Annotated in this window: 60 protein-coding genes, 1 pseudogene and 1 riboswitch (2 of these 62 cut by a window edge); of the genes and pseudogenes, 26 read left to right on the top strand and 35 right to left on the bottom strand. The window is 45.7% G+C overall.

Annotated elements, in window-relative coordinates; all coding sequences use genetic code 11:
• Positions 1 to 777, top strand: partial view of a site-specific DNA-methyltransferase gene (locus F551_RS0114370; RefSeq protein WP_018998220.1) — the 3' portion only. 315 nt of this gene lie to the left of the window's left edge; the window shows 777 of its 1092 coding nt (coding positions 316-1092); its start codon lies off the left edge, out of view; the stop codon is at positions 775 to 777.
• Positions 778 to 871: 94 nt separating this feature from the next.
• Entirely contained in the window at positions 872 to 1261 is a 390-nt protein-coding gene (locus F551_RS0114365) for a VOC family protein (protein WP_018998219.1), read from the top strand.
• Between the two features lies 1 nt (position 1262).
• Here F551_RS0114365 and F551_RS0114360 read toward each other — a convergent pair whose 3' ends face one another.
• The 3 genes from F551_RS0114360 to F551_RS0114350 all read right to left on the bottom strand — a co-directional run bounded on the left by F551_RS0114360 (position 1263) and on the right by F551_RS0114350 (position 3659).
• Complete coding sequence (locus F551_RS0114360; RefSeq protein ID WP_018998218.1) at positions 1263 to 1940, bottom strand: M23 family metallopeptidase; 678 nt, start codon at positions 1938 to 1940, stop codon at positions 1263 to 1265.
• A gap of 120 nt (positions 1941 to 2060) precedes the next feature.
• A complete protein-coding gene (locus tag F551_RS17215) occupies positions 2061 to 2546 on the bottom strand; it encodes a ClpXP protease specificity-enhancing factor SspB (RefSeq protein ID WP_169334142.1) in 486 nt (161 codons plus the stop codon).
• A 36-nt stretch (positions 2547 to 2582) separates the two neighbouring features.
• Positions 2583 to 3659: an A/G-specific adenine glycosylase gene (locus F551_RS0114350; RefSeq protein WP_018998216.1), complete on the bottom strand. Its 1077-nt coding sequence runs from the start codon at positions 3657 to 3659 to the stop codon at positions 2583 to 2585.
• A gap of 45 nt (positions 3660 to 3704) precedes the next feature.
• Here F551_RS0114350 and F551_RS0114345 point away from each other — a divergent pair, with 45 nt between their 5' ends.
• The 9 genes from F551_RS0114345 to F551_RS0114300 all read left to right on the top strand — a co-directional run bounded on the left by F551_RS0114345 (position 3705) and on the right by F551_RS0114300 (position 12521).
• Positions 3705 to 4436, top strand: a complete 732-nt coding sequence (locus F551_RS0114345) for a DUF721 domain-containing protein (RefSeq protein WP_018998215.1) — start codon at positions 3705 to 3707, stop codon at positions 4434 to 4436.
• Between the two features lie 137 nt (positions 4437 to 4573).
• The gene (locus F551_RS0114340) at positions 4574 to 5305 is read left to right on the top strand and encodes a DsbA family protein (RefSeq protein WP_018998214.1); all 732 of its coding nucleotides are present in this window, start codon (positions 4574 to 4576) and stop codon (positions 5303 to 5305) included.
• Between the two features lie 31 nt (positions 5306 to 5336).
• Positions 5337 to 8807 (top strand): chromosome segregation protein SMC, encoded by a 3471-nt coding sequence (smc, locus tag F551_RS0114335; RefSeq protein ID WP_018998213.1) that lies wholly within the window; start codon positions 5337 to 5339, stop codon positions 8805 to 8807.
• A 178-nt stretch (positions 8808 to 8985) separates the two neighbouring features.
• On the top strand, positions 8986 to 9306 hold the full coding sequence (locus F551_RS0114330) for an AtpZ/AtpI family protein (protein WP_018998212.1): 321 nt from the start codon (positions 8986 to 8988) through the stop codon (positions 9304 to 9306).
• Positions 9303 to 10088 carry a F0F1 ATP synthase subunit A gene (locus F551_RS0114325; protein ID WP_018998211.1) on the top strand — a complete coding sequence of 262 codons (786 nt, stop codon included), beginning with the start codon at positions 9303 to 9305 and terminating at the stop codon, positions 10086 to 10088. The genes F551_RS0114330 and F551_RS0114325 overlap by 4 nt, the downstream gene beginning before the upstream one ends.
• An 82-nt stretch (positions 10089 to 10170) precedes the next feature.
• A complete protein-coding gene (locus F551_RS0114320) occupies positions 10171 to 10395 on the top strand; it encodes a F0F1 ATP synthase subunit C (RefSeq protein WP_015826901.1) in 225 nt (74 codons plus the stop codon).
• 104 nt (positions 10396 to 10499) lie between these two features.
• Entirely contained in the window at positions 10500 to 11036 is a 537-nt protein-coding gene (locus tag F551_RS0114315) for a F0F1 ATP synthase subunit B family protein (protein ID WP_018998210.1), read from the top strand.
• 2 nt (positions 11037 to 11038) lie between these two features.
• Positions 11039 to 11599 carry a F0F1 ATP synthase subunit B family protein gene (locus tag F551_RS0114310; RefSeq protein ID WP_018998209.1) on the top strand — a complete coding sequence of 187 codons (561 nt, stop codon included), beginning with the start codon at positions 11039 to 11041 and terminating at the stop codon, positions 11597 to 11599.
• Between the two features lie 151 nt (positions 11600 to 11750).
• Positions 11751 to 12521 carry an alpha/beta hydrolase gene (locus F551_RS0114300; protein WP_018998207.1) on the top strand — a complete coding sequence of 257 codons (771 nt, stop codon included), beginning with the start codon at positions 11751 to 11753 and terminating at the stop codon, positions 12519 to 12521.
• A 29-nt stretch (positions 12522 to 12550) separates the two neighbouring features.
• Here F551_RS0114300 and F551_RS0114295 read toward each other — a convergent pair whose 3' ends face one another.
• The 7 genes from F551_RS0114295 to F551_RS0114265 all read right to left on the bottom strand — a co-directional run bounded on the left by F551_RS0114295 (position 12551) and on the right by F551_RS0114265 (position 20398).
• A complete protein-coding gene (locus F551_RS0114295; RefSeq protein ID WP_199285686.1) occupies positions 12551 to 12829 on the bottom strand; it encodes a hypothetical protein in 279 nt (92 codons plus the stop codon).
• A 338-nt stretch (positions 12830 to 13167) separates the two neighbouring features.
• Positions 13168 to 14688: an aminomethyl-transferring glycine dehydrogenase subunit GcvPB gene (gcvPB, locus tag F551_RS0114290; RefSeq protein WP_018998205.1), complete on the bottom strand. Its 1521-nt coding sequence runs from the start codon at positions 14686 to 14688 to the stop codon at positions 13168 to 13170.
• Positions 14685 to 16031 (bottom strand): aminomethyl-transferring glycine dehydrogenase subunit GcvPA, encoded by a 1347-nt coding sequence (gcvPA, locus tag F551_RS0114285; protein ID WP_018998204.1) that lies wholly within the window; start codon positions 16029 to 16031, stop codon positions 14685 to 14687. Before gcvPA ends, gcvPB begins: the two co-directional genes overlap by 4 nt.
• A 7-nt stretch (positions 16032 to 16038) precedes the next feature.
• Positions 16039 to 16413, bottom strand: a complete 375-nt coding sequence (locus F551_RS0114280) for a glycine cleavage system protein H (protein WP_018998203.1) — start codon at positions 16411 to 16413, stop codon at positions 16039 to 16041.
• A 14-nt stretch (positions 16414 to 16427) separates the two neighbouring features.
• Complete coding sequence (gene gcvT, locus F551_RS0114275) at positions 16428 to 17579, bottom strand: glycine cleavage system aminomethyltransferase GcvT (RefSeq protein WP_026296850.1); 1152 nt, start codon at positions 17577 to 17579, stop codon at positions 16428 to 16430.
• A gap of 166 nt (positions 17580 to 17745) precedes the next feature.
• Positions 17746 to 17835, bottom strand: a riboswitch (glycine riboswitch).
• Positions 17836 to 17955: 120 nt separating this feature from the next.
• The gene (argS, locus tag F551_RS0114270; protein WP_018998201.1) at positions 17956 to 19722 is read right to left on the bottom strand and encodes an arginine--tRNA ligase; all 1767 of its coding nucleotides are present in this window, start codon (positions 19720 to 19722) and stop codon (positions 17956 to 17958) included.
• 82 nt (positions 19723 to 19804) lie between these two features.
• Positions 19805 to 20398, bottom strand: a complete 594-nt coding sequence (locus F551_RS0114265) for a hypothetical protein (protein WP_018998200.1) — start codon at positions 20396 to 20398, stop codon at positions 19805 to 19807.
• A gap of 187 nt (positions 20399 to 20585) precedes the next feature.
• On the opposite strand from F551_RS0114265, the gene ispH reads away from it, so the two are divergent.
• Positions 20586 to 21536 (top strand): 4-hydroxy-3-methylbut-2-enyl diphosphate reductase, encoded by a 951-nt coding sequence (gene ispH, locus F551_RS0114260; protein WP_018998199.1) that lies wholly within the window; start codon positions 20586 to 20588, stop codon positions 21534 to 21536.
• 16 nt (positions 21537 to 21552) lie between these two features.
• On the top strand, positions 21553 to 22473 hold the full coding sequence (locus F551_RS0114255) for a sulfite exporter TauE/SafE family protein (RefSeq protein WP_018998198.1): 921 nt from the start codon (positions 21553 to 21555) through the stop codon (positions 22471 to 22473).
• Here the strand turns inward: F551_RS0114255 and F551_RS16770 are convergent.
• Complete coding sequence (locus F551_RS16770; RefSeq protein ID WP_033405171.1) at positions 22470 to 22820, bottom strand: DUF3147 family protein; 351 nt, start codon at positions 22818 to 22820, stop codon at positions 22470 to 22472. The genes F551_RS0114255 and F551_RS16770 overlap by 4 nt on opposite strands.
• A gap of 174 nt (positions 22821 to 22994) precedes the next feature.
• On the opposite strand from F551_RS16770, the gene thrB reads away from it, so the two are divergent.
• The 3 genes and pseudogenes from thrB (at position 22995) to rnhA (F551_RS17645) (ending at position 25084) form a co-directional block, all read left to right on the top strand.
• The gene (gene thrB / locus F551_RS0114245) at positions 22995 to 23957 is read left to right on the top strand and encodes a homoserine kinase (RefSeq protein WP_018998196.1); all 963 of its coding nucleotides are present in this window, start codon (positions 22995 to 22997) and stop codon (positions 23955 to 23957) included.
• 167 nt (positions 23958 to 24124) lie between these two features.
• Positions 24125 to 24562 (top strand): annotated as a pseudogene (gene rnhA / locus F551_RS17650) (ribonuclease HI); the annotation flags it as partial.
• 69 nt (positions 24563 to 24631) lie between these two features.
• Positions 24632 to 25084 (top strand): ribonuclease HI, encoded by a 453-nt coding sequence (rnhA, locus tag F551_RS17645; protein ID WP_026296856.1) that lies wholly within the window; start codon positions 24632 to 24634, stop codon positions 25082 to 25084.
• 3 nt (positions 25085 to 25087) lie between these two features.
• On the opposite strand, the gene F551_RS0114230 is transcribed toward rnhA (F551_RS17645), so the two are convergent.
• The gene (locus F551_RS0114230) at positions 25088 to 25468 is read right to left on the bottom strand and encodes a winged helix-turn-helix transcriptional regulator (protein ID WP_018998195.1); all 381 of its coding nucleotides are present in this window, start codon (positions 25466 to 25468) and stop codon (positions 25088 to 25090) included.
• A gap of 137 nt (positions 25469 to 25605) precedes the next feature.
• On the opposite strand from F551_RS0114230, the gene F551_RS0114225 reads away from it, so the two are divergent.
• The 3 genes from F551_RS0114225 to F551_RS0114215 are packed head-to-tail and all read left to right on the top strand — an operon-like array spanning position 25606 to position 26821.
• Positions 25606 to 26232, top strand: coding sequence for a glutathione binding-like protein (locus F551_RS0114225; protein WP_018998194.1), 627 nt, complete (start codon positions 25606 to 25608; stop codon positions 26230 to 26232).
• Complete coding sequence (locus F551_RS0114220) at positions 26229 to 26612, top strand: nuclear transport factor 2 family protein (protein ID WP_018998193.1); 384 nt, start codon at positions 26229 to 26231, stop codon at positions 26610 to 26612. Before F551_RS0114225 ends, F551_RS0114220 begins: the two co-directional genes overlap by 4 nt.
• Positions 26612 to 26821, top strand: coding sequence for a tautomerase family protein (locus F551_RS0114215; protein ID WP_018998192.1), 210 nt, complete (start codon positions 26612 to 26614; stop codon positions 26819 to 26821). Before F551_RS0114220 ends, F551_RS0114215 begins: the two co-directional genes overlap by 1 nt.
• Positions 26822 to 26881: 60 nt before the next feature.
• Here the strand turns inward: F551_RS0114215 and F551_RS0114210 are convergent, their stop codons facing one another.
• The 3 genes from F551_RS0114210 to F551_RS0114200 form a co-directional block, all read right to left on the bottom strand.
• Positions 26882 to 27346: an NfeD family protein gene (locus F551_RS0114210; protein ID WP_018998191.1), complete on the bottom strand. Its 465-nt coding sequence runs from the start codon at positions 27344 to 27346 to the stop codon at positions 26882 to 26884.
• 83 nt (positions 27347 to 27429) lie between these two features.
• Entirely contained in the window at positions 27430 to 28404 is a 975-nt protein-coding gene (locus F551_RS0114205) for an SPFH domain-containing protein (protein WP_018998190.1), read from the bottom strand.
• Positions 28405 to 28514: 110 nt separating this feature from the next.
• Positions 28515 to 28997 carry a peroxiredoxin gene (locus tag F551_RS0114200; RefSeq protein WP_018998189.1) on the bottom strand — a complete coding sequence of 161 codons (483 nt, stop codon included), beginning with the start codon at positions 28995 to 28997 and terminating at the stop codon, positions 28515 to 28517.
• Positions 28998 to 29209: 212 nt separating this feature from the next.
• On the opposite strand from F551_RS0114200, the gene F551_RS0114195 reads away from it, so the two are divergent.
• Positions 29210 to 29767, top strand: coding sequence for a YqgE/AlgH family protein (locus F551_RS0114195; protein WP_018998188.1), 558 nt, complete (start codon positions 29210 to 29212; stop codon positions 29765 to 29767).
• Here the strand turns inward: F551_RS0114195 and F551_RS0114190 are convergent.
• The 11 genes from F551_RS0114190 to coxB all read right to left on the bottom strand — a co-directional run bounded on the left by F551_RS0114190 (position 29764) and on the right by coxB (position 40373).
• Complete coding sequence (locus F551_RS0114190; protein WP_018998187.1) at positions 29764 to 30864, bottom strand: EAL domain-containing protein; 1101 nt, start codon at positions 30862 to 30864, stop codon at positions 29764 to 29766. The genes F551_RS0114195 and F551_RS0114190 overlap by 4 nt on opposite strands.
• 104 nt (positions 30865 to 30968) lie before the next feature.
• Positions 30969 to 32252 (bottom strand): M16 family metallopeptidase, encoded by a 1284-nt coding sequence (locus F551_RS0114185; RefSeq protein WP_018998186.1) that lies wholly within the window; start codon positions 32250 to 32252, stop codon positions 30969 to 30971.
• Entirely contained in the window at positions 32249 to 33640 is a 1392-nt protein-coding gene (thrC, locus tag F551_RS0114180; protein ID WP_018998185.1) for a threonine synthase, read from the bottom strand. Before thrC ends, F551_RS0114185 begins: the two co-directional genes overlap by 4 nt.
• Before the next feature lie 26 nt (positions 33641 to 33666).
• A complete protein-coding gene (locus F551_RS0114175; RefSeq protein WP_018998184.1) occupies positions 33667 to 34356 on the bottom strand; it encodes an SURF1 family cytochrome oxidase biogenesis protein in 690 nt (229 codons plus the stop codon).
• A 54-nt stretch (positions 34357 to 34410) separates the two neighbouring features.
• Positions 34411 to 34788 (bottom strand): DUF983 domain-containing protein, encoded by a 378-nt coding sequence (locus F551_RS0114170; protein ID WP_033405132.1) that lies wholly within the window; start codon positions 34786 to 34788, stop codon positions 34411 to 34413.
• Positions 34789 to 34812: 24 nt separating this feature from the next.
• Positions 34813 to 35703, bottom strand: a complete 891-nt coding sequence (locus tag F551_RS0114165) for a cytochrome c oxidase subunit 3 (protein WP_018998182.1) — start codon at positions 35701 to 35703, stop codon at positions 34813 to 34815.
• Positions 35704 to 35763: 60 nt separating this feature from the next.
• Positions 35764 to 36339, bottom strand: coding sequence for a cytochrome c oxidase assembly protein (locus F551_RS0114160; protein ID WP_018998181.1), 576 nt, complete (start codon positions 36337 to 36339; stop codon positions 35764 to 35766).
• Positions 36336 to 36629 (bottom strand): hypothetical protein, encoded by a 294-nt coding sequence (locus F551_RS0114155; RefSeq protein WP_018998180.1) that lies wholly within the window; start codon positions 36627 to 36629, stop codon positions 36336 to 36338. Before F551_RS0114155 ends, F551_RS0114160 begins: the two co-directional genes overlap by 4 nt.
• A complete protein-coding gene (locus tag F551_RS0114150) occupies positions 36626 to 37591 on the bottom strand; it encodes a heme o synthase (RefSeq protein WP_018998179.1) in 966 nt (321 codons plus the stop codon). Before F551_RS0114150 ends, F551_RS0114155 begins: the two co-directional genes overlap by 4 nt.
• Positions 37592 to 37708: 117 nt before the next feature.
• A complete protein-coding gene (gene ctaD, locus F551_RS0114145; protein WP_018998178.1) occupies positions 37709 to 39379 on the bottom strand; it encodes a cytochrome c oxidase subunit I in 1671 nt (556 codons plus the stop codon).
• A 22-nt stretch (positions 39380 to 39401) separates the two neighbouring features.
• Positions 39402 to 40373, bottom strand: a complete 972-nt coding sequence (coxB, locus tag F551_RS0114140; RefSeq protein WP_018998177.1) for a cytochrome c oxidase subunit II — start codon at positions 40371 to 40373, stop codon at positions 39402 to 39404.
• Positions 40374 to 40805: 432 nt separating this feature from the next.
• Between coxB and tldD the strand changes: the two genes are divergently transcribed.
• Entirely contained in the window at positions 40806 to 42200 is a 1395-nt protein-coding gene (tldD, locus tag F551_RS0114130) for a metalloprotease TldD (protein ID WP_018998175.1), read from the top strand.
• Positions 42201 to 42295: 95 nt separating this feature from the next.
• Here the strand turns inward: tldD and F551_RS0114125 are convergent, their stop codons facing one another.
• On the bottom strand, positions 42296 to 44050 hold the full coding sequence (locus tag F551_RS0114125) for a peptide MFS transporter (RefSeq protein ID WP_033405165.1): 1755 nt from the start codon (positions 44048 to 44050) through the stop codon (positions 42296 to 42298).
• A 283-nt stretch (positions 44051 to 44333) separates the two neighbouring features.
• Between F551_RS0114125 and F551_RS0114120 the strand changes: the two genes are divergently transcribed.
• Positions 44334 to 45362: an aspartyl protease family protein gene (locus F551_RS0114120; protein ID WP_018998173.1), complete on the top strand. Its 1029-nt coding sequence runs from the start codon at positions 44334 to 44336 to the stop codon at positions 45360 to 45362.
• A gap of 7 nt (positions 45363 to 45369) precedes the next feature.
• Here F551_RS0114120 and F551_RS0114115 read toward each other — a convergent pair whose 3' ends face one another.
• The gene (locus F551_RS0114115; protein ID WP_018998172.1) at positions 45370 to 46746 is read right to left on the bottom strand and encodes a glutamate--cysteine ligase; all 1377 of its coding nucleotides are present in this window, start codon (positions 46744 to 46746) and stop codon (positions 45370 to 45372) included.
• Between the two features lie 221 nt (positions 46747 to 46967).
• Positions 46968 to 47738, bottom strand: coding sequence for a 16S rRNA (uracil(1498)-N(3))-methyltransferase (locus F551_RS0114110; protein ID WP_018998171.1), 771 nt, complete (start codon positions 47736 to 47738; stop codon positions 46968 to 46970).
• A 278-nt stretch (positions 47739 to 48016) separates the two neighbouring features.
• Here F551_RS0114110 and ubiA point away from each other — a divergent pair, with 278 nt between their 5' ends.
• The 3 genes from ubiA to msrB all read left to right on the top strand — a co-directional run bounded on the left by ubiA (position 48017) and on the right by msrB (position 50677).
• Positions 48017 to 48946, top strand: a complete 930-nt coding sequence (gene ubiA, locus F551_RS0114100) for a 4-hydroxybenzoate octaprenyltransferase (protein ID WP_018998169.1) — start codon at positions 48017 to 48019, stop codon at positions 48944 to 48946.
• Positions 48947 to 48991: 45 nt separating this feature from the next.
• Positions 48992 to 50008 (top strand): DUF3298 and DUF4163 domain-containing protein, encoded by a 1017-nt coding sequence (locus F551_RS0114095; RefSeq protein WP_018998168.1) that lies wholly within the window; start codon positions 48992 to 48994, stop codon positions 50006 to 50008.
• Positions 50009 to 50080: 72 nt separating this feature from the next.
• Entirely contained in the window at positions 50081 to 50677 is a 597-nt protein-coding gene (gene msrB, locus F551_RS0114090) for a peptide-methionine (R)-S-oxide reductase MsrB (RefSeq protein WP_018998167.1), read from the top strand.
• An 11-nt stretch (positions 50678 to 50688) separates the two neighbouring features.
• On the opposite strand, the gene F551_RS0114085 is transcribed toward msrB, so the two are convergent.
• A complete protein-coding gene (locus tag F551_RS0114085) occupies positions 50689 to 51207 on the bottom strand; it encodes a hypothetical protein (RefSeq protein WP_155826058.1) in 519 nt (172 codons plus the stop codon).
• A 221-nt stretch (positions 51208 to 51428) separates the two neighbouring features.
• Between F551_RS0114085 and F551_RS0114080 the strand changes: the two genes are divergently transcribed.
• Positions 51429 to 52097 (top strand): DsbA family oxidoreductase, encoded by a 669-nt coding sequence (locus F551_RS0114080; RefSeq protein WP_018998165.1) that lies wholly within the window; start codon positions 51429 to 51431, stop codon positions 52095 to 52097.
• Here the strand turns inward: F551_RS0114080 and F551_RS0114075 are convergent.
• From F551_RS0114075 to F551_RS0114055, 5 genes are all read right to left on the bottom strand, one after another.
• A complete protein-coding gene (locus F551_RS0114075) occupies positions 52094 to 53875 on the bottom strand; it encodes an ABC transporter ATP-binding protein (RefSeq protein WP_018998164.1) in 1782 nt (593 codons plus the stop codon). The two genes, F551_RS0114080 and F551_RS0114075, sit on opposite strands and share 4 nt — an antisense overlap.
• A 25-nt stretch (positions 53876 to 53900) precedes the next feature.
• Positions 53901 to 55052 (bottom strand): inositol monophosphatase family protein, encoded by a 1152-nt coding sequence (locus F551_RS0114070; RefSeq protein ID WP_018998163.1) that lies wholly within the window; start codon positions 55050 to 55052, stop codon positions 53901 to 53903.
• A complete protein-coding gene (locus F551_RS0114065; RefSeq protein ID WP_018998162.1) occupies positions 55039 to 56379 on the bottom strand; it encodes a TldD/PmbA family protein in 1341 nt (446 codons plus the stop codon). The genes F551_RS0114070 and F551_RS0114065 overlap by 14 nt, the downstream gene beginning before the upstream one ends.
• A gap of 112 nt (positions 56380 to 56491) precedes the next feature.
• Positions 56492 to 56866 (bottom strand): YybH family protein, encoded by a 375-nt coding sequence (locus tag F551_RS0114060; protein ID WP_018998161.1) that lies wholly within the window; start codon positions 56864 to 56866, stop codon positions 56492 to 56494.
• A gap of 101 nt (positions 56867 to 56967) precedes the next feature.
• Positions 56968 to 57229: the 3' portion of a hypothetical protein gene (locus tag F551_RS0114055; RefSeq protein WP_018998160.1), read on the bottom strand. It continues 26 nt past the right edge of the window; the window shows 262 of its 288 coding nt (coding positions 27-288); the start codon falls outside the window, past its right edge; it ends in the stop codon at positions 56968 to 56970.

The following is a 57229-nucleotide window of genomic DNA, read 5'->3' as shown; positions in this document are numbered from 1 at the left end:
CTGCAAGACCTTGGGTTCTGGATTCTAAATGATGTGATTTGGAACAAATCTAACCCAATGCCAAACTTTAAGGGTACACGTTTTACCAATGCTCACGAAACGCTAATTTGGGCCACAAAGTCCAAAGAACAGAAAAAATATACATTCAATTATGATGCGCTAAAAACAGCTAACGATGATGTGCAAATGCGCTCTGACTGGACAATTCCAATTTGCTCTGGTGGTGAACGTCTGAAAAATGAAGACGGCAAGAAAGCTCACCCAACACAAAAACCAGAAGCCTTACTTCACCGTGTAATGATGGCTACAACGAAGCAAGGCGACACTGTGCTTGACCCATTCTTTGGCACCGGAACAACTGGTGCTGTCGCAAAAATGCTTGGCCGCCACTTTATTGGTCTTGAACGCGAAGAAGATTATGCAGCTGTCGCACAAGCCCGTATAGATAATGTTCGCAAGGTTGACGATGCAGACTTGCAAGTCACACAGCCCAAACGCGCCGCTCCGCGCGTGCCATTTGGCGCACTTGTAGAGCGCGGCTTCTTGCGTCCAGGTGATCGCCTTTATTGTCCTAAACAACACCATGTCGCTCGCGTTCGCGCTGACGGTTCTTTATCAACAGGTGAAGACACTGGCTCAATTCACAAATTGGGTGCGCATGTCCAAAGTGCACCAAGCTGTAACGGTTGGACTTTTTGGCACTATAAATCAGATCAGGGTATGGCTCCTATCGACCTTCTACGCCGTAAATTTCGTACGGAAATGGGCTTAAACTAGCGCGATTTAAAACCAGAATTGAACAAGGCGGCCCTACTGGTCGCCTTTCTTTTTTACACTTGCTAGAATCAATCAAACACAGCAAATACCATTGATGGCTCAATTTATTTCTGCACTCACCCTTGTTGTACCTGATTATGATGAAGGCATAGATTTCTATGTTAGAAAATTAGGATTTGTTCTTCACGAAGACACTCAATTATCACCCGAAAAACGATGGGTGACGATTGCGCCCAAAGGAGCCAAAGAAACCAAAATCCTATTGGCCAAAGCTAGCAATGACGATCAAAAAACAGCTATCGGAAATCAAACTGGCGGCCGTGTCGGTTTTTTCCTGCAAACCGACCAATTTGACCAAGATTACGCGCACATGAAGGAAAACGGCGTGACATTCCTAGAGGAACCACGTGACGAAGTTTACGCAAAGGTCGTCGTTTGGCAGGATCCATTTGGCAATAAGTGGGATATGCTACAACCGAAATAATCTAATATTTTGGCCACATCCCGGGCATTGCAAAAATGTCCATTGCAGTCAGGCCAAATGATTTTTTAGGATTTTTATAATTCCCTTTGAGCAACTCGTAATGCAAATGCCGCCCTGTTGCTCGGCCTGTGCGCCCCATCACGCCAATATCTTCCCCCATAATAACACTGTATTTTTTCTGAATTTGCGGTGCTATCGATTCAAGATGCGCATAGCGAGTATAAATGTCCGCTCCGTGATAAAGGAGGACGTAATTCCCAAAGTCACGGTGAAAACCAGCTTCAACAACAACGCCTTGTCCAGCAGAATACACTTGCACAGGACGCGGATTGGCATAATCCACCCCCTTATGCGAACGACCACCTCTAGGGCCAAACCCTGAAGACAAACACGCATCTTCAACGGGGTAAGTTGCTAAAACCACCTTTTCATCTACCGAGAAGAAAGGCGGCAGTTTCAGTTGACCTCTAGCTTCCGTTGGCGGTGCATTGCTAACCCTGATCGAAGGGCAAATATTCATATCAAATGGAAACGACCATTTCCCATATGAATTGATCACCAATTCATCCATAGGAGGAGGTTCGTAATAATGTGGTGGATTTGATGCACACGCAGCAACCATGCTGAAAGCTAACATTCCGCCAAGCTTTGCGACATTCGTTTTAGTCAACTCAAACACGCCTTAACTTCCCTCACTTCAAGGCGCTATTCTTAGCCAATGTTTGTGTGAATACCATATGAATGCGTGAAAATAGCTTAACTTCTATCTTAAATTCTTATTTGACCTCAACTCACATTCTCAGGGAAAAATCTTTATCAGAGTTTCATCGCGCCCGACCCAAAAGTGAGTTAGGGATGCAAAGGGAATTGCCAGCTCCTCTTTTTTACCATCGAAATACACTATTATTGTAAAACTATTCTTCGAAACCTCAACAATCCGAAACTCGTATTGCAATATTATGGATATCTCCTTCGGATATTTATCTAAAATGTATTTTGGAAGTGAAACGCCTTCCATCTGAGTATTAAAAGTAAAATTGATTGGTTGATCTTCAAATGTACACTTAATTGATTTGATGTGGGTAAGCACATATTGAATTTTTTCAACTGCTTCCAATTCAGAGTTCAGTATTTCCCTATCAAAATCAACTCCCTGCAAGTATTGTCTAGCTAAGTTCAAAGTAATATCATCATCACATATTGTGTAATCAAAAGCGCGATCCAACATCGATTTTGATTGAACTTCTCCAACGCTCCAAAAAGCTATTTCAATTAATAAATCCAATATCCACCTCATGGCTCCCCCTTCCATTTCCCATTGTTAAACCAATTTCAAAGCTTTCTTGCCCACGGTTGGTATGCCTGCCTCCATTGCGTATTCCAACTTGATCCATTCACCTTCAAGGTCAGGCTTTTGCTCTAAATTCGCAACATAAACATCCCAATGCAAAGCAAAATGCGTGAACACATGCCGCGCTTGTCCCACATGCTTCCAATCAGCTCCAATCGGAGCCTCCTCGAGAACAACATATTCTCGACCTTCCGCCCAATCAGATGAAAGAGGCATGAGCATCCCTCCAAGCAGGCCGCTATCAGGACGACGTTGCAACAATACTTGACCGTCACAAATTGCAAGAAAAGCTAAACCCTTACGGATGGGTTGAGGTTTGCGCTTGGGTTTAGCTGGATAATCTTCTGGATTACCTTCTTTCTTTGCAAGACAGCTCTCTACCCAAGGACAAATCATGCAGTTTGGTGTTTTAGGGGTGCATACAGTGGCCCCCAAATCCATCATGGCTTGAGCAAAGTCACCAGACCGCGCAGGAACCAATTCCTGGACGCGAGCTGTGATCTCTTTTTTATCTTCAGCCCAGCCAGCGGCGGATCCATCTCCAGAAATTGTCATAAGGCGAGAAATGACCCGCTCTATATTCCCATCTACTGGCGCAACAGGCAGATCAAACGCAATGGAACCAACAGCTGCGGAAGTGTATGGCCCCACTCCTGGTAATTTGAGCAATTCCTCAATCGTGTTTGGAAACTTGTCTAGCCCTGCCAACACTTTTGCGCATTTATGTAAATTTCGTGCGCGAGCATAATACCCTAACCCGGCCCATTCGCGCATCACGTCTTCATTTTCTGCCGCAGCTAAATCCTGCACAGTCGGCCACAAATCGAGAAATTTCAGAAAATAAGGCGTCGCATGTGGCACAGTTGTTTGCTGCAACATAATTTCTGATAACCACACATGATAAGGGTCAGGCAATTCACCTTTTTTGCGATTATCTGGCGACAAACGCCACGGCAGACGACGCGCCATTTTATCATACCAATACAGCAAATCCTGTGAGGCATTTTTAAAGTCAGACTTAACGGAAGACGAATTTGCATTTACCATGCTATCCTCATTCCTTCATTTGTTAGATTCTGCAAGACCCGCTTTATGAACAAGTCACCTCCTTCATCAAAACAACCAACGGCTCCTAGTGAAGCTGAAGGTGATGCGATCAAGAAGCTGAAACAAATGCGCGGAAAGAGACTTCAAACCGAAAACGGATTGAGCCCCTTAGCTGGACGCGAAGATACTCGTGGTGCCAAACAAGATCTAGCTCGGCGGCGCGGTAAGCCTATATATCATAGCGCCCGCCCGTTATCGCGCGCCATGTATAAAACTGTATACCCTGCTCTAAAGGGAAAAGATTCAGGCGCAGCTCTTTCTTCACTCCAACGTCGATGGCCGGAAGTATTGGGCAAGGATCTAGCCAGCCTATGTGAGCCTATTCAAATCCTAAAACCGACGACGGGCTATGTTTTAGTTTTGGAAGCAAATTCAGCTTCCGCCGCACTTAAATTAAAGCATCAAACAGACATAATCTTGGAACGTGTAAATGCTGGAAGTGGTGCTCGCTTTAAAGGAATTCGGCTTCAACAAACCAAAACAAAACACCAATCAGTTAAAGCAACGACAAAGCTTCGACATCAAATTACACCTGAAGAAGCAGCAGAAATTGAAGCGACATTGGATGGAGTCGAAAGCTCTTCTCTCAAACGCGCACTTCAAAGATTGGGTGAAGCTGTAAAATCAAAAACTGAAACTGAAAAAACAGCCGCAATCAAGCAAATTGAAGCGTCATCGAAAACGCGTCGTGTGAGATCATTCAAGTCTCGAAGATAGGCTGTTTCGCTCAAGACAAAATAACAATCACGTCACAGTGAATTGCCCTATCCTTCAAGTCGGACTATCAATCAAACAATCTTTATTATGTCGGCTGAAATTTCAGCCGACCCACTATGCATACGGGACTCGTATAGATGCGCACAAAACACGTTTTATCAGCTTTCGCTTTTGCTGTTATTGCTGCTGGCTGTTCACAAGCCGATTCAAAACCTGCAGCTGCAAATGATGTCAAAGGTTCAGACGTTAGCTATGTAGCTGGCGATGTTGTGCTGGGGAACAAAGCTGCAAAAGTACAAATCGTTGAATATGCTTCAACTGCATGTGGACACTGCCGCACATTTCACAAAACAATTCTTCCAAACATCAAACGCGACTTCCTCGACACAGGATTGGCCGGCTTGATCTATCGTGATCTTCCAACGCCACCAGCTCAGCTAGCAGCAGCAGGTGCAGCCGTTGCGCGTTGTGCAGGTCAAGAAAAATACTATGACGTTCTTGATGATGTTTACACAAGCCAAGGCGAGATTTTCGATGCGGCTCGTACAGGAAAAGCACTGGACGCATACGTGCAAGTTGGTGCCCGCCACGATATGTCTGCAGCTACGATTGAAGCTTGCGTAAATTCTGCCGAAGTTCGTGAAGAGATTATCCGCACTTCAGATTTAGCAAACGCAGATGGTGTTACATCTACACCAACAATTTTCATCAACGGTGAAAAAGTTAAATCTCACGACATGAATAATGCTGCCATCAAGGCTTTGATCAATGAAGCGCTTGGTATTGAAACTCCTGCCGAATCAGCGCCCGCTGAATCAACAGAAAGTTCAGAAGAAACAACTATCGGCTCATCAGAAGCTGATCAGTAAGAATTAGAGGCATTCGCCTAGAAAGGGCCAGTTGCACTTTACCGGACTAAAAATCGTTGGATTTAAATCCTTTGCCGATCCAGTGGACTTTGCAATTCGCGAAGGGCTGACAGGTATTGTCGGCCCTAATGGCTGCGGAAAATCAAACATCCTAGAAGGCCTCCGCTGGGTTATGGGCGCAACTTCCGCCCGTGCTATGCGGGGTGGTGAAATGGATGATCTGATTTTTTCAGGATCCGCCAATCGCCCTCAGCGTGAAAATGCTGAAGTGGCGTTAATCCTAGATAATTCAGATAGACGCGCCGCAGCTGAACTTAACGATAGTGACGAATTAGAAGTTAAACGCCGCTTAAGGCGAGGTGCAGGCTCAACCTATAAAATCAATGGCCGCACAGTTCGAGCAAAAGATGTTCAACTCCTATTTGCTGATGCCTCTACTGGTGCGAACTCCCCTGCACTTGTCCGCCAAGGACAAATCTCCGAGCTCATCGCTTCCAAGCCCCAAAACCGCCGTCGAATTTTAGAAGAAGCAGCAGGAATCGCTGGCTTAAACCAGAGACGTCACGAAGCAGAATTAAAACTTCGCGGAGCATCCGAAAGTCTAGCGCGGTTAGATGAAATCATTGGTGAAGTAGATAAACAGCTCAATTCCCTGAAGCGGCAAGCTGGCCGAGCAAAGAAATACCGAGCGCTCCAAGAACAGATCGAAGCTTTAGAGGCGCAAATAGCATTTTACAAATGGCAGGCGGCTAAAGAAGAAGTCGCGAGCGCTACTGCAAGCGTTGAAACTTTTAAAGTGAATACTCAATCGGCAGCGATGACAGAAGCGCAAGCAGTAAGGATAGAAACTGAACTGCGTGAAAAAATCCCCTCATTACGTGATGCTGAATCTGAAGCATCTGCTCAACTTGGCGTCCTGAAACTGGAAATCGCCAAACTCGATGGAGAGCGCAAAGCTGCTAGTGATGCCATCATCAGATTAGAAAAAGATTTGCAGCGCATTATCGAAGACCAATCACGCGAACATGCACTTCGAGAAGAAGCTATCGCTGCATCGGAAAACGCTCAAAACTCTCTGGATAATTTACCAGAAGATAATTCAGCGGAGTATGAAGAAAAACACCAACGCCTCGAAGCACAACTCTTCAATGCTCAACGAGAATTAGCTGACCACGAAAAAAATGCAGACGCCCTATCTCAACAACTGGCAACTGCCCAAGCAAAAGCTGAAAATGCGCAGAGTAATTTGACTAAAGCCCAAGCCAACAAAGAACGATTGGAACGCGAAAAACTATTAGCACAGGACCAACTTTCTGAAATTGGTAGCTCCAAGGCGCTAGATACTGAAAACAATACTCTTAAACAAAATTTGGAAACTGCTGAAGAGCGTTTGTCCCAAGCCCAAATTGAAAGTGTTGAAGCGGAAACGAAGCTTCAAAATGCTGTTCAAAATGAAAAAGCAGCAACCTCCCCTCTAAACGACATAGAAAAAGCTATTCGTATTCTGGAAGCGGAAATTTCAGGACTAAAGCGCTTATGCGATACACCCACGCAAAATCAATCACGCCCTATACTAGACGAAACCCATCCAGAGGCAGGATTGGAAAAAGCACTTGCAGCAGCTCTTGGCGACGATCTGAATGCATCTACGAATAAATCAGATACGCAATATTGGTCTGATACACATGGCCAACATCTATCTTCACTCCCATCAAATACCATTCCTCTAACAAAGCTAGTAAACGCACCTAAGGCATTAGAAGCTCGTTTGTCACAATGCGGTCTTGTCGAAGTTGAGCACGCAAAAAAACTGCAAAAAGAATTGCATCAAGGCCAATGTCTAGTCTCGAAAGCTGGCGATTTATGGCGGTGGGATGGCTTTGTAAAAACAGCGAAAGCAGCGAGTTCGGCAAGTGAAAAACTCGAACAACGCGCAAAGATCAAACTATTGGAAAGAGATCTTTCAAAAGCTCTCAAACAGGAAGAGCAGTTAAAGCTCGCAAAGGAAAATGCCGAATCAACTTTGCTAGACGCTCAAAATATCTACAAAACCCTCCAAAAGACGTTACCAAATTTAGCTCTTGATGTTGCTCGCGCCAAAGAAAGTGTAATGCAAAACGAACAAGCTAAAGAACGCCTAGTTTTGCGTACATCAAACATTGAAGAAAAATTAGCACACATAGAAAGCTCTTTAGCACTCGCAATTACTGAACTAGATACAGCTCAATCTGCGCTTGAAAATGCACCAAGCCAAGATGAACACGATGCTTTAGATAATACACGCACCCAAATCCGCGAATTACGACAACAAGAGCGCGAGTATCATAACTTACTCAAAGAACATGAAAATGAATACTCACGCACACGCGGTCGCCGCAACGCCCTTCAAAGAGAACAAAAGGATTGGCTCACTCGCTCTGAACGCGCGGATAAACGTCTTGATGAACTCCACACACAGCGCAGCGGCGTGCGTCATCAATTAGAGACCACCAAAGCTCTGCCAGACGCATTGAGTAATAGACTCATGAACCTCAATACAAGGCTTGAAGAAGCTCAGTCACACAGAAATCAAGCAAGCGGCACCTTATCAGTGCATGAAACAGAGTTAAAGGAAGCTGAATCAGAAGCTCGCTCCTCGAGAGACACCTGCGCGAAGCTGAGGGAATCTCTCATACGAGAGGAAACAAGACTAGAAGCAGCACAACGCCGAGAAGAAGATATCGGCGCAAATATTGCAGCTCGTTATGATGTAAATTTTGAACAACTCTCTGCCATCGTAGTGCAATTTCGATCCACCGAGGAAGACGAAGAATTTAGTTTCGATCTCTCAACAGCTGAAACGCAACTTGCTGTGCTGACTAGAGATCGTGAAGCACTTGGCGGTGTAAACATGGAAGCCGATCTTCAAGTAGAAGAAACTGCCGAACGGCTTGAAACGCAGTTGCGTGAGCGCGATGACTTAGATCAGGCAATCGCTAAACTTCAAGAAGGTGTGCACGCACTCAATGCACAAGGTCGCGAATTACTACTAGAAGCATTTGAAAAAGTTGCAGAACATTTCCGTGTGTTATTCGAAGCCCTATTTGAGGGAGGAGAAGCGCAACTCAAGCTGACAGAATCAGATGATCCTCTTCAAGCAGGTCTCGAAATCTACGCCAGCCCTCCAGGCAAACGACTATCTGCCCTCTCTCTTATGTCTGGTGGAGAACAAGCCCTCACCGCAGCAGCATTGATATTTGCCGTGTTTTTATCTCAACCTTCTCCCCTATGTGTGCTTGATGAAGTCGATGCTCCGCTCGATGATGCCAATGTCGACCGCTTCTGCCGCATGCTCGATACCATGCGGTCCAAAACAGACACGCGATTCGTTGTAATCACCCATAATCCGGTGACAATGTCGCGTATGGATCGCCTTTATGGGGTCACAATGCAGGAGCGCGGAGTGTCCCGACTCGTCTCTGTAGACCTTCAGTCGGCGGAACAATTGGTCGCAGCCCAATAAATTTAGTGGCGTTCGCAGTAAATACTTAACAATTACAGCGCTGTAGCTATTTTTAATTTATCTTGACTTCCCCAATTTTGTTCCCTAGTTTCCGCCCAAGCTTGGCAGGCTGAGCTGTAACAATGAAAACGGGGCAATATTTTCCTTACCTTTTAGGGTATTTAGTGGACGGAAAAGCATGAGCAATGACGATCTCAAAAAGCAGATCGAGGAAGCGCGTGCTGCTTATACAAAGACGTATGAGCGACCGCTAAAGCAAGAAGGTCAGGCTAAAGGCATGGCTCTGGGGTTCCGATTGGCGACAGAATTTGTCGTAGGCCCCCTCGTTGGTGCAGCCATTGGCTGGGGATTAGATCTGGTGTTTCAAACGAAACCCTGGATGATGATAATCTGGCTGATGTTTGGTTTTGCTGCGGGAGTTTTAAATGTCTTGCGCGCTGTAAAGGGCTTGCAGGATTCTACCGGGAATGGTCCGGTTGAGGGAGCTGAAGAAGAATGATGTTGGAATCGATCAACTCTATGATCAACCAAGTCGCAAACGACCCGATTCACCAGTTTGTATTGACCAAAATCGCTGATTTCCAAATCGGTGGCTATGATGTGTCATTCACAAACTCAGCCGCTTACATGGTGTTTGGCGTTGTACTTGCTATTATCCTTCTAGGAATTGCCTCATCTAAAGGCGCGATTATCCCATCACGTGGTCAATCAGTTGCAGAAATTGCTTATGGCTTCGTGGCCGGCATGGTGCGCGATATGATGGGCGAAGATGGAATGAAGTTCTTCCCTCTTGTGTTTTCTCTCTTCATATTCATTTTCTTCGCGAATATGATTGGTATGTTCCCATACGCGTTCACAACTACATCCCACATCATTGTAAACATGGCGCTAGCGCTGCTCGTTATGGCAGTCGTGATTGGTTATGGTATTTGGAAAAACGGCTTTAAATTCTTCAAAGTCTTCGTTCCTTCTGGTGTTCCTCCGGTCCTTTACCTGCTAGTGACACCAATCGAAATTATCTCATTTGCATCTCGTCCACTTTCATTGTCAGTGCGTTTGTTCGCCAACATGCTAGCTGGTCACATCATGTTGAAAGTATTCGCCGGGTTCGTCGCGACACTTCTCGCAGCTGGTGGTGCTCTTGTTGTCCTAGCCCCTGTTGCTCTTGCAGGAACAGTTGCTGTTGTGGCTCTAGAATTCCTGGTGGCGTTCCTCCAGGCATATGTATTCGCTATTCTTACATGCGTTTATCTAAACGACGCATTGCACCCAGGACACTAACGTTCTGGGCTGTTGTTTGAATTTTTAGTTGACCTGCCCTCCCATTTGGGGTTTTAGGGCGAAAACTTTTAGGAGATCCATTATGGAAGAAGGTCTAAAATACGTCGGCGCAGGTCTAGCCTGTTTTGCTATGTTTGGTGCAGCTCTAGGTGTGGGAAACATCTTCTCAAGCTACCTAGATGCAGCTATGCGCAACCCATCTGCAGCTCAAGGTCAGTTCGGTAACTTGATCTTTGGTTTCGCTGTGACAGAAGCCCTAGGTATCTTCGGTTTCTTGATCGCGATCCTACTATTGTTTGCTGTTTAATAGCGCAATAAATATCGACTAACGCGGAATTTGACCTCCTTCATAGTTGGTTCAAATTCCGTCGTTAGGTTTCAAGACTACACCTAAATATCAGGGGTTAAACCATGGCGACTACGCCAGCACACGGCGCTGAAGCAGCAAGCAGCATTTTTGCTCCGCTAAATGACTACGCCTCATACCCATCACAGATTTTTTGGCTCGCTCTAACATTCGGCGCGCTTTACCTATTTATGTCGCGCATGATATTGCCGCGCATTGGTGGAGCTATTGATCGCCGTGCAGACAGCATTACACAAGACTTGGAAGAAGCATCACGCATGTCAGATCGTGCGAGTGCCGCCCAAGACGCATTAGAAAAAGAACTCGCAGAAGCTCGTGCCAAGGCCCGCGCAACAGCGGCTCAAGCAAAAGCAGAAATTGAAGCGGAAGTTGCTGAAGAAACAGCAAAAGTTGAAGCTGATGTAGAAGCACGTCTTACAAAAGCCGCAGCCCGTATCGCTGACGTTCAAACAGCAGCCATGAAGAATGTTGAGGAAGTTGCATCAACAACTGCAGCCTCCATCGTCAACAAACTTATTGGTGTAGAAGTTTCAACAGACGACGCTACTAAAGCAGTCTCTGGTGTGTTGAAAGGAAACTAATCATGGCGGCCCCAAAAGCTGACGCTCAACACTCAGAAGTCGGTGTAGCTGACTCTCACTACGAAAAAGCTAGCCTGTTTGCAGACCCTACTTTCTGGGCAACTATCGCTGTATTCTCTTTCTTGGCAATTCTAGTTTGGAAGAAAATTCCAGGCACTATTGCTAAGTCTCTAGATGACCGCGCGCAGAAAATCCAAGATGAATTGGACAATGCGCGTATTCTTCGTGAGAAGGCGCAAGCAGCGCTTGCTGAAGCAGAACGTAGTCAAGCTCAAGCCGAAGAAGACGCTAAAGCAATTATTGAAGCGGCCAAAGTTGAAGCAAAGGCATTTGCAGAGACTTCACGAACAGAGCTAAAAGAACGCATGGCTCGCCGCGAAAAACTTGCTGAAGAACGTATTTCTCGTGCTGAAGCTGACGCAACTCAAGCAGTACGCAATACTGCTGCAGATGCGGCTTCTACAGCGGCTGCTGAAATTCTTCGCACGAGCACCGCTAAAGGTCCTGCGAAAAAATCTCTTTTTGAGAACAGCATTGAAGACATCAAAAAAGCGCTAAGCTAAACATAAATTCTCTCGCAATCCTGGGAGAATATTCAAAGTTTCAAATGCAATACAGCTTCATCGTTGTATTGCATTTTTTGTTGTTTATTCTCATAGTTTTGACAGTGCATGTTGTTGTGCACACACAGGGTTATGCTTGGGATGTAATTTAATGTGGCGAAAACTTTCAATTGTCTGCATATCGATTTTGTTTTCAAGCATCTTCCCTGCTTATTCTTCAGCTCCTGAGAACACTCCACGATTAGGCTCATTTTCAGATCAATTGGATATTTTTGAACTACGACAAGAAGGTCTATCCGAAGAAGTTGTAGAGCTATTCGTAGAAGGCGTTACTTTTAGACTGCATGTTCCGAAATCTTACGATCCTGATCATCCTCCAGGTGTTATCGTATACATCTCTCCCGCTCCTAAAGGACATCCTCGCGAGGAATGGATTGAGAGTTTGAATCGTCACAATTTGATTTGGATAGGCATCGATGGATCTGGAAACGATCAAATAGTCAAATTGAGAATTGTAGAAACCTTAGCTAGCTTAAACTATGTTAAGCAGCGTTACACGCTTAACCCAGACAGGCATTACCTAGCTGGCGTATCAGGTGGAGGACGCGTATCTAGCGTCTTCATGAATAACTTTCAGAACATTTTCACAGGCGCCATATATATGATTGGTGTAAATCCTTGGGAAAACCATACCCAACCAGATGAACAAACCCAAAAAGATGTTCGATTTGTTTTCCTAACTGGCTCGAAAGACTTCAATAGAAAAGAAACGAGACAAGTCTACCGACAATACAAAAAGCTGGGCATAGAGCGGATTAAGCTACTCGATTACAAAGGTATGAAACACTACTGGCCTTCAGCAGAAAGGTTTGAAGAATCTATCAGATATCTGGACTCTTTTTTCAACGAAACTACCGAATAATTAATTAGGAACAACGCAGCTCCTATCTATTATAATTGCGTCTCGTCCTCAGGTTTAACCTCTTGTTCTCCCAATATTAGTTTGAGGAGCCAGTTAGGTGCAAATTTTTTCAATCTTGGATGTTTCGCAATGGTGGCCTTCATCCAACGACGGCCAACCAATGAATTCCGAGCTAGTAATACCACACCTAGAATAACGATAGGCAATCCGATTGGTACGAACGGTATGGGTGTCAAAAATGCTATCGGAACGCCTATAACAATGAAAAAGACACCTAAGATCGCCAATATTGGCCGAAACAGCGCCATAGCACTCCCCTTTGCAACTGCAACTGAGCGGCTTTGAAATGAGTCGGAAGAGTCACTATTTGTTTCAAAGGAAGTATCTGGCGTCGTCTTATTCAACATTATTATCTTTGCTACTCTACTCCACAATTCAAGCAAACCGATGTGCCCAAATTATGTTCCTCCGTCATAGAAGATATCTTTATGGTTAAGCAAGAACGTTACACTCATATCTTCAAACGTTTGCGTGAAAATCTCTTAATCTTGAAGACTTAGATAAACAAAAAAAACCTGTCTTCGCGCCTAACGAAGACAGGTTAAATTGCGAAAAGTCAGGCTAACTTTCCGCGCGGGGATTGGATTTATTCAGCAACCCAACGTAAAACAGGCTTACGTGCAGCCTGCGTTTCATCAAGACGACGCATAGGAGCATGATACGGCGCTTGTTTTAGTGATGAATCACCTGACCGTGCTTTGCTCGCTACGCTTTCAAGCGCTTCACAAAAACGATCCAACTCAGCTTTGCTTTCCGTCTCAGTTGGCTCAATCAACATTGCCCCATGCACAACCAATGGGAAATACACCGTCATCGGGTGATATCCCTCATCGATCAGACCTTTGGCGATATCGACCGTTTCATTCTCTGTATCTTTCAAAAATTCGTCAGAGAACAATGCCTCGTGCATGCAATAACCTTCAAAAGCCGGCGACATTACCTTGCTTAAACGCGACTGTATGTAATTGGCATTTAGCACCGCATCTTCAGCTACTTGCTTCAGGCCATCAGCACCGTGTGACAGCATATAAGTCAGTGCACGTGTAAACATTCCCATTTGGCCATGGAAAGCACACATACGGCCAAGTGGTTTGTGGTCTGTACCAGCCATTTCAGCTTCATCATCAACTAATACAAGTTTCCGTTCACCATCGCTCTTATCTACCATCATAATTGGCGTTGGTGCATATTTGGCTAATCGGTCAGACAGCACAGTTGGTCCTGCCCCAGGTCCTCCACCACCATGCGGCGTTGAGAAGGTTTTGTGCAAATTGATGTGCATCGCATCTACGCCAAGGTCACGTGGACGAACACGTCCTACAATCGCGTTGAAGTTAGCCCCATCACAATAAAAATAACCGCCTGCCTCATGGATGAGGTCAGCTATCTCTTTAATGTCACGTTCAAACAACCCACATGTGTTTGGATTGGTCAGCATGATGCCGGCCACATCAGATGTGTCGCCTTCAAGCTTTGCCTTTAGATCATTAAGATCAACGCGTCCGTCATCAGAAGCAGCAATTTCCTGAACTTTGAAACCACATTGAACAGCAGTCGCGGGGTTCGTACCGTGAGCAGATTCAGGCACGAGAACACGCGTACGAGTTTCCACTTCACCACGATCGATCAAGGCAGCGCGAATAGCTGCCATTCCACACCACTCTCCATGCGCGCCGGCCTTGGGGCTCATGGCAACAGCCGGCATGCCTGTGAGCTTCTTCAGCCAATCAGCAAGCTCATCAATCACTTCCAATGCACCCTGCACAGTGTGCTGAGGTTGCATTGGGTGAATATCACTAAAGCCCGGCATACGCGCAACTTTTTCATTCAAACGCGGATTGTGCTTCATCGTACATGATCCAAGTGGGAATAGCCCCAAATCGATCGCGTAGTTCTTTTGAGACAAACGTACATAATGGCGAACGGCCTCAGGCTCTGACAAGCCCGGAAGCCCTGTTCCATTCTCGCGCTTCAATCTGCCCAAACGACCCTTGCGGCCCGTAGGTTTTGGCAAATCAACACCAGTTGTCTCAGTCGTTCCAATGTCGAAAATCAGTTCTTCTTTTTGAAGCAGGCCTTTTGAACCGGAAACTGTTTCTATGTTCATGACAACACCTCCTTCAGCGCTGTGGCATAGGCTGCAATATCAGCCTCAGTGTTGCACTCAGTTGCCGCAACTATCACCACATTTTCCAAGCCGTCGCCTTTGAACAAGCGAGACGCCCGCACACCGCCGATAACGCCTTTTTCATCTAGCGCAGCAAGCAATGCTGTTGCTTCCATAGACGTTTCATAAGCAAACTCATTGAAAAAACGATCTGTCTTCAATGTCACACCGTCTATTGCTTCAAGCGCATCAGCTAAGTCACAGGCTGCCTCATGGTTTAGCGTTGCTAGCTGACTGAGCCCTTTGTCGCCCAGCAGAGTCATGTGCGCTGTGAATGCCAAAGAACACAATCCTGCATTCGTACAGATGTTAGAGGTCGCTTTATCGCGGCGAATATGTTGCTCGCGCGTAGATAGCGTCAGCACAAATCCCCGCTTTCCTTCCGCATCAACGGTTTGACCACAGACGCGCCCCGGCATTTGACGCACTAGCTTTTGACGACATGCCAGTAGACCAACATATGGACCACCAAAGCCAAGTGGATTTCCGATGGATTGGCCTTCACCCACAACAATATCAGCGCCCATCTCACCCGGAGGCGTGATCGCTCCCAAAGATACAACTTCAGTGAACACAGATACTAAAAGAGCCTTCTTTGCATGCGCAGCGTCTGCAATCGGCGTAAGGTCTGTAACTGCGCCAAACACATTTGGTGACTGAGCTATTAGACAAGCTGTATCGTCCTGAGCATATTCAATCAGCGCCGCTTCATCGTCAAAAGCTGGAGGTAATACAATTACCTCAATGCCTTGCGTTTCACAGGCGGTTTGAATTGTTTCAGCATAGTGAGGATGCGTCCCACCCGATACAACAACCTTCTTACGACGTGTTGCACGGCAAGCCATCAATGCAGCTTCAGAAGCAGCTGTAGAGCCGTCATACATTGAAGCATTTGCGACTTCCATCCCTGTTAACATTGCCACTTGCGTTTGGAATTCAAACACAGTTTGCAACGTGCCTTGCGCAATTTCTGGCTGGTATGGTGTATATGTTGTCAGAAATTCTGAACGTTGAATGATGTGATCTACAGACGCAGGCACATGGTGTTTATACGCGCCACATCCCACAAAGAATGGCCCCTCTGACGCTGTACGGTTTTTGGCAGCCAAAGCTCCCATATGCCACTCAACAGCCAGCTCACCCTGATGCATTGGAAGGTCTTCTATAACACCATCCAAACGTGCCGCTTTGGGAACATCTTCATAAAAATCATCAACACTTTTTGCGCCAATAGTTTTCAACATTTCCGCCCGGTCTTCGGGCGTAAGTGGGAGGTAACGCATTGTCGTCTTAGGCCCCGCAGAATTCTTTATAAGCAGCTTCATCCATCAAGCCATCCAGCTCATCTTTGTTGGACATTTTAATTTTATACAGCCACTCAACTGCAGTCAGCTTGGCGTGAAATTCTTCGGAATCACCTTCAAGAAAATCGTTCAGTTCGGTGATTTCACCAGACACAGGCGTATAAACTTCTACTGCGGCTTTAGCTTTTTCAAACACAAACAGAATATCACCTTTATTAACGTCATCATCGACTTCCAAAAGGTCTTCAGCAGCTACGATATCATCGCCCAATTGTTCTGCCGCATAAGCTGAAACACCTATGGTTGCTACGTCACCGTCAACTGACACCCATTCATGGTCTTCTGTGTATAATTTTGTCATGGTAATTGCCCTCTTTACCCGCGAAAATAATTTTGTTTGACGAACGGCATTTTCGTAACAATTGCCGCCCGCGGTTTGTTTCTTACAAGAATGTCTAATTCAGTGCCGGCTTGCATGTATGCACGCTGCACATATCCCATCGCCACTGGCTTGCCTGCAGTATGGCCATGCCCACCAGATGTGATGACGCCAATCACTTCACCATCCTTTGTGGCAATTTCAGCGCCTTCACGCGCAGGTGCTTTATCGACCAGTTCCAAACCAATGCGCTTCATCTCAGCACCATTTTCGATTTGAGAAAGAATCTTTCCCGCACCTGGGAAATCTGCCTCACTGCGTCGAACCTTAGAGACGGCCCAAGTCAGTGATGCTTCAATTGGTGTTTTGTTTTCATCCATGTCGTGGCCATACAAACAAAGACCTGCCTCAAGGCGCAAACTATCACGTGCTCCCAATCCGATAGGTGCAATATCAGCGTTCTCAAGCAATGCTTTGGCGATTGTTTCAGCATGTTCTGCTGGCACCAGAATCTCATAACCATCTTCTCCGGTATAACCAGAACAAGACGCGAGACAGTTGACGCCACAAACATCAACTCGTTTGGCTGTCATGAACACCATATCAGAGAGGTCCGGTGCATATTCAGCCATGACTGCTCGCGTTTTTGGGCCCTGCACGGCGATAAGTGCATTCTCATCTGCACGTTCCAGCACAGCGCCCTCGCATTTGTCAGCTATGAGCGCAAAATCATCTTCTTTGCAGCCTGCATTCACAACGATATAGAGGCTACCTTGCTCTTCAGGTGCAGCTGGACGTGTCACCATCAAGTCATCAAGAATGCCGCCATCTTCATTCAGCAAAAGCGTATAACGCATTTCACCCGGTGCGAGGCCAGCAATATCACCACAAACCAATTGCTCAAATATTCCAGAAATTTTTGCGTGTGCAGCATCCCCGGAAAGAGTCGTATCTTCTAATTTGAGGAATGCGGGTCCCATGTGAGACACATCAAACAGCCCACACTTTTCACGCACTTGATGATGCTCTGGAATAATACCCGATTCAAATTGGATTGGCATGGAATAGCCAGCAAAATCTACCATCTTGCCGCCAAGCGACTGGTTGAGATTAGATAAGGGCGTCGATTTCAATTGTGTGTTTGACACAGTACAAGATTCTCCACGGTCGGCATAAAGTTCGTATGGTTAACCATATGAACACTTCATGCCCCCGCTGTCTCTTGCACCTGAGAGATTCCGCAACGCCTTTAAGGCGAATGCTTGCTCCTTCGGCGAGGCTGCGCAATAAATTGCCGCCTCTTTCCAGCGTTTAAAATCTTTCGCGGTCCTTTTGCCTGAGCGTTTCCGGGGCGGTTGCGCCTTCGGCGATGGCGTTTAAGCCATTCTCTCCCGCGAGAGATATCAGTAATTACAATCTACTGACTTAATTCCTAAATGCCCAGCGAAACAACGAATCGTCAATAGGAAATTTTGGTTCCCAAAACAATTTCACGCCGCTGAACATATTTTAATCAGCCCTAGATTACATCCGCTCTGGTGTTTCAATTCCAATTAATGACAATCCGGTTTCGAGCTGTTTCAGTGTCGCTTGCGCCAGCGCTAATCGAGACGCTTTCACATCTGCTGGTACACCTTCTTTTAAAATTGGCGCGTTTGTCCAGAAACTTGAGAATGCTTGAGCAAGATTATAAACATGATCACAAATACCGTGTGGCGTGCGGTTGGCATAAGCAAGCTTTAGCGCACCTTCAAAAGCATCAAGCTGGAGCGCGAGTGCGCGTTCTTCTTTGAGTTCAAGATTGATTTCACCAGCTTTTATGCCCTCTTCTTTAGCACGACGCATTAGTGACTTCACACGCACCGCCGCATACAAAAGATACGGACCAGTCTTACCTTCAAAAGCGACAAACTGATCTAAATCAAACACGTAATTTTTAGTTCGAACGTTTGATAGATCCGCGAATTTGATTGCAGCTAGAGCCACTTTATCAGCAATATCAGCGCGCTCTTCAGCTGAGAAGTCTTCACCCATTCCTGTTTCAGCGAGACGTTCAATTGCTTTGTCTTTGGCCTGTTGAATGAAATCGTGAAGCTTTAGTACGCCACCTTCACGGGTTTTGAATGGCTTGCCATCTTTCCCATTCATCGTACCAAAACCGATGTGTTCAAGAGCAGCTTCTTTCTCATATCCAGCTATCTCAGCAGCACGGAAAACCTGTTCAAAGTGAAGCGCCTGACGCGCATCAACAACATATAATGTCAGATCTGGTTTATTCTCGCGCTTGCGATCAAGGATCGTTCCCATGTCTGTGGCGTGATAACCAACAGCACCCTGTGAATTTAACAACATGAATGGTGGAACATCTTTTTTATCTTCTTCGCGCTCCACGCGGATAATCCAAGCGCCATCATCAAGTTCAGCAACTTCACGAGACTTCAGATCTTCAACGATTTCAGGGATTAAGGTATTCGCGTCTGACTCCCCCTTCCAGAGGTCAAACTTCACACCAAGATCACCACATTCGCGCTCAAGGCCGACTTGCGTCACTTTGCAGAAGTGCTTCCATAAAGCGCGATACCCACGGCGACCAGCTTGTAGTTCAGCTGTTGCAGCTCGAGCCGCTTCTTTCTTGGATTCGTCTTCTTTTGCTTTGCCCGACGCCTGAGGATAGAGACGTTCAAGATCTGCCATACTTACAGGTGATTCAGCGGGGTAATCCCCCTCAAAATCAACGTCAAAATAAGGAAGATCAGGCTGTTCTTCTTGAACTTCGGTAATCAAAAGCCCCATTTGTAGGCCCCAATCACCTAGATGCACATCAGATGTTACATCATCGCCTAGAAAACGGAAAAGACGCTGCAAACTGTCACCGATAATTGTAGAACGCAGATGACCAATGTGCATAGGTTTAGCTACATTCCAGCCACCAAAATCCATCATCACAGAGCGCGATGTCTCTACTTTTCCACCGCCTGCTTGCTCATCAGACAAAACAAACGCTACACGTTTTTGAAGGGTGTCAGCAGATACTTTGATGTTGAGAAAACCGGGTCCAGCAACATCCACGCTCTCCACCATTTCCAACGCTTCAATCTTAGGCGCTACTTCACCAGCAATCTCACGCGGATTACGTTTTGCGGCTTTTGCAGCAGCCATAGCACCATTACACTGATAATCCGCAAGGTCCGGACGATCTGCGCGGCGCACTTGACCCAGCTTTTTTTCAAGACCAAAGCCTTCAAAAATATCGCCAACAGCGCTGCTCAATTCATTTGCAATATCAGTCATATCTCATTTTCCGGACCACTCAAATTAGCGTCCGCCTGTTACATCTGTTTTTCAATGAAAAGGCCCCAAAGGACCTTTAATCTTACTTTTGTCCTGCATTCACGCGGAAACGTTTTCCAGCGCGATTAAATGCCAATTCCTCATCAGTGAGATCAAACCCAACAAACACTTCAAAGTTGGAACCTGATACCGTCGCATTCGCGCGAGGAATGACAATGTTCTCAATTTTCTCGGTCACTGACACACGGTCAGCACCAGCCGGGAACGTCACCTTCAGCGGCAAAACCTGCTTTTCTATAACGGCACGGCCACGTCGCGTGACTGTTACGAAATAGTTGTAATCGTGCGTTACACCTTCAGCAGCTGGTCCGCGACCAAAAGCGAAATCGATCTCCATTTCCATCGTAATTGGATTTTCACCAACGTATCGACAAAAACTCTGTACGCCGACAATCTCACCTGTGAAGCCTACATTCTCAAAAACTTCATTGCCTTTGATCTCAACTTTACGCGCAGCATCAAACAATGACGCAGCTACAGGACATGGACCTTCATTTGGACGGTCATCAAGTGACTCTCTCACAGAAGAACAGCCTGAAACACTCAAAGCCAGAAGAGAAAATCCAGCAACTTTCATGAAGCCACCAAGTTTTGAACGTTTAATCAGTCCTGTCACGCGCAAATTCCTCGCATATTTTGACACATCCGGTTATGCAGTTTCGAGAATCGAAATGACGCACTTAACCTGAATGCGATTTGAATTTATTGCAGTGATAGCCCCCTGAGCGCTTGGGCGCAATGAGTTCATGGCCTATGTATGTGCAAGATTTGAAGTAAACATGCGAGTTTGAGGAAAAATCATCATGGAAACGCGGCCCGCACTGACAATTTTGCTCGCATCACCTCGTGGTTTCTGTGCAGGCGTGGATCGCGCAATCCATATTGTTGAACAAGCCATCGAAAAATGGGGTGCCCCCGTTTATGTTCGCCACGAAATCGTTCACAATCGTCATGTGGTTTCCCGACTAGAAAATTTAGGTGCCATTTTCGTAGAAGAATTGGATGATTGCCCTGATGATCGCCCCGTTGTTTTCTCTGCTCACGGTGTTCCAAAGGCTGTGCCTGCCGAAGCCGCTCGGCGAGAAATGACATATGTTGATGCCACCTGCCCCCTCGTATCTAAAGTACACATGGAGGCAGCCCGTCACGCAAAGAATGGTCTGCATACTCTGCTAATCGGTCACGCTGGACATCCCGAAGTCGTTGGCACTATGGGTCAAACAAATGATGGGACAATGACGCTTATCGAGACTGTAGAAGATGCAGCTAAAATTCAGCCTCAAGATCCCGGTAAACTTGCCTATGCCACTCAGACCACTCTATCAGTAGACGATACTGCAGAAATCGTTGCGACTTTGAAAAAACGATTTCCGAATATCAACGAACCAGCCAAAGATGACATTTGCTACGCCACCACTAACCGCCAAGAAGCTGTTAAAGCCCTTGCTCAAAATGCAGACCTTATGCTGGTCATAGGATCTCCCAACTCATCTAACTCTCAACGACTTGTGGAAGTTGCCTTGCGCGGAGGAGCTAAAAAATCCTATTTAGTCGGTTCAGCTGAAGAGATAAATTGGAACTGGTTTGATGACGTTTCCACACTAGGTCTATCAGCAGGTGCCTCCGCGCCTGAAACACTAGTTCAAGGCGTTATCGCAGCATGCCGTGCCCGTTTTGATGTTGAAGTCAAAGACGTGGTGACCGCCGAAGAAAACGTGGTATTTCACGCTCCCAAATGGCTCAGTCGCGCTTAGTTAGTGCTCTTTAGACATGCCAGGTCAAACGAAACGTTTTAACTTCCTATTCCTAATTCCCGCCTGCCTTGCAATTGCGTATGTTGTTGTTCTTTGGTGCGCCAATACAAGTGTTTCTGAGTTTTTATCACTCAGTCACCTTCCCCTTATTGGTTTGCTTGGTGCCATTATCGCAAATTCCTCTGGGACAGGAGGCGGTGTCGTTTTTCTGCCTGTTTTCAATACACTGAATGAAAGTGGACACCTCACACTCTCGCAAACCAACATACTAGCAGCCAGCTTTCTGATCCAATGTTTTGGAATGACAATGGGAGCTTTCATTTGGTGTAGAAAGCTTTATTCACCAGAGAACAATAGTCATTCTATTTCAATCAGCTCATTCTGGAAAACCGCAGCAGCTATTCTTGCTCTTGCTTTGCCCACGATGTTGGCAACTCAATACTTCACGAGATTTAACCCTTCCTGGATTTTCTTTTCATTCAAAATTTTTTCGATTTTCCTTGGTTTGACAGTCATTGCGACCACATTGAAAAATCGATCCACTACCGATGCGGACCTGAAACACGCTGTTTCAGATCAAGATTTTAAGGTTTTGCTATTATTGGCTCCGATTGGTGGATTCGCTAATGCTCTGTTTTCAGTCGGATTAGGCGAAATTGTCGCCCTGTATTTGTTTGCCCGTGGCTACAACATCATTACGAGCTCAGGGTTGGCCGTACTCATCTCTTGTGTGAGCGTTATTTTAGGCGCTCCCTATCACATCATAAATGAGAACGTCCCGTGGACCATTATAGCGTTCACCGCACCGGGCGCGCTATTAGGCGGCTACATGGCACGCCAAATCGCGCTGAACCTCGGCGCATTTAAACTAAAAATTCTCGCTGGGGGCTGGATTATGGTATCTGGAATCTTGTTACTGCTACTTAAACTGACTTAAAGGGCAATACCGGCGCGGCGCAAAAAGTATACAACCGCCCAACAACAAACTGCGGTTGCCAAAATGGACAAAGCAAAACTAGGCCAAAAATGAAGTCCAAGTTTTTGGCCGCCAATTAAAACAACAAAAAACGCCAGCCCCGGTGGTACAAGGAAAAAGGTCGTCGTCGCAAAGCGCGTGGCACTTTCAGCATCGCGGCCATCTACATAAATGTTTGCGACAGTCAACATCGTCGCCAACGGCAAAGCCACCATCAATGATGCAACCAGAGTAGAACGCTTTGCCACTTCCGAAAGAGCTGCGATGAATAACGCAGTTCCAACAGTTTTAAGAATAAACATCCACATTTTCACCACCCCTTTGCGCTCTAACCAGCGTGGCCTAGAAAACGAAGTCGGACAAGGTAAATCTAACTGAATTGCCAAACCATACTCATTAGAACAATTTTCTTTCAAAAACTGCTGCATTTTCGATATTATGGGAAGACATCACCTAAGGAATTGGGCTAATGCATAATTATTATGGCAGTATACACCGAAGTTGACGATCAATCGCTTGATACTTTTCTCGCAGATTATGACATTGGCCCCGCAATCGCTTTTAAGGGCATTGCTGAAGGCGTGGAAAATTCCAACTATTTGCTGGAAACCCCAAAGAGTCGGTTCATTCTCACACTTTTTGAAAAACGGGTGAATGAAGAAGACTTACCCTATTTTATGGGCGTCATGGATCATTTGGCATCCAAGAATTATCCGGCCCCTCTTCCTGTCAAAGGCAATGATGGTAAAGCGTTGCGTACTTTGTGCGGTCGCCCAGCAGTTATCATCACATTCCTAACCGGTATGTCGCTGAGCCGACCAAATGTAGAGCAATGTCGTCAATTAGGTATTGGACTTGCGAAGTTTCATAGTGCTTTGTCCGACTATTCAGGAAGCCGCCAAAACTCACTTTCTGTGGAGTCATGGCGTCCTATGTTTGAAGGTCGGGAAGCCGAAGCCAACGCAATAAATGGCGGACTAACTGCGCAGATACAATCTGATTTAGCAGAACTCGAAAAAAAGTGGCCGTCAAACCTGCCTACCGGCGTCATTCACGCTGATCTATTCCCAGACAACGCATTCTTCCTTGGGGACGACCTCACTGGCGTGATCGATTTCTATTTTGCATGCAATGATGCACTCGCCTACGACATTGCGATCTGTTTGAACGCATGGTGTTTTGAAGATGGGCGCGGTGAATACAACGCGACTAAGGGACGTGCGCTAATATCAGGTTATCAATCAATTCGCGCCCTCGAAGACGCCGAAAAAGAAGCATTACCAATCCTGTGTCGTGGTGCTGCTATGCGCTTTTTCCTGACACGATTAGTAGATTGGGCAGCTACCCCCAAAGATGCCCTAGTAAGGCCTAAAAATCCTATAGAGTATGCTGAAAAACTAGGATTTCACCGCAAAGCCAAGGGCTTTTTTGATTACGGTGGATAAACCAATTACGGTTTTTGGCCTGATAGCGGTCTTAATATAAGCACCCGTCATTATTCCAATTGAATAATATTCGGTTCTCCCTACCCTTTCACACCGAGGCGGGTGCACCTTTATTTGGCTGCAACACAGCCCTTGACCTCCTCCACAAATCATCTCACCTCCAGAGCATGACTGATACTATTCGAATTTGGACAGACGGCGCTTGTTCGGGAAACCCTGGACCGGGCGGCTGGGGCGCACTCATTATCAATAATGGCCAGGAGACCGAACTTTATGGAAGTGCCCCCAGCACCACCAATAACCGAATGGAATTAAAGGCGGCGATCGAAGCGTTAAACTCGCTAGAAGCGTCTTCCAAGATCGAGCTAAATACCGATTCCACATATGTTAAAGATGGCCTGACGAAGTGGATACATGGCTGGAAGAGAAATGGCTGGAAAACCGCCGCAAAAAAGCCAGTCAAAAACAAAGACCTTTGGCAAGCTCTCGATGAAGCGTGTAGTCGCCATCAAATTGAATGGAAATGGGTCAAAGGTCACGCGGGCGATGAAGGCAATGAGCGCGCTGATGCCCTCGCAGTAAAAGGTTCTCGCGAAGCAGCTGGACAAGCCCCCGTCTCCCCTGAGGAAGACGGAGTATCACAGGCAGATCACACTCCCCCTCACAAAGCTCGCATAGCCCCTTCGGACAGTGTGCATATATGGACAGATGGAGCCTGTTCAGGAAACCCCGGTCCGGGTGGATGGGGAGCTTTGGTCGTCGCTGATGGACAGGAAACCGAACTCTTTGGCAGCGAAAAAGACACCACAAACAACCGAATGGAGTTGGCGGGAGCCATTGAAGCCCTCAATTCCCTCACAAATCCATCAAATGTCATTCTCAATACAGACTCCACATACGTCAAAGATGGCCTAACAAAGTGGATACATGGCTGGAAAAAAAATGGCTGGAAAACCGCCGCAAAGAAGCCGGTCAAAAACAAAGACTTATGGCAAGCTCTCGATGAAGCCTGCAGCCGCCATAAAATTGAATGGAAATGGGTCAAAGGTCACGCGGGTGATGAAGGCAATGAACGCGCAGATGCCCTCGCTGTGAGAGGTTCTCAAGAAGCGTCAGAACTGGACTAAATTTTACTTAGCCAACTTGGCCGCAACATCATCTACTCCATGCCCCTGTGTTTTCAATTTGTGCCCCACTGCAACCAACGCATCTAACGCGGGCACAATCTCCTTTCCAATTTCGGTGAGGTTATACTCCACAGAAGGCGGCGATGTCGGCAGCACTTTTCGTTCAATAATTCCACGCGCTTCAAGCTCTGTTAGGCGCGTAGACAAAACCTTGGCTGATACTGGCGGAATATCTATTCGCAATTCACTAAATCGCCTAGGCCCCTCCCTCAAAACCCAAATGACATTGGGTGCCCATGCACCTGATATAAACGCCATGCAGTGCGTTAGAGCGCATGGTTTAGGTGGTTGTGGACTTTTGTTTTTACGAACTTTGAGAACCATTAGAAATTCCAGTTACCGCACGAAAACTAGGTTACTTGGTGGTAACCACAAAACATAAGTTACCAGAAGAAACCTAGTTGGCAAATGAAACTATGGATATCAAATAAGTGTCGTCAACGTTTCACAGGAGATGACATATGAAACTCTATTTCAAACCAGGTGCCTGCTCACTTGCCTCACGTATAGTGCTAAACGAATTGAACATCCCATTTACTGCAGAGGCGGTTGATGTCGCTGAAGGTAAAACTGAATCAGGTAAGAATTTTAGACTCATCAACCCGAATGGTTATGTTCCCGTGTTGGAGATCTCAGAAGGCGTGCATCTGACTGAAAACGCAGCCATCTTGCAATTCATTGCAGATGCAGAACCAACCTCATCGCTAGTTCCACTCAATGGCACAATAGAACGCGCACGTTTGCAGGAGGCCCTCAGCTTTGCGGGTTCCGAACTTCATAAGGCATATAGTCCGTTTTTCAGAACGCCCGATATGAGCGGTGAACTGCGCGCTCAATCCATTCAAAACGCATACAAAAAAATACAACACATTGAAAACCAATTGGCAGACGGTCGAGAGTATTTAACAGGAAACACCTTCAGCATTGCCGATGCATATACCGCTGTCATTCTCAATTGGTCGAATTTCATAAATTTGGACTTAGCCAAATTTCAGAATGTAAAAGACTATCTAGACCGCATTCTTTCCCGCCCTTCTGTCGTTGAATCACTACGACAGGAAGGCCTAATTGAGGGCAATGCAGCATGAAGTCTTCCAACTTTTCTCAGATCGAAGAACTTCTAAACGCATATTTCGACATGCTCTATTTCTGTGATTTGGAATTATTTGATCGTGTTTTCCATCCCGCGGCCCTGTACGCGACTGCAGACGAGAAACCTGGTCTCATTCGAAATATGCAGGGATATCGTCAAATCATTGAAAAACGCGAATCTCCTTCGGATAGAAACGAAGCGCGTCGCGATGTAATCGATAGTATTCGATTTGCTGGAGACAACACTGCATTTGCGGAAGTTCGCTGCAGCATTGGGCAGCGCGATTTTGTAGACTTTCTAACAATCATCCGAACTAAAAATGAGTGGAAAATCATCTCTAAAATTTTCCACATTTCAAAGAAAGAAGCTGCGTAATGCCTTATGTGAACATAAAAATCACGCGTGAAGGTGACGTAACACCGGAGCAAAAAGCGAAACTCATACAAGGTGCAACAGATCTTCTTTCGGATGTTTTAAACAAGGACCCAAGAACTACAGTTGTTGTAATTGATGAAATTAAGTTGGAAAATTGGGGAATGGGCGGTTTACCTGCTCTTGAATATAGAAAGACGCTGGCAGACTAAAACGAATAAAGCCCGAACAATTTTTGTTCGGGCTCTCCAGTCTTTAATCTAAGTCGGGGATTACGCAGTTTTGACAACTACAGTCGAACCTTCACCTGATACGATTTCTACGCTATCTCCAACAGTTGGAGCGGTGCCCCCATCAAACTGGGCGCGCCATTCTGAGTCATTGATCTTAACGCGTCCAAAACCGCCAACAAATTCGCTCGTTACCAGCGCAGTTTGACCAACCATATTTGCGAAACGATCATTCAGGTTTGGGTGGGTTGATTTGGGATTTCTTAAACCACCAAACAAAGTGCGCCCAGCAAGCACAAGAGCGACCGCCGCAATTGCGAATACACCAACTTCATATTCCCAACTCGACATGCTTTCCGGTGCAACTGATGCAAATAAAGCAGTGATACCAGCTGCTATTGCAGTCCACAAAAGATCAAATGTGCCTACGGCAATTTCAACAACCAATAAGCCCAAAGCAAGTGCAATCCAGTGCCAGACCGTCAGTTCACTAAACAAAACATCCATCTAAATGGCTCCTTCATCTCTATTGCTAAAAATTATTGAGGATAAAGGCGGACAAATTAAGTCCGCCTTGTGACATTTGAGAATTATCCTTCCCACGGCGATGATGAACCTGATCCACCATTGCCACCAGAGCCACCCTTATCGCCTTTTGTCGGCTTGGTGCCAGTCAAAGATGTAATTCCTTCAATCGCACCTGCAATGCCTGCAAACTCAGCAGGAACAATCACTGTGCGCTGTTGGTCAGATGACGCAAGCGCTTTAAATGCTTGAATGTATTCTTGACCAAGGAAGTAATTCACAGCGTTAACATCACCAGCTGCAATAGCTTCAGATACATCTTTTGTAGCTTTAGCCTCCGCTTCGGCTTCACGTTCACGCGCTTCTGCATCACGGAAAGCTGCTTCTTTACGTCCCTCTGCTTGAAGTACTGCAGATTGTTTTTCACCTTCAGCTCGCAAAATTGCAGATTGTTTATCACCTTCCGCCTGAAGAATTTCAGCACGCTTGATACGTTCTGCCTTCATCTGGCGCGCCATAGCTTCAGTAATGTCAGCTGGCGGTGATAAATCCGCAATCTCGATACGTGTCACTTTCACGCCCCAAGGGTTTGTTGCAGCATCAATCACGCTCAATAGACGCGCATTGATGTCATCACGGTTGGATAAAACTTCATCCAAATCCATAGAACCAACAACGGTACGGATATTGGTCAGCGCCAAGTTTGTAATCGCACGATGCAAATCATTCACTTCATATGAAGCAGGCACTGCATCAACCACTTGTGTAAACACAACAGCATCACATGAAACCATCGCGTTATCTTTTGTGATCACTTCTTGTTGAGGAACATCAAGCACAGTTTCCATCATATTCACTTTGTGACCAATGCGGTCAAAAAACGGTACGATGAAAGAAAGCCCCGGTGATAAAGTCGTTGTATATCGACCAAATCTTTCAACTGTATACATGTGTCCTTGAGGCACGACCTGAACCGCACTCATAACAACAAATACTGCAAATACGATCCCAACTATAGCTACTATAGAATAACCTTCCATAACGTCCCTTTCGATAATGAATGTTTGTTCATTTTACCATGCAGCGAAGTAAAAATCCAATATAATTCAAGAAATAACGAATTATGTCAGAATTCTATACTCAATTGTGTTTAAAGCTGGGCAAGCATATATTCAGCAGAAGAAACTTTAAACTCACCACCCTCTTCTATATTTAATTCAACAACTTTGCCGTCTTTAATCAACATAGAATAACGTTTTGAACGTGGGCCCATTCCAAAAGCGCGACCATCAAGCTGAGTGCCTGTCAATTCCGCAAATTCAGCGTTTCCATCTGCAAGCATGATAACGTCACTTCCAACACCCGCGCTTTTACCCCATGCATCCATCACAAACACATCATTGACTGATACACAGGCAATCTTGTCTACGCCTTTTGCTTTTAGCTCATCTTTTTTATCGACGAAGCCAGGCAAGTGGCTAACTGAACATGTTGGTGTGAAAGCACCCGGCACTGAGAAAAGCGCGACGGTTGCACCTTTTGTCAGATCTTTAATTGATAAAGCCTCTGGTCCATTCTCACCCATAATTGTGAAATCAAAATCCGGTAATGCATCACCTTTTGAGAGTGCCATTTTTTGTCCCTTAGTTTTAGGATTCAGTTTCAAACATGAATCACCACAAATTTAACATTGAGGGATGTTACCGCAGCTTGTGCCTCGTGCAATCTCGTTTAGACGACAAACTATAGTCATTCTCGAAAATTCTATAACTTTTCATCCTAACCTCTCTTGCGGAATGGTTAATTTAGAGCGACCTTGCATTTCCTCGGAATTGGAGAGCAGTTTTGGACGGTTCACTGCAAGGTAAAGTTTTAATCGCATTACCAACGATCAAAGACCCCCTCTTTGAGCGCGCGGTCATTTTATTGTGTGCTCACAATGAAGAGCATGCGATGGGGATCGTCATTAATCGTCCGATGCCAGATCTTGGGTGTGATGAATTATTTGAGCAATTGGGAATGGATAGCCCTCCCAAAGGACAAATTCCTTTGCTCCAAGGTGGCCCAGTCCGTCCCGAACGTGGCTTTGTCTTGCATTCTGATGATTATGACGCCGAAGGCACGACCGCTCCAATTACCGACGGAGTATGCTTAACGGCAACTGAGGATGTTTTACTAGCTCTAGCTTCAGATACACCTCCCGAAAAAGCAGTTTTAGCGCTGGGGTATGCTGGATGGAGTGAAGGTCAGCTAGAGGAAGAGATCATGGATAATGTCTGGTTAGTTGCCGATGCCAGCGAGGCACTTGTCTATGATAGATCCTATAATACCAAATGGAATCGTGCACTCGCAAGTATTGGTGTCTCTCCCGAAAATCTTCACTCTCAAGGTGGACAAGCTTAAAGGCTGACATCCATGGGCTGCAAGGATAGAGGTGTCTGGTTTGAGCGCAAAAACTCTAACACTGCATCTTCACAAATTGGCTCTCCACTAATGAACCCTTGCAAATAGTCACACCCAACATCCTGCATTTGTTTGGCGAGCATTTGCGTTTCTACACCCTCGGCTGTGACCGTCATGTCTAATTCATGCGCCAACTCGATTATCGATTTAATGATAATGCGCCCTCTTGGTCTAGTCATCATAGACGTCAAGCGTTGATCCAACTTCAAACCATCAGCAGGAATATCTGCAAGCCACGCTAGAGAAGAATGCCCTGCTCCAAAATCATCTAAAACAATTCCTGCACCTGCTGCACGAAAAGCTGCAAAAGCACCAAGAGCACGGTTAACATCTCTAAGTGCAGCTTGCTCAGTCAATTCGATTCTCAAAACATCTCGTGGCAATCCACAGCTTCGAATAATGCTTTCAACTTCTTGCACTAACGCAGCTCGAGCAATTTCAGCAGCAGATAAATTCACTTGCATGAAGACATCACCAACGCTGGCTCGAAACCTTGCAAGAGCTTTAGCCGCTTTATCAAGCATAGTTGGCGCAACATGAGTCCAATCTGCAGCCAATCCAAATTCAGAAAGCCCTTCTGGGCCAATCAGCTCTCCGGTAGGTGTACGCCAGCGCGCCAACGCTTCAAACCCGGCTAATTCAAATGTCTTAGCGTTCCAAATCGGTTGATATACCGGTTCCAAACCATCTACATTGGTGATTTTGTGTTGGCTTGATTTGCTCCGCGCATAAAGCAAACCTCTCGCCGTACCATTATCAATAACTGATCCGATAATTCGCGCAGCATCACCATTGCGAAGCGTTACTTTTTGATCAATGGCAACATCAGTATTTTTACCGTTGAGCGTTTTCTCAACACCCGAACGTGCCAGCCCATCTAATTGAGATAAAAACTCTTCGAGTGTCCACTCTCCCGCCATGTGCTCGAGAGGACTGGCTGGCTCTGCTTCAATTGTCAGACGCGCATCAAGTTTCGACCAATGCCAAACAGCTGCTCTCGCTGCTCGAATAGCCGTTGTCTCATCCACACGCGTCATCGAATTACTCCTGATTCAAGATTGGAGTCTAAACTGCCATGTTTAAAATAGCGAGAGAGGATAAGAACTGATTCCACACAAATTTACTTAATGTATTTACAAAGTTAATCGCCGGAAAATTCAAACGCTGCATCAAGTGCTTCGGCTGGCCCGACACAACTCGCAGTGCGCGCATCATTAACTGAAGACTGAACACAAGCCTGCACATCTTCGAGTGTAACTTGATCGATCTGCTGCAACACTTCCGACAAATTCAGCAATCGATTGAAAGTGAACAATTCATATGCACCTGAACTTGCCCTGGCAGCAGGCCCTTCAGATGACATCGCAAATTGTGCTTTTTGAACTGCAATAGCGCGTTTCATTTCAGCTTGAGTTGGTCCTTTTTCAGCAAACTCAAACCACATATCTTTGACAATTTTTTGAACATCCGATGCATCTGCAGGATCGCATCCGCAATATACATTGAAACGTCCCGTATCCTGATAACTATCAAATTCCGCATCTATCGTGTATGCGAGGCCGCGTTTTTCACGCACCTCTTGATACAAACGCGACGACATTCCACCACCAAATATCTCTTCAAACAACCTAGCTGCAAAGCGATCATTGGTTAAAGAATTTGGTGCTGACATCGACAGCACCAAATGCGCTTGTTCAGTGTCGCGTTCTCTTACCATCGCGCCCTGACCTGATTTAGGAGTAACACGATTTGGCTGTTCACCAACCTTTAGAGGGAGCAACCATTTTTCTGCTTGAGCAATAATCTCTTCACGATCAAACCCACCCGCGACAGACATCACAATGCGGTTTGACACATAATGTTCTTCAACGAACCGTTTAAGCTGAGCAATGCCAATGTCTGCTAGAGTATCTTCAGTGCCCAGAACTGAACGCCCGACAGCATGGTTCGGCCAAGAAGCAGATTGCGCCAATTCAAACACAAGGTCCTCTGCTTGGTCCGCCGCCTCACCGATTTCTTGAAGAACAACGCCTCTTTCTCGATCCAACTCATCCTGAGGCAAATGCTGATCTAGGGCCAAGCCAGCAGCAATACCGATCATATTTGCAGCGTCATCAGCCAGACTTCGGATATAAAAGCCCGTGCGCTCATAACTCGTTGATGCATTTAGTATCGCACCTCGATCCTCAACAGATTGTACGAGTTCCAGTGCTCCCAAGCCGCCAGCACCTTTAAAAGCCATATGCTCTAAAAGGTGCGCAATTCCATTATTGCTTTTTGTTTCATCTCTTGCCCCAGCATTGATCCACACACCAACACTTGCAGTTCTAACGTGTGGCATAGGATCAAGAACGAGCCGCGCTCCATTTGGGAATACCAACAGCTCTCGATCGTCATCGTTTAAATGGGCTAAAGATTTGTTCAAGCAGTCACCCGAGAGAGAGCAACCATTCGTTCTTTCACATGGCTGATATCCATAGGTCCCGTCTCAAAAACTTCTGGACGAGACGTGAACTCATGAGCACGCAATGGCAAAGGTGCATCCTGCCCGATCGCTTTTTTTACCGTCTCAGGGAATTTTGCTGCGTGAGCCGTTGATAACACAACATCCACAATATCAGCTTCCGAAGGATTGTGACGTGCAGCGTGTAATCCAACAGCAGTATGTGGACATACCTGCCAACCTGTTTCTTCAAGCGTTTTTTGCATTTCCACAAATGTTTCTGCATCCGTGACCGAACTCGCCTTAAAGCCCATACATCCAAGTGGCCCAATGGCTTTTTCTGGAAGAGGTGCTGAGCCTTCTTTGGCCAACTGGTCATAAGCCGCTTTAATCACGCCACCATCACGACCAGCTGCTTCAAACACTAAACGCTCAAAGTTAGACGGTACCTGAATATCCATCGCTGGACTCGCTGTGGGTGTGGTCTTCCCTTTTTCAAGGTTCTCACCTGCCAGCAAACGCGCCATTGCATCATTTGCATTCACAGCCACATGACATTCAAATCCATTGAGCAATCCGGAACGGGCAGCAACATATCCCGCCAATGCATCACCGAAATTACCCGATGGCACAACAAAACGAATTTTGGCATCTGCACCCAATTGAGCTTGCGCTGTTGCAAAATAAACAGACTGCGCAGCGATACGTGTCCAGTTGATGGAATTCACACCGGATAGGTTTAATCGACGCTTTGTTTGTTCATCAGCGAACAGTTCTTTCACTATCGCCTGACACTGATCGAAATCCCCTTCGAGCGCAAAATTATGGATATTGCTTGCACCGGTAGCCGACATGAAAACACGCTGCACTGGCGAAATACGATTGTGCGGATGCAAGATCATCACATCCACATTTTCAGCACCTGCAAATGCTGCGGCTGCAGCTCCACCTGTGTCACCAGATGTGGCGCACACAATCGTCATGCGTTCACCACGAAGGCCCAAAGCGTAATCGTAAAGCTGTGCAATAAAACGCATCGCAACATCTTTAAATGCCAATGTTGGACCATGGTGCAATTCCATCATCCATTTGCTCTGCCCAATCTGAGTAAGCGGTGCAACTGATTGATGCGAAAATGCACCATATGCTTTGGCAGCAAGCCCTTCAATGATATCATATTCAATCGTGTCGCCAGCAAATGCCTTGAGGATACGTGCAGCCGTCACATGATACGGTTCATCCTGAGCTGGACGATCAATCGTTGGAAACTCCTGAGGCGTATACAATCCACCATCAGGCGCGAGACCAGCAAGACTAGCTGTCACAAAATCCACCGGCTCAGCGCCGCCACGAGTTGAAATATAGCGCATGGGGGTCAATCCGCCTTATTCATCAATTAGTTGTTCTTTTTGCTAAAGCGCAATCGCCCAGCACGAATATGAAAAGCGAGGTACAACACAAATAGCGCAATTGCCATCCCATACCACGTTAAAGAATAGCCAATATGTTTTGAAGGCGGTGTTTGTGTTAGATCAGCGGGCAAACCATTGCCTGCAAGAAGAATTACTTCTTTGTTCAATTCATTGTCACCGGTTGGAAACAATGCAGCTTCCATTGGAGATAAATCAAACCAATACCACTCATTTGTTTCAGGCGAGTTTTCATTTGAAAAAGCAGACTTATTCTCTTTCATCTGCGTCAACCTTAGAGTGTTGATTAGTTCAACATTCCCATCATAGCCTTCAAATCCAGTCTCTGCCAATAAAGCCCCCGACATACATGGTGGCTGCTCTATTGCTGTAAAAATGCGCCAACCAGGACGACCATCTGTCGATTGTCCAAATACTCTAAGCCATTCCGGTGAAACTGCATTGGATGGATATGTTTTTGCACGTTGCGTGTCATTTTCCGCCGAGCATATGAGCGCTTTCAGACTTAGCTCTCCAGCTGCTTCGCGTTCGTAATATTGTTCGATCAAGTCGGCCTTCCAACTTGAACGCTGCCACTGCCATTGGCCAAGCCAAAGCAAAAGGCCCAACACAACCAGGCTGCATACAGTCATAACAGGAAGAGGACGAAAATACATTTAAGCAATGTGCTCCATCACAGGCACAATTATCAGCTCAATTCCAATAAGCGCCTAGTCTTGTTGATCTGCGTGTCGTTCAAAACGCGCTTCTTCTGCCTTGTTGGCCCATTGCGATGCGAAAAGCAAAGATTTCGCTGGGCGCAAAAGCCATAAACAGAAAAGAGTTATCACTGGTGGGAAGATCAACAAATGAACCCAGATCGGCGGGTTTACCCACAAGTGAAACAACATCCCAATGGGAACGATGACGATCATAGCTATCCACATGACAAAGAAAGCTGGACCGTCACCGGAATCTGCGACTGTGAAGTCAGCTCCGCAAGCAGAACATTCTTCATGCATTTTAAGATAGCCCTGAAAAACATCTCCCTCCCCGCACTCTGGACATTTACAATTTAGACCAGCTGAAAACGGGGAGACTTTTGTCATAATTCGAGGCTTTCTTAAATCTACTTAGTGATGACCTCCGCCACCACCAAGAATGATGTGGGGTGCCACATACACAAATGCGAATAGGAACAACCAAACTACATCAACGAAGTGCCAATACCATGCGGCAAATTCGAATCCGAGGTGTTTCTCTGCAGTCATATTTTTCGCTAATAAGCGGAATAGACATACTGCAAGGAAGATTGTTCCAATAACCACGTGTGCACCGTGGAAACCAGTCGCCATAAAGAAGGCAGAGCCGTAAAGCGAACCATCAAAAGAGAATCCTGCTTCCATGTACTCCAACACCTGCAGAGCCGAGAAGAATGCACCAAGAAGAACTGTTATGAACAGACCTGTTTTGGCTTCCTTATAATCACCTTGCTGAAGCGCGTGGTGAGCCCATGTCACAGTTGTACCAGATAGAAGAAGGATCAATGTGTTGATCAGTGGCAAGTGGAACGGGTCAAAAGTTTGAACTTGATGCCCATCGTTCTGCATTGGCGGCCAGTTAGACCATGCAGCAAGGTTTTCGTGCAATGCGATGTCCATGCCTGTTGCACGGAATTCGTGGAAGATAACCATTTCAAAGAATGACCAGAACCAACCAACGAAGAACATAACCTCTGAAGCGATAAAGAGGATCATCCCGTATTTCAATGAAAGTTGAACCACAGGTGTGTGATCGCCTGCACGGCTTTCTTTGATGGTGTCAGACCACCAAGCTGTACAAACAAGAACAATAATCAGAAGACCAGGAAGAATTGTCAGAATATTACCTTCTGCAATTCCAAAAAGTCCTTTCATGTAGGCCACACCACCAAGAGCGAGTGTGAATAATCCCAATGATGTCAAAACCGGCCACGGGCTCGGATCAACAATGTGATAGTCATGTTTAGGTGGAGCGTGCGCCATTGCCTTTTCCCTTAATTATAGTCGCGTTCTTCTATTACAATTCCCGATAGCCGTACGGTTTTAATTCTTAGTAACCCCATTGTTCAGCCAAGCGGTTTGTTGATTCTTTTCTGCATTCGTATCGTAAAACGTGTACGAAAGCGTAATTTCTGTGATGTCGTCGAGTTGTTTCTCACCATCTAAATGCGGATCAATGTAAAAAATAACGGGCAGTCGCTCTTTGGCACCCGGTTCAAATACACGTTCCTCAAAACAGAAACATTCTAATTTGTTGAAATACGGTCCAGCTTTGTGAGGCGCAACATTGTAAGATGCCATCGCCACGATCGGCTTATCTGTTTCATTCGATACTTCAAAAAAAGCCATTCCCGTTTCACCAAGCTTAATTGGAAAAACACGATCAATCGCTTTAAATGTAAGACCTGTTTTCGTTCCAGTATTTGTATCAAGACGCACATTTACACCGCGATCCAACACTTGCTCAGGGCGCTTGCTTGCAATCTGCGTCGTGCCACCAAATCCAGTGATCTTGCAAAACGCATCATAAAGTGGAACAGCAGCAAAACCTAACCCCAGCATTCCAGCGGCAATGATCCCTACAATCCCAGCAGTTTTATGATTTCGAGACATCTTCATTTCGATGTCTCCTCTTTGTCTGCTTCAGGTGCTTCTAATGCAACGGGTCCAATAACTTCACCGTTTGCATCAATCTCAGTACCATCATCTGCAAAATATTTTACCGGATTGGAAAAATCTCTCGACTTTGAAACTGCCGCTGCATTTTCACCAAGGCGAACCAAAGTAATTACAAACACCAACACAACAAAACTAAACAATGCCAGAGCAAGCAATAATCCACGCTTCTTACGTGCTTTTTCCTGAGCCGGAGTCAATTTCAACGTCTCTGCTGCATTTACATCACTCATGCTAGTCCTCCGATCACGAATGGAGTTGCAAAGTGAAAGCCTAGCCCCTGCTCAGCCGCTAATACTGCGAACAATGAAAAGAGATATACGATTGAGATTCCAAACAGTTTTTTCGCGTGCTTTAGGTCAGCCTGCCCAATATCGGTGTCATCACCCGCTTTGGACGCATACACACGAATTGCCGCCCATAGGAACCACAGCCCTAGACCAAGCGCTGCAATGGCGTAGACATAACCACCAAGTCCCGTTGCAACTGGCAAAAGACCAATGGGCAACATCAGGATAGAATAAAGTAAAATCTGAAGACGAGTGTTTTTAGCGCCATGAGTTACAGGCAGCATAGGCACACCTGCCTTGCCATATTCTTTGCTTGTCCAAAGAGACAAGGCCCAGAAATGCGGTGGCGTCCAAAAGAAAATAATAGCAAATAGCAACCAAGCATTCAAAGGTGCTTCGCCTGTCGCGGCAGCCCATCCAATCATGGGAGGGAATGCACCAGCAGCCCCACCGATTACGATATTTTGAGACGTAGAGCGTTTGAGCCACACAGTATAAATCACTGCGTAAAAGAATATCGAAAATGCTAAAATGCCCGCTGCAAGTGGATTACTGGCCAGCGCCATAATCGTTACAGACACAAAAGACATAATCAGACCGAGACCGAGCGCTTCATCACGCGGTATCAATCCTGATGGTATGGGACGTACAACTGTACGCTCCATAATTGCATCAATGTCATGATCATACCACATATTGAGTGCACCAGCAGCACCCGAAGCCAATGCGACAGCGAGCACAGCAGCCGAAGCCGTTACCCAATTCATAGAACCCGGCGCGGCAATCAAACCAGCAAATGCTGTAAAGACCACAAGCATCATGACGCGCGGCTTCATTAGCTGCACGTAATCACCAAAACTGGCGATGCGTGTTTCGTCTTCAAATGTATTCGCTATATCGCTCATGGTCTCATTCTAACGGTTCAATCGCTCCCCTATTTCTGACTTGTAAGACAGCACAGAAGAGCGATTGGAAAATAGAGACAGGTCGATCTTTTTAATCAAACGACCTGCACATTACACCTAGTGGTGGTCTGTTTTCTTAACCACAGGCAGTTCGTTGAACTGGTGGAATGGTGGTGGTGAAGACAGTGTCCACTCTAGTGTTGTTGCGTACTCACCCCATGGGTTTGCTTGACCTTTTTTGCGGGCGATCATCGATAAGATTAGACCAACAAAGAAGACAATCATTGCAACCATTGTGACGAAGTATCCGAATGTTGAAATCTTGTTCCAGAATGCAAATGCATCAGGGTAGTCAACATAGCGGCGTGGCATTCCGTTCAGACCAAGGAAGTGCTGAGGGAAGAAGATCATGTTCGTACCAATGAACATTAGCCAGAAGTGGAGACCAGCTAGAGGTGCATTGTATTTGAAGCCGAACATTTTTTCGAACCAGTAATACCAACCAGCGAACAATGTGAACACCGCACCAAGTGACAATACGTAGTGGAAGTGAGCAACCACATAGTAAGTATCGTGAAGCATGTGATCGACACCAGCGTTTGCAAGCATCACACCTGTTACACCACCAACGGTGAACAAGAACACAAAACCGATCGCCCAAAGCATTGGAACTTTAAACTCGATAGATCCGCCCCACATTGTGGCAATCCATGAGAAGATTTTCACCCCTGTTGGAACGGCGATAACCATAGTTGCAGCAACGAAGTATGCTTTCAACTCAACGCCCATACCTACTGTGTACATGTGGTGCGCCCACACGATGAAACCGATAAATCCGATAGCTGCCATAGCATATGCCATAGCTAGATAACCGAAGACTGGTTTCTTAGAAAATGTAGAGATGATGTGAGAAATAATACCAAATCCTGGAAGGATCATGATGTACACTTCTGGGTGACCAAAGAACCAGAACAAGTGCTGGAACATGATTGGGTCACCACCACCTGCAGGATCAAAGAACTGAGACCCGAAGTTACGGTCAGTCAGAAGCATTGTCAGTGCAGCAGCAAGAACAGGTAGAGCCAATACAAGAAGGAATGCAGTGATCAGCAAAGCCCAAGCAAATAGAGGCATTTTGTGGATCGTCATTCCCGGTGCGCGCATGTTCAAGATTGTTACGATGAAGTTCACCGCACCCAAAATTGAAGAAATACCAGCGATGTGAAGTGACAAGATCAATAGGTCCATTGAGGAACCTGGGTGACCAGATGTTGAAAGCGGCGGATACAGAACCCAACCACCACCAAAACCTTTGGAAGCTTCACTTACACCCGGCACAAACATAGAGATCAGTGCGAGCGCGAATGAGAATGGCATCAACCAGAATGAAATGTTGTTCATACGCGGCATGGCCATATCCGGTGCACCGATCATGATCGGTACGAAGTAGTTACCAAAACCACCGATAAGAGCAGGCATCACCATGAAGAAAATCATAGTTAGACCGTGCATAGTCGTTACAACATTGAAATTGTGCTGGTCGCCCCACCATGATGAACCATCAAAGTATTGAACGCCTGGCTCCATAAGCTCCATACGGATCATACCGGATAAACCAAATCCGATAATTCCTGCAAACATCGCAAAGAAAAGGTACATAAGACCGATATCTTTGTGGTTCGTAGAGTTTAGCCAGCGCATTGGGTTCCAAACGCTTGGGTGATCATTGTGGCTACCATCATGGTGGTCGGCCACTGCTTCTCTTTTGATCGTCGGTTCCGTCGTCATGGGACCTTCGCTCCTTTAATTCTTATTGGGCCGAGGCCACTTGCACCGGTGATACCGGGCGCGGGGCCACTTCATCTATATACGCTTGAGCTTCATCAATATCGTTGGCAGCAAGCTCTAACCATCTGTCGTACTGGTCTTGTGGAACAATACGCATCTCAATCGGCATGAATGAGTGATCACGTCCACACAACTCTGAACATTGACCGTAATACACGCCAAGCTTTTCAGCTTTAAACCAAAGTTGGTTCAAACGCCCGGGAACAGCATCAGTTTTCAAACGGAAAGCTGGCATTGCCCAAGCGTGGATCACATCAGATGCCGCTAAGTTCAGGCGGATATACTTACCTTGAGGAATAACCAGTGCATAATCTGTTGAAAGATTGCGACGAGCACCTGGAACTGATGGGATGTCAGCATCTGGGATCATACGAGCGTCAAATTCAACAGTCTCCACTTCACCATCAGCATTTTCTTTATCGATGAAGTAAGACCAGTACCATTGGCGACCATATGTTTTGATCGTGATCCAATCGTCAGCTGTCAGCTCAGCATATTCACCACTCTCAAGTTTTTCTCGAGTTGGCTCTACATCCTGAGTAAACAATAACGGGAAAGACAAAATAGCGATCGCAAACAAGATTAGAACTGGTGCAATTGTCCAGATAACCTCAATCATTGTGTTGTGCGAGAATTTCGCTGGCGTTGGATTTGCTTTCGCGTTGTATTTAACAACAACAATTCCAAGCAGGATCGTCACAAAAATTGTGATCAATGTGATAATCACCATGACATAATCATGAAAGAACGTGACCTGTTCGGCAGCTTTAGAAGCTGCAGGCTGCGGCCCTATTGCCATCGGTGATGGTTCATTGGCAAACGCAGCCCCTGCGCCTACCATTAGAGCACCTGCCATAGCAGCGCCCAATTTTAATCCGTGCAAACGCATAGCTTTGCGCGTCTCCCTCAATCTTTCACGCCCGTCAGACAACATATCAAACGCGCAATTTAATCAGGACCAATCTGAATTGGCACACATTTCAAGTTAACAAACCTAAAACAGCGCACAATTCGCCTATTTGCCCCCTCGCTAACATGACCTCTTGGCCTTTGAAAAGTCAGTGAAGTGGGAAAGCAGCTGGTTTTCACCAATTTATTGCTAGAAAGCCTTAAAAACTCAATGAAAAAAGGCGAAAAAATGGTGATGAGACTTATTGCCGCGCCAACTCAAATCAATCGAGAACCAATTGAAACAACCATTCAACGCCGACTCAAATTGCGAACCAATTTCAACAAAACCCTGTAATTGTTTTAAATTGTAGCAATCTATCTATTGAATATTGGCTCCCCCACCCGTAACAATTGAATTAACTATAAACTTATAAATTACCCGCCTTCCACGGTAATATTCAAATGGATTTCTTATATGTCCGAGCTTTATGATCGAAGTGCTGCCACGAAAATTTTGAACGACGCCCTCAATGGTGCCGATGATGGCGAGCTATATGTAGAATCTGCACGGTCAGAAAGTTTTGTTTTTGATGACAGCCGCTTAAAATCAGCCGCTTTTGACACTGGAATGGGTTTTGGCCTGCGCGTCGTCTCCGGGGAAACAACAGGCTTCGCACACGCGAGTGAATTAACAGAGGCCGCGATCAAACGCGCGGCAGACGCCGCCTCCGCAGCAAAACAAGGCCGCCAAGGCACGTTGGCAGCCCCGCCCGCACCAGTCAATTCACGTCTATATGCAGATGTAGACCCAACTGAAGTACCGGATTTTGGCGCAAAAACCTCTCTTCTCGCTGAAATCGACGCTTGGTGTCGCGCCAAAGATCCACGTGTCGTGCAAGTTTCCGTATCACTTGCAGGCTCTCGTTCGGAAATTGAAATTATGCGCCAAGGCGGTGCAATTGTATCAGAAGCCCGCCCCCTCGTTCGTTTGAATGTTTCAATCACTATGGAACATAACGGCAGACGTGAAACTGGCGGCGCTGGTGCAGGTGGTCGCGCAGCATATGATGAATGGATCCAACCTGCCCGCTGGAAAGCTCTTGCTGAACGCGCCATGAAAAAAGCGGAAGTCAATCTTGAGTCCATCCCTGCACCAGCTGGAGAAATGCCAGTCGTTTTAGGTCCCGGTTGGCCCGCAGTATTGCTTCATGAAGCAGTTGGACACGGTCTTGAAGGCGACTTCAACCGGAAAGGCTCTTCTATTTATTCCGGAAAAGTGGGTGAGCAAGTTGCGGCCAAAGGCGTAACAGTCATCGATGACGGGACTATCCAAGACAGACGTGGATCACTCTCGTTCGATGACGAAGGAACTCAAACACAACGCACTGTCTTGATTGAAGACGGTATTTTGAAAGGATACATGCAAGATCGCATGAATGCGCGCCTAATGGGTGTCGATGCGACTGGTAATGGACGCAGAGAAAGCTACGCCTGCTCACCGATGCCACGTATGACGAATACCTTCATGACCGCTGGTGACCACGATCCACAAGAAATGATCAAATCGGTTAAAAACGGGATCTGGGCAGTAGATTTTGGTGGCGGACAAGTGGACATCACAAATGGCCAGTTTGTTTTCCAATGCACAGAAGCTTATATGATCGAAGATGGGAAAATTGGCGCACCTGTCAAAAACGCTACTCTTATTGGCCATGGACCAACCGTACTGCAACAGGTCTCTATGATCGGTAACGACTTCGCTCTAGATGATGGTGTAGGTACGTGCGGCAAGGCAGGCCAATCCGTCCCAGTCGGCGTAGGCCAACCAAGCCTAAAAATCGATGCAATCACTGTGGGTGGTGCGGGTTAAGCCTTTCCAACACTTAATAACTTCAATGAACATCGCATAAAAAAGGGCGGCTCCACTTGGGAGCCGCCCTTCTCTTTTATCAACCTTTGAACGCGCTATGCATCCTGTTCAGCCAATTGGCTTTCTTCTTTTTCGCGCATCCACTTTTTCACGATGGGTGCCATGGCCAGCATGGCGACACTGATACCCATACCGATATAAGCAAGCTTAGTGTAGACTTCTTCATAGGTGGCCTTAGCTGCAACGGCATCTACCATTTGCCCACCAATAGTTTCCACACCTGCCATTGTGGCAATCACTCCGGCTAGAGCATTTGAAAGGCCTGTATATAGGAACCAAACACTCATCGCGAGCGCCGCAGCAAGTTTTGGTGCCATCTTGGTCGTCGCGGACAACCCAACTGGTGACAAGAATAATTCACCCATTGTGTGAACCCAATATACCAGGAATATAAAGATCACGCCTGTTAATGCACCTGGACCGGTAAGTTTCATTCCAGCAACAAGAGCCCAGAAACCAAGAGCAACCAAAAACACTCCCATAGCAAACTTTACCGGAGTTGATGGCTCAAGTTTACGTTTTGCCAATGCAACCCACATCCATGCAATGAAAGGCGCAAAGATAAAGATGTATCCAGCATTCAATGACTGGAAGATCGGTGCTGGCACACTCCAGCCAAACAATGTTCGGTCTACCAGACGGTCAGTGAACAAGTTTAGAGAAGATGCTGCCTGCTCAAACAAAGACCAGAACGGAATTTGAGCTAAGGCGAAATACATCACAGCAAGCATACCACTGCGTTCTCCGCCTTGTAATTTTGTGAACGCATATATCATCAACGCAATAAACGTCACGATACCGATAATCCCCATAAGAGGCGCAGCAATTTCAGCGTTTCTTATGAGCCAAATAGCGAAAATAACAATCGCAACAGAACTCAAATAACACGCCCACTCTACATTTATCGGCCCAAGCACTGATTGCTTCAGTTTTTCTGTGGAAGGCTCATCCCCTTTGCCGTTCAACCAACCTTTAAATCCGATAAAGGTAATCAATCCTAACAGCATCCCAAATCCAGCGAGACCGAACCCGTACTTCCAGCCATGTACAATCCCCAGATACCCACACGCGAACGAAGCTAGGAATGATCCCAGATTGATTCCCATATAGAAAATTGTGAAACCAGAATCACGGCGCACATCGCCGACTTTATAAAGCTCACCTACGATCGCAGAGATATTTGGTTTTAAGAATGCTACACCACCGATGATAATCGCGAGTGAAAGATAAAGAATGTTCACATAAAAATCTTCTTGAACAACACTCGCCGTGTAATTTTCTTTCGCTATTGAAGCTGGAAGACCTACGGAAGCAGGTTCCTTTATCTCCATAAATGCACCGCCCTCGGTGTATTCTATATTGGAACGTCCTTGCTCAGATTGCACATATGGAATTGCATCGCCGCCACGGCCATCCAACTTCAGCTCGTATTGCACACCTTCATAGGTCATCAATTGTTTGGAGCCCGCCCCCTCAAACGCCATTCCAAAGTGACCTAGTGTCAGCAAGACAGCTCCAAATATAATGGATTTTCTTTGCCCCAGATAACGGTCAGCTAGAATTCCACCAACAATCCCCATAACATAAACGAGGGATACATAAGCCCCATATATTAGCGATGAGTTTTTATCTGAAAATAGAAAGTGCTGGGTCAAATAAATGATCAGCAGCCCGCGCATACCATAATAAGAAAAGCGTTCCCACATCTCTGCAAAGAACAATACAAATAATCCGCGAGGATGACCAAGAATGGTCTTTTCCTGCGAGTCTTCGATGGTTAAGTCTGTCATTTCGCCCCCGATGGCGTTGTTGAATTTGTTGCCACACAAACACGTGGTTTTGTGTTTCTCAAGCCATTTTGATGAATCATTTTTAAGGAATCGGGGCAAATAATGCAGATTTCATCTATTCCCGAGTAAAAACGCCCCCTCATTCTAATCGAAACGGCCGAATTGTACTGTTAAAAAAAGACTTTTTGACTATTAAATTACAGTTTTTTGACAAACATTCCCTAAAATCAGTCAATGTATGTTATCATTTCCATGTGGGCACAACCTTGAGGAGATACGACAATTGTTTTCTAGTTTAAGCCGACTATTCATATTGTTACTGATTTCCGTGTTTGTTACATCAAATGTTGAATCCAGTGCATCAAAAGAGATCAAATCAATCCCTCTTGTTGAAACAAGGGATGGACTTTATGCACTGGATGTAACCATCAACGACAACACAACTGCCCCATTTATCTTCGACACTGCTGCAGGTATTTCGGTGGTTCGACGGGAATTTGTTCGCAATATTGGCGTCGATAAACTCTCAACCACCCGGAAGGTTCATGGTCTCCTAACGACCAAAAACGTAGAAACGGTGAGATTGGACAAAATGCAATCGGGCCCAAACTCTTATTCAGGTCCAGCAATAGTCATCTCTGATATCGACGCAATTGACGATCCAAGAGTTCAAGGAATCATTGGAATGGATTTTTGGGCTTACACCCAAAATGAAGACAGATATTTTTATGCCAATTTTGCATCGAATGAAGTGGGAGTTGCGGAAAAAATTCTAGACATCGTTTCTCACAGACAAAGAAAAGCTATTGAATGGTCCCCGTTATCCCCAAGCCTCGAAGACGAAAATATTATCGTTTTTCCTGTTAGAGTTGCAGGACTAAAAGCCAATGCTGTTCTAGATACTGGGATTGATTTTACAGTGGTGAATGAACGTTTGGCACACCTTCTTAACATGAAACGGAGACGCACCATTTCAGAAAACACTGTCATAGACATCAATGGCAACGAAAGCGTCCTAAGAACAGTTGGAATTGGTGAAATAAAGACGAGACATATCAGGTGGTCAACGACAAGAGCTCTAATCTTTGACTCGCCGGCGTTCGAATTTTTAAACTTAGGCAAAACACCAACATTGTTAGTGGGCTTAAACAGTCTCCATGACATGATTTTAATTGTTGACCGAAAACACAAAAAAATCAGTTTTTTGCCTGCGAATTATGAGCCTGCAAAACACAAGATATGTACTGGCTCGAGACTCGATTGTAAAAATTCACCAGTTACAAGCCATAATCGCTCAGAATTTTTCAAGTGATGAACAATCAATAAGCATAATCTTTAAACGCGTTGGTCAAATCTCTGTTCCATTCGCCATGATATTTTCTGAGCATGACTTGAGCAGAGTTTTCACCTGTTTCAGCGATCTGATCCAGTTGCGTTAAAAATCCGGTCTCATCATCTCCGGAAGTCGACAACTTTGCACGACGCTTCAGTCCCGCTCTCGACAACGCCAGCACTTCTTTAGCTATATCTTGAAGCGTTTGATTCCGGATTGGAGACGCCAACCCCATAACAGGTGCACATCTGCGAAGACTTTCCCGCTCGGCTTCAGTCCAATCTTTTACTAAATCCCAAGCTTCGTTCAAACTTTGTTCGCAATACAGCAAACCAACCCAGAAAGCTGGCAATGCGCAGATCTGGCTCCATGGCCCAGAATCAGCACCGCGCATTTCAAGAAATTGCTTCAGGCGGACTTCTGGGAAAAGCGTCGATAAATGATCATCAAAATCGTCCATTGTTGGCTTATCACCCGGAACCACATCTAGCTTGCCATCCAAGAAATCGCGGAATGATTTTCCAGATGCATCCAGATACTCGCCTTCTCTACGTACAAAATACATGGGAGTATCCAGAACATAGTCTACATAACGTTCAAAACCAAAACCTTCCTCAAACGCAAACGGCAACATACCTGTTCGATCCGGGTCGGTGTCAGTCCAAACATGCGCACGATAGGATTGAAAACCATTTGTGCGCCCCTCATTAAATGGGGAATTTGCAAACAATGCAGTCGCCACCGGTTGGAGCGCCAAGGAAACACGCATCTTTTTGACCATGTCCGCTTCAGACGAATAGTCCAAATTTGTCTGCACAGTGCATGATCGAAACATCATTTGACGCCCGAGACGACCAACTTTCATCATATAATCACGCATGATTTTATAACGCCCTTTAGGCATCATTGGTGTTTCTTGGAGAGACCAAACAGGCGAAAAACCAAGCCCTAAGAAAGCAACGCCAATTTCATCAGAAATCTCGCGAACTTCTTTGAGGTGTTCGCCAACTTCATTACACGTTTGATGAATATGCTCTAATGGCGCGCCTGAAAGCTCAAATTGCCCACCAGGTTCCAAGCTTACGGAAGCTCCATTTTTCTTTAATCCGATGAGGCGACCATCTTCCTCGATCGGCAACCATTCAAAACGGTCACGTAAACCTTCCAAGACTGCCCGCACGGACGAATCACCATCATAAGGCAGTGGACGATTGCCATCTTTTAGAAAACCAAACTTTTCATGTTCAGTTCCAATGCGCCACTCCTCGCGAGGCTTACAACCTTTTGCCAAATGCGCGATCAATTCATCTTTTGTTTCTATACGGGGAGCATTAGAATCAATGGGTTTTGTCGGCGTAGACATAAAAATCGCCCCTCTATATCACCACAAATAATTTGCAGTTATCAAAATGAATTTAAACGCAAATAAGGATTAGTTTACCGAACGCCAAGAGGAATTATTCTGAAATAACAATAATTTTACTCAAACACGGATTTTCAGCTCTTCACCCCTCTTCGCCGAGACCTTAATCATCAAGACGTATATTTGTCGGTAGAACCAGTTATAGCGTCCATAAGCTGAAGCTATGACGGTCGCCAATCTCCGCGTATGGCCTGCCACAACGTCAAAGCAGATACCGCCGCAGTTTCAGCACGCAATATCCGTGGTCCCAATGAAACTGGAATGACAAACTCCTGCTGACGCAAAAACTCTCGTTCTTCAGAGGAAAACCCGCCTTCTGGACCTATAAGAATAGCCGCCAATCCATCTTCAACAGCTGAAATTGCTTCAACCATCGGCTCAGCACGCCCTGATTTCCCACCCCAATTTTCATCAGGGCTATCCCCTGCCTCATCACAATATATGAGACGGCGTTCGGGATTCCATTTCTTAAGAGCTTCAAATAGCTGGATAGGCTCTCCAACCAAAGGAATATCCAAGCGTTCAGTTTGTTCTGCTGCTTCTTCCACTATTTTTTCGAGGCGAGAAACACGTACTGTGGTTGTTTGAGTTCGTTTGGTAATAACCGGTTGGATTAATGTCGCGCCAAGTTCGGTCGCTTTTTCTACTACAAAATCAGTGCAGGTCTTTTTCAGCGGCGCAAACAATAATTGCAAATCACCAATGTCTGCTTGCTCGATGATTTGCTCATCCAACCGTAAAAAACCAGCAGACCGCATCGCTTCGGTGACAATGGCATGCCATTCCCCATCTCGTCCGTTGAAAACGCGAACTGTGTCATTTACCTTCAATCGCAATACGCGAAAAAGATAATTAGCCTGCTCAGAGGTTAGTGCGAGAGGTGCGCCAAGGGACAAATCGGCCTTGACGAAAAGGCGTGGTATCGTGCTCATAGGGGCAGTTTATGAGCTTATTTGCTTCATCGCTCAATAGTTTGCCGAAAGTCTTCCGCAGTTATGATAAAAAAACACCTCTATAAAGTTCTTCTTGGATTTTGTACTTTCCCTTTTCTGATTGCATGTGATGGCAATGTTAATAGCTGCGCCAATGCTGGCGGCGTTTTTGACTATGAGTTAAAACAATGCCGCTGTTATGAAGATAACTCCTCCAAAGCATGCGACCTCAAATTTCCAAGACCTGCCGATGAAGAAACAAAGGCGGACCAAGAAGAATGACTCCTCCACACACAGCGATACCAAAAGATGCGCAACCCAAATCATGGGTAGACAATATGCCCAATTGGGCCGAGCCATATTGCAGATTGTCTCGCTACGACCGCCCTGTTGGAATCTGGCTACTGGCTCTACCCGGTTGGATAGCAATATCATTTGCGCGCTTAAATCAATTACCTCAGTGGTCTGATGTTCTGCTCGCTCTCCTCATACTTATCGGTGCAATAGCTATGCGTGGAGCTGGATGTACGTATAACGACATTCTCGACAAAGATTTTGACGCAAAAGTAGATCGCACGGCCGGACGCCCTATTCCTTCTGGACGTATTTCAGTCAAAAACGCATGGATATGGACAATCGTTCAGTGCCTAATAGGCCTCGGCGTTCTATTAGCTCTCCCCCACAACGCGCAAGTTATTTCGCTTGCATCAATCCCGTTGGTCGCTGCTTATCCATTGATGAAACGCATTACATGGTGGCCTCAAGTATGGCTGGGATTTACGTTCAATTGGGCTATATTAGTCGCGATAGCTGCCGTGAACGGACATGTTAGAACACCGGACATATTGCTGTATTTAGGTTTTGTATTCTGGACCATTGGTTATGACACCATCTATGCCCTGCAAGATAAAGAAGATGATGCCATGATCGGCGTCAGATCTACTGCGCGTCGATTTGGAAACCAGGTTCGTCCTGCTATCTTTACTCTGTATGGTATAAGCATCGCACTTCTTTGTGCTGCCTGCCTAATGCGCCAAGCGCCGATCGGATTAATTGGGATTGCTATTTTCAGTGGCCATTTATTCCTACAAGCGCTAAGGACTACTCCAAATATGGGTGACTCGGCACTTTTACTGTTTAAATCCAACAGAGAAGCAGCTTTGTTGCTATTGGCTGGTTTTGGTTTGTCTTCTCTAGTTTTGGTATAGAAGACATATCGAAAACATACTGCAAAAAGCAGATCGGAGTACTAAATGGCAAAGAAGAATTCAAACTCATTTCTGAGCAACGAAGCCATTTCGATCACAATCGCGATTACAACTGCGCTCTCAACAACATTATTCGCGGTTGTTGGCGGTTTACCGATTGAGCCAAAACCTGCAGCTGAATACGAGAATACTGACACGGCTTCAAAGCTGAAAGAAACTGCTGACGCAACATCTAAAACGAGTGAGCAGGAAAACATTGTAGATCAGCCGACTTCCCAACCACTTCATAGGCCGACCGATACAATTGTAATACCTGCTTCTACGCCCACTCCCGTGCCCGTGGTGCCTCGTCCAAATTCCAATCGTTATGCAGAAAATATGCGTTTGGATTTACCCGAATTAGAATTTGAAGCTCGTTTTCCCGCTGGTAGTAGTCAGGATCCTGCTTACACGCCGATTATAAAGAAAATCAGCAAGTACAGAGACCGACTGAAAGAAGAAGCAATTGAAGCCAAAGCTTCTGCCTCCGAAAACGGTGTTCCATTTGAACCGTGGAGTGTAGATATTGTCTTCCGTGAAATCCAGCGAGAAGGCAATGTCGTCTCTGCAATGGGACGCGAATACAGCTATACTGGTGGAGCACACCCAAACCTCAATTGGCAGGGCTTAATCGCTGAAGCCGATACAGGAAGAGAAATAGATCTACACGAATTTTTTCTCCCTCGCGTAGGCGTATCCCCAGCTCTAGCGATAGCTGCTTGTGAAGAAATCAGACAAGCCAAACTAGAACGCATAGGTGAGGCAACAATTGATGGTGATGATATCGATTGCGCCAACACCAGCACAAGAGAACGTATATTTGAGGCAGATTTATCTTTAACGGCATCGACTGAGCCTGATAAATTTGGCGGTATCCTCTTTATGTTTTCACCATATGAAATAGGTGCCTATGTTGAAGGGCCATATACAGTTGTTGTGGATCAAGAGATTTTCAATCTGGACCTACGTCCGGAATATGCTGCTTTGTTTGATGGAAAAGCTAAGCGTCCTCAAACAAATTAATATAGTTATCTATTTTTGTTGATCACGATCATTTGTATGGCAGTTTATCTTTGAATTTGTCATTATTTCCGCATGAGACACATACCAAATAAATTCGACATTAAACTATCGCGGCGCAGTGCATTGTTAGGTCTTGGTGGTAGCGCAATGATAGCTACCAGCCTGTTTACAACTAACAGTCTTGCTGCTGAACCTGTCGCCAATTCAACTTCAGTTGATGACAACTCCAATCCGCTGAACGCGCCTGATTTTGAGATACTTAATAATTCAGAATGGCGCTCAATGACAAACCAACAATGGCGCGAACGTCTTAATAAAAGCTCTTACAACATCCTTCGAAAAGAAGCGACGGAGCGTCCTTATAGTAGCGCACTCAATGATGAAAAGCGTGATGGTTGGTATGCCTGCGCTGGATGCGGACAAATCCTGTTTACCGCCAAACAAAAATATAATTCAGGTACAGGTTGGCCAAGTTTTGTTGATGCCATCCCGGGACGGCTAAATACAAAACCTGATCGCAAACTGTTTTATGTGCGCACAGAATATCATTGTTCACGTTGTGGTGGTCATCAGGGGCATGTTTTCAATGATGGCCCGAAACCAACAGGTAAACGTTGGTGCAACAATGGGGATGCACTAGTCTTTGTTCCCAAAGAAACGCTTTCATAATTAGGAAACGCCTATTCAATGGCGCAGAGGTATTGATCGTCTGATACTTCTCGCCCTGCATCGCAGCCAATCTGACTCAATCGATTGGCTGCTTCTCCTAACCACTGCACTCGAACTTCATATTCCACTAATGAAGTCATCTTGTTTGGCGGTCTCAACGCCCAATCAGGTACGACAATTTCTACACACGTTTCCATCGGCTTTTCACTTGCCAAACACAGCGCATCTCTCAGTTCCAACAGATCACGCACCCCAGCACGCAAAGCCAAATCTATGCGTACTAAATCATCTTCTGACAGGTTTGAGTGCTTTAAATAGAGAGCCGATTGAGCATTATCCATCATGACTGTCCAACGCTCTGCATCGATAGCCACGCTCAAAGGATCTATGCTTTGGCGTAACCCCACTGTACGAACCGTCTCCGGTTTATTGTCAAAAAGCGCCCGATCTGTTTGGCGCGCTTCCACGCCACACCCCAATATTGCGAAAGAAAACACGACAGTTATAAAAATACCTACAAACAATCTCATGACACTTCCTTTCATGAAAATAGAGTATTGATCGTGATTGTTTTTTTCAGCTACGCTACGCGTCAAAATCAGTCTTAAAGAAGATCAAAATCTTCTGTACGTCCGATCTACACACATTCTTTTTTCTGCACTAAAAAGCAGAAAAATTCCCCCATAACCACTTTTCTATGGTTAATGAAACGCTCAATACGCGCATTTGTCTATCCCCAAGGACTAGAAACATGACAATAAATCTAGATATGGTCTCCGACGTCGTATGCCCTTGGTGCTGGTTGGGGCTAAGACGAGTTGAAGCTGCAATCGAAGAATTTGGACAAGATAAGATCCAACTTCAGATGCGCCCTTTTCAACTCGACGCCGACGTTCCTTCTGAGGGAGTCGATTACAAAACATACATGCGCAACAAATTTGGTGATACTTCAAAGGACAATAAATGGACGCAAATGCGGCAACATTTAGAAGCTGCTGGAGAAGTCGAGCACATCCCGTTTCGATTTGATGGAATCCCAAAACGTGCAAATACATTCAACGCTCACCGAATTATTAGATGGGCTCAGGGGCAAAAGGATAGCTCAGGTCGTTCACTCGGCCCCAAGGCAGCAGAAGCATTCTTTCATGCCTATTTCAAACGGCATAAAGATATAAATGATCTTCAAACATTACTCAGCTTATCAGAGCAAATAGGCCTCATTCCTGATGTTGTTGAGAAACTCCTTGGTGATGATGCAGATGTTAAATCCGTCAAAGAAGAGGAAGCATTCTTTCGCAGTTTGGGCATATCTGGCGTTCCCACATATATTGCAAATGGGAAATACGCTGTCCAAGGTGCTCAAGAAGTCGCCTCACTTATAGCCTTTTTTGAACAGGTCGAAGAAAAGTCTAATGATTAGTTAGACACCTGCAATTTCACGAGATCAGCATAAGCAGAGTCATTCTGCATCAGGGTCTCGTGATTTCCTTCTTCTACTACCTGCCCTTGGTCGAAAACAAAGATTTTGTCCGCCGACCTCACCGTAGAAAGACGGTGAGCGATAATTAAAGTTGTGCGCCCTTTAGATAGGTTTTCCAACGCTTTTTGTACTTTTGCTTCTGAGGCAGCGTCCAATGCACTTGTTGCTTCGTCTAACAACAGAATGGGTGAATTTTTCAATATAGCACGCGCGATGGCAATTCGTTGACGCTGCCCACCAGAAAGATTACGCCCACCTTCCCCTGCCTGCGTGTCTAAACCTTCAGGTAGATCATGCACGAACTCACATGCAGCCGCATCCATGGCTGCCAGAATTTCGGCTTCAGTTGCGTCCATTTTTCCTAGAGCAATATTGGTACGAATAGTGTCATCAAAAAGAAACGCATCTTGGGAAACGAGTGACATTTGATTTCTTAGAGATTGCCGTTGAAGATCTCGAATATCCGCCCCATCCAGTTTCACGTTTCCGTCGGACACATCAAAAAAGCGAAGCGCCAGATTAAAAACTGTCGACTTTCCAGCGCCTGAAGGCCCCACTAACGCAATTGTTTCACCTGGCTTTGCTGAAAAGTTCAAGCCATTCAGAACGCTCTGATCTCCATATGAAAAGGATACATTTTCAAACTTTAAGCCCCCCTTCACATCAACAATTGTCTTCGCATTAGGCTTGTCCGCAACTTCATCGGGGGCATCTAAAACAGCGTAAATGCGTTCGATAGCTGCGAGGCCTTCATTAGCCACAGCGTTCAAAGTTCCCAAGGCTCGCACCTCTGGAGAAGCAGCCCCAATAGCCGCGATAAACCCACCAAAATCACCGACGGTGGCTTCTCCATTCATGATGCGCCAACCTGTAAAAGCAAACACACCAGCAAGAGCAGCACCTCCCACTATTTCCAACAATGGATCAACAAGTGCTTTTGATCGCAGAACTTTTAAATAGAGACGCGCACGCTCCATAAACCCAGCATGTGCACGGGCATTTTGATACTCTTCCAAATTAAATGCTTTGGATGTTCTTCCCCCTTGAAATCCTTCGTTCAAAAGCGCTGTCATCTCTCCTGTTTGCTGCTGAGCAGCTTTGGAAACTTTGCGAAGACGATTTCCAATTTCCACCACAGGAGCAAATGCAATTGGATAGACAACCAGCACCATCAAAGCCAATGCCCAATCATACCAAAACATGGTGATTACACAGGCTAAGACAGTGAGCACACCTTTGATTAAATTGGTTGCGATCCGCAAAGCTGCTTCACGAACTAAATTCATATCATTGATAAATTGGGATACAAATTCACCAGATGCAGCTGCCGTCAGACGTTTATAATCACCTTCAATCAATCGACTGAAAAGTGCATCTTGAACGCTAACCAGCCCCTTCTGGACGGCTGAATTGTTTAAAATTGTCTGGACGTAAAGCGAAATCGACCGAATGGTTGCAAAGCCAATCACCGCACACGGCAATAGCCAAATCATTTTGCCAGACGGAACGACTATGTTGAGTAGTGGAATTTTGACATCAGATTGACCATACTCTGTTGCAGATAACCAATCCAAACCTGTTTTCACCATCAGACCATAACTTGCAACAGCTATGGCCGTTATGGCTGAAAACAAAGCGCCTAAAGCAAACAAACGCCAATGCTCCGCCATCCAATCGGAGGCGAAGCGGCGCAATAATCTTTTGTTTGGTTTAGCCATAGCGCGGCCTAAATGGCCGTTCTTCCTATACGTCGTGAGAGTGACCTGTTTCAGGGTCAAGAAGACGGTGAGCATGAAGAATGAAGAAGCGCATTTCAGCATTATCTACCGTGCGTTGAGCAGCCGACTTCCATGCGTTGTATGCCTCATCGTGTGACCCATAAGCGCCAACAAATTCGATTTTTGACAGGTCTTCAAATTCAACACCTGTGACATCTTTAAGTTCTCCACCGATCACAAGGTGAAGCAATTGTGCTTTAGCTGAAGGAGATTTAGTGTTCATAGAATCCATCTTCTTTTTCGAACTTACGTTATTTTGAGGTGCCGCAACGGCACCACATTCCTGCTTGGGGTCTGGTACAGGAGCGACTCGTACTTTGTCTATTAGCAATGGATGTAATTTTTTACCAGCCGCGACTACGCACCTTTGCACCGGAATACGCCCATTGAAGTGATACTCTTTTCCCAAGTGATCAGTACAATTACCACCAGCTTCTTTCAAAATTAACGTTGCGGCGGCTAAATCCCAGTCACATTTGTTGCCCAGTGCTATAGCAGCATCCCATTTTCCGGCAGCAACTAGCGCTATCCGATAGGCCACAGCGTTTGGAATCGGATCAGCCAAATGCATATCAGGCCAAATCCATTCGGGCATTTCTTCGTAGCGTTGAAATTGGACTGGATGTCCGATCATTCTACAATCTTCTATCTTTGAAGTAACTGAAGCAGTTATGGTTTCACCATTCAACCTTGCTCCACCATTCTGGCTGGCTTCAAACATCTCGTCGGTTGATGGATTATAAATCACACCAGCAACTGGAATATCATTGTAGAGCAATGCAATTGATACACAAAAATATGGTTCACCCGCGATAAAAGCTTTCGTTCCATCAATTGGATCAACCACGAACACACGGCTCATGTCTCGATTTTCGGCATCGTCCTTAGTTTCTTCAGATAGCCAACCATATGTTGGGCGTTCAGATAGCAGGCGCAATGCGATGCGATCATTCACTTCTATGTCGGCTTGGGTAACTGGATTATCTGGAGATTTATCCCAGCGTTTCGCACCTTTTTGAAACCAAGTTAACGCCAATTCACCCGCTTCTTTGGCAACAGCGCGAAGCAGAATCAAATCTTCATGGATACATTCGGCAATATTCTTAGATTCCGGCAAGCGACATTCCATCAATTAATATGCTAGGCGCATTCGTTGAACTACGGTTTTCCAAATCAGAACCAGGAATAAGACGCTTAAACATAGAAGGCAAATCACCAGCAATTGTGACCTCTGATACCGGATGAACAATTTCGTCATTTTCAAACCAGAAGCCAGATACCCCAACAGAATAATCACCCGTATTAGGATTGATTGACGGTCCAAACATATCTGTAACCAGCAACCCCGATCCTGCTTGTTTCATAAGCCCTGCTTGATCTAATTCACCTGGCATCAAATTTAAGTTTGACGTGGTAACACCCGGAGGGTCACCAAATCCAGAAGACGCCATTCCATTTGGCTTGAGGCCCAATTGTTTCGCAGATGGCCCCGATAATAACCATTGCGTAAGCACTCCGTTATCAATCAATTTTTTCTTGGAAACCGGACGAGCTTCTCCATCAAACCAGCGAGAGCCCCACCCGGACATTTCAAGCGGATCATCAACAATATCCACTCCATCCGCAAAAACTTGATTGCCCATTTCGTCTTTCAAGAAGGACACGCCTCGCGCAACAGACGGCCCCGATATTGCGCTTATAAACGACGATACTAAGCGACTTGAAACACGGTTATCATAAATAACAGCCGCAGTTTGCGTTTTAATTTTCTGCGCTCCAAGGCGCGCGACCGCGCGCTCACCTGCACTTAGACCAATTGAGGCAGGCGTTGGCATCTCTATATATTTTCGCTTAGCCCAACTGTCGTAATCGCGTTCCATCGCGCCATCTTTTTCAGCGATGGCCATAACTGCTGTAGATGTCGATCCACCATTTTTCATTGAAGAAAAACCATTGGATGCTGCAACATATGCTGTTGATGCACTCCATGTTGCACCTGCATGACCAGCCTGCTGTACGCCTTCTACGCCAAGAGCAGCGGCTTCAGCTTCAAGAGCGCGTTCCTTTAGAATGTCCGCAGATGGGCACTCATCACCTTCCAATTTAAGGTCGACATACTTAGTCGCAATTTCTTCAGCTGGTGTAATGCCGCAATATTTATCTTCTGGGGCAGCCTTGGCCATCGCCACGACGCGATCCACCATCGCGTTGAGCCCCGCTTGAGACATATCTGAACCAGACACATGCGCCTGACGTTGACCAACCAAAGCCCTCAGTGAAACGCCGCCGGATTCTTCACGTTCAACGCCTTCAAGTTCACCATTTCGAACTTCTACACTTAGGCTTTCACTTGTTGCCAAACTAGCATCAGCCGCATCAGCGCCAGCTTTGATAGTCGCTTCGATAAGGGACGATAATATGTCTGCTTTATTTTCTTGAGTCATGCTTAACGGTATGGACCGTGCTGCTAAAAACTACAACGATATTTGTGTGTCGAAATGCTGATTTTATAAAATTTAGTCCGTCTTAAATGCCGACTTCACCTAATTCACCGACCTAATGACCAGTTTGGTTTTTATCTGAATAATATCTCAAGAATGATTGCTTATCCCAGAAACCACGGTGAAAACTAATTTCTCCATTCTCAAATTCAAAATAACTTTGACCTTCGAGACCATTGGGATCTTTCCATTTTAAAGTAGCCCAATTACTTTCTCCAGCGATTTCATTAGCAATACAAAACATGTGAGCTGTTTCAAATTCTTGCTCAAACATTTTTTGTATCGCTGGTCGGCCTTCTACCGCTTTTTCTAAGATGATATGATTTTTTGCGCCTTCAGAAAACAAAGACGAAATCGCAACGGCATCAGCTTTATTAAACGCGTCTACCCAAGCTTCAACAATTTTATGGTGAGCCTCAGGCAAATTCAATTGCAAACACCTCGAATTAGAATCATTCAGTAATGGAGTATCACAAAAAAACCCGCCTCACGAATGTGGGCGGGCTCGTATTTCTTTATGATAAAACAGAGTTAGTGATCACGTGCATCCGGCAAACGATCATTGATGTCGTCTCGGATATCGAGAAGCGTTACAATCAAACCACAAAGAATCGTCGCTACAAACCATCCTACTGCTAACCCCGAGGCAAAAGCAACAAGCCCTTCTCCTGCTTCAGTCAAACGACGACCGAAAAGCTCGTAAAATGTTTGGTTGACTTGCTTACGCTCTATGTATGTTCCAAGTGCGAACACAACAATCACCGCAAAGTATGCGATGTAAACAAGGCTACGA

Source organism: Hirschia maritima DSM 19733 (assembly GCF_000378345.1).
In the GTDB taxonomy this organism is placed as follows: domain Bacteria; phylum Pseudomonadota; class Alphaproteobacteria; order Caulobacterales; family Hyphomonadaceae; genus Hirschia; species Hirschia maritima.
The sequence above is the reverse complement of the archived record's forward strand: the minus strand, read 5'-3'. Positions and strand labels throughout refer to the sequence as shown.

What these genes read in the sequence shown, in the direction of transcription:
- F551_RS0114280 (WP_018998203.1), bottom strand. Translation starts at nt 16,413, where the DNA reads ATGACAAAATTATACACAGAAGACCATGAATGGGTGTCAGTTGACGGT.
- F551_RS0114230 (WP_018998195.1), bottom strand. Translation starts at nt 25,468, where the DNA reads ATGGTTCTCAAAGTTCGTAAAAACAAAAGTCCACAACCACCTAAACCA.
- F551_RS0114150 (WP_018998179.1), bottom strand. Translation starts at nt 37,591, where the DNA reads ATGAGCGATATAGCGAATACATTTGAAGACGAAACACGCATCGCCAGT.
- F551_RS0114310 (WP_018998209.1), top strand. Translation starts at nt 11,039, where the DNA reads ATGGCGGCCCCAAAAGCTGACGCTCAACACTCAGAAGTCGGTGTAGCT.
- F551_RS0114125 (WP_033405165.1), bottom strand. Translation starts at nt 44,050, where the DNA reads ATGACAGACTTAACCATCGAAGACTCGCAGGAAAAGACCATTCTTGGT.
- F551_RS0114200 (WP_018998189.1), bottom strand. Translation starts at nt 28,997, where the DNA reads ATGGCACTCTCAAAAGGTGATGCATTACCGGATTTTGATTTCACAATT.
- F551_RS0114075 (WP_018998164.1), bottom strand. Translation starts at nt 53,875, where the DNA reads ATGGCTAAACCAAACAAAAGATTATTGCGCCGCTTCGCCTCCGATTGG.
- argS (WP_018998201.1), bottom strand. Translation starts at nt 19,722, where the DNA reads ATGACTGATATTGCAAATGAATTGAGCAGCGCTGTTGGCGATATTTTT.
- F551_RS0114095 (WP_018998168.1), top strand. Translation starts at nt 48,992, where the DNA reads ATGGCAAAGAAGAATTCAAACTCATTTCTGAGCAACGAAGCCATTTCG.
- F551_RS0114080 (WP_018998165.1), top strand. Translation starts at nt 51,429, where the DNA reads ATGACAATAAATCTAGATATGGTCTCCGACGTCGTATGCCCTTGGTGC.
- F551_RS0114350 (WP_018998216.1), bottom strand. Translation starts at nt 3,659, where the DNA reads ATGGTAAATGCAAATTCGTCTTCCGTTAAGTCTGACTTTAAAAATGCC.
- F551_RS0114160 (WP_018998181.1), bottom strand. Translation starts at nt 36,339, where the DNA reads ATGAAGATGTCTCGAAATCATAAAACTGCTGGGATTGTAGGGATCATT.
- F551_RS0114320 (WP_015826901.1), top strand. Translation starts at nt 10,171, where the DNA reads ATGGAAGAAGGTCTAAAATACGTCGGCGCAGGTCTAGCCTGTTTTGCT.
- F551_RS0114215 (WP_018998192.1), top strand. Translation starts at nt 26,612, where the DNA reads ATGCCTTATGTGAACATAAAAATCACGCGTGAAGGTGACGTAACACCG.
- F551_RS0114190 (WP_018998187.1), bottom strand. Translation starts at nt 30,864, where the DNA reads ATGACGCGTGTGGATGAGACAACGGCTATTCGAGCAGCGAGAGCAGCT.
- F551_RS0114315 (WP_018998210.1), top strand. Translation starts at nt 10,500, where the DNA reads ATGGCGACTACGCCAGCACACGGCGCTGAAGCAGCAAGCAGCATTTTT.
- ubiA (WP_018998169.1), top strand. Translation starts at nt 48,017, where the DNA reads ATGACTCCTCCACACACAGCGATACCAAAAGATGCGCAACCCAAATCA.
- F551_RS0114225 (WP_018998194.1), top strand. Translation starts at nt 25,606, where the DNA reads ATGAAACTCTATTTCAAACCAGGTGCCTGCTCACTTGCCTCACGTATA.
- thrB (WP_018998196.1), top strand. Translation starts at nt 22,995, where the DNA reads ATGGCAGTATACACCGAAGTTGACGATCAATCGCTTGATACTTTTCTC.
- F551_RS0114255 (WP_018998198.1), top strand. Translation starts at nt 21,553, where the DNA reads ATGCCAGGTCAAACGAAACGTTTTAACTTCCTATTCCTAATTCCCGCC.
- F551_RS0114085 (WP_155826058.1), bottom strand. Translation starts at nt 51,207, where the DNA reads ATGAGATTGTTTGTAGGTATTTTTATAACTGTCGTGTTTTCTTTCGCA.
- F551_RS0114065 (WP_018998162.1), bottom strand. Translation starts at nt 56,379, where the DNA reads ATGACTCAAGAAAATAAAGCAGACATATTATCGTCCCTTATCGAAGCG.
- F551_RS0114295 (WP_199285686.1), bottom strand. Translation starts at nt 12,829, where the DNA reads ATGGCGCTGTTTCGGCCAATATTGGCGATCTTAGGTGTCTTTTTCATT.
- F551_RS0114175 (WP_018998184.1), bottom strand. Translation starts at nt 34,356, where the DNA reads ATGTATTTTCGTCCTCTTCCTGTTATGACTGTATGCAGCCTGGTTGTG.
- thrC (WP_018998185.1), bottom strand. Translation starts at nt 33,640, where the DNA reads ATGCGCTATATTTCAACTCGTGGCGGCGCTGAGCCGGTGGATTTTGTG.
- F551_RS0114300 (WP_018998207.1), top strand. Translation starts at nt 11,751, where the DNA reads ATGTGGCGAAAACTTTCAATTGTCTGCATATCGATTTTGTTTTCAAGC.
- F551_RS0114330 (WP_018998212.1), top strand. Translation starts at nt 8,986, where the DNA reads ATGAGCAATGACGATCTCAAAAAGCAGATCGAGGAAGCGCGTGCTGCT.
- F551_RS0114365 (WP_018998219.1), top strand. Translation starts at nt 872, where the DNA reads ATGGCTCAATTTATTTCTGCACTCACCCTTGTTGTACCTGATTATGAT.
- gcvPB (WP_018998205.1), bottom strand. Translation starts at nt 14,688, where the DNA reads ATGAACATAGAAACAGTTTCCGGTTCAAAAGGCCTGCTTCAAAAAGAA.
- gcvPA (WP_018998204.1), bottom strand. Translation starts at nt 16,031, where the DNA reads ATGCGTTACCTCCCACTTACGCCCGAAGACCGGGCGGAAATGTTGAAA.
- F551_RS0114170 (WP_033405132.1), bottom strand. Translation starts at nt 34,788, where the DNA reads ATGACAAAAGTCTCCCCGTTTTCAGCTGGTCTAAATTGTAAATGTCCA.
- msrB (WP_018998167.1), top strand. Translation starts at nt 50,081, where the DNA reads ATGAGACACATACCAAATAAATTCGACATTAAACTATCGCGGCGCAGT.
- F551_RS0114340 (WP_018998214.1), top strand. Translation starts at nt 4,574, where the DNA reads ATGCGCACAAAACACGTTTTATCAGCTTTCGCTTTTGCTGTTATTGCT.
- F551_RS0114325 (WP_018998211.1), top strand. Translation starts at nt 9,303, where the DNA reads ATGATGTTGGAATCGATCAACTCTATGATCAACCAAGTCGCAAACGAC.
- F551_RS0114115 (WP_018998172.1), bottom strand. Translation starts at nt 46,746, where the DNA reads ATGTCTACGCCGACAAAACCCATTGATTCTAATGCTCCCCGTATAGAA.
- F551_RS0114210 (WP_018998191.1), bottom strand. Translation starts at nt 27,346, where the DNA reads ATGGATGTTTTGTTTAGTGAACTGACGGTCTGGCACTGGATTGCACTT.
- F551_RS0114110 (WP_018998171.1), bottom strand. Translation starts at nt 47,738, where the DNA reads ATGAGCACGATACCACGCCTTTTCGTCAAGGCCGATTTGTCCCTTGGC.
- ispH (WP_018998199.1), top strand. Translation starts at nt 20,586, where the DNA reads ATGGAAACGCGGCCCGCACTGACAATTTTGCTCGCATCACCTCGTGGT.
- tldD (WP_018998175.1), top strand. Translation starts at nt 40,806, where the DNA reads ATGTCCGAGCTTTATGATCGAAGTGCTGCCACGAAAATTTTGAACGAC.
- F551_RS0114155 (WP_018998180.1), bottom strand. Translation starts at nt 36,629, where the DNA reads ATGAGTGATGTAAATGCAGCAGAGACGTTGAAATTGACTCCGGCTCAG.
- ctaD (WP_018998178.1), bottom strand. Translation starts at nt 39,379, where the DNA reads ATGACGACGGAACCGACGATCAAAAGAGAAGCAGTGGCCGACCACCAT.
- F551_RS16770 (WP_033405171.1), bottom strand. Translation starts at nt 22,820, where the DNA reads ATGTGGATGTTTATTCTTAAAACTGTTGGAACTGCGTTATTCATCGCA.
- F551_RS0114205 (WP_018998190.1), bottom strand. Translation starts at nt 28,404, where the DNA reads ATGGAAGGTTATTCTATAGTAGCTATAGTTGGGATCGTATTTGCAGTA.
- F551_RS0114165 (WP_018998182.1), bottom strand. Translation starts at nt 35,703, where the DNA reads ATGGCGCACGCTCCACCTAAACATGACTATCACATTGTTGATCCGAGC.
- F551_RS0114220 (WP_018998193.1), top strand. Translation starts at nt 26,229, where the DNA reads ATGAAGTCTTCCAACTTTTCTCAGATCGAAGAACTTCTAAACGCATAT.
- F551_RS0114345 (WP_018998215.1), top strand. Translation starts at nt 3,705, where the DNA reads ATGAACAAGTCACCTCCTTCATCAAAACAACCAACGGCTCCTAGTGAA.
- coxB (WP_018998177.1), bottom strand. Translation starts at nt 40,373, where the DNA reads ATGTTGTCTGACGGGCGTGAAAGATTGAGGGAGACGCGCAAAGCTATG.